The following is a 56,747-nucleotide window of genomic DNA, read 5'->3' as shown; positions in this document are numbered from 1 at the left end:
GGCTCTCCAGCCCGGTGACACCCGAGCTGAGCAGGAACTCCAGTCCCTTCGACACCACGAAGTACGCCAGCACCGCCCCGGCGGCGAACAGCGGCGCCGCGATGCCGACGAAGACGTAGGCGTAGCGGCGCTCGTGCCGGTGCAACCCGGGCGCGACAAACGCCCAGAGCTGGTACAGCCATACCGGCCCGGCGAGGATCAGCCCGACCCAGAGTGAGATCTTGAGTCGCACGAGGAAGCCATCGGCGGGACCGAGCTGGGTCATCGGGCACGTGCCGTCTTCGGTCCTGATCTTCGGCAGGTCACAGTACGGCTGCTGCAGGAGATCGAAGACCCATTGCGAGATCGCATAGCCGACCACAAAACCGACCAGGATCGCCACGGAGGCGCGGAAGAGCCGCGTACGCAGCTCGCGGATGTGCTCGACGAGGGTCATCGAGCCGTCTGCGGCGCGTTCGAAGTTCGTGGGGCCGCGCCGCTTGAGGCCGAAGGCCACCGGGAACCCCCGGGTCAGTTGTCGCGAGCGCGCTGCACCGGGTCAACGACCGGCGCGGCGGGGGGCTGCTGCTGTGCCTGCTGCGCCGACGGAGGCAGCGGCTGACGGCCGTGCTGCGCGTCGGCCTTCTCGGCGAGGTCGCGGTCGTCGTCGGTCAGCGTCTTCGTCTCTGCCTTGATGATTCGCAGCGACTGGCCGAGCGAGCGCGCCGCGCCGGGAAGCCGCTTCGCGCCGAAGAGCAGAATCAGCACAACCACGAGTACGGCGATGTGCCATGGCTTGAGGGCGCCCATGGGAAACTCCAGTTGCTGATCGTCGGTGAGGAGTGACGAGGCTATCGTACGTGTGTTGCCGGACGAACCGTCAACGCCCGCGTTTTGCCTGGATGACTGCCAGCCGGCGCTGCGCCGTCTCGACCTGCGAAAGCAGTGGCTCGACGCGCTCCTGAAGGCTCAGCGCGGCACCCTGGAGCGACTCGACGCGGGCCTGCTGGCGCTGCATCTTCAGCGCCGCCCGGCGCAGCCGCCCCAGCCGGCCGATCACCGGCAACACCGCCAGCACCAGCACCACCAGGCCCAGCAGCACCAGGCCCCATGCGATCCACGTCACCACGGGCTAACTGTACTGGTTGAGCGCGGCCGCGGCTTGCTCGCGCACCTGCTCGACGAGCTCCAGCGGGGCGACCACGGTGGCGTCGGGCCCCAGCCCCAGCACGAACCGGCGGGCCCACGGCAGGTCGCTGACCCGCAGTGAGACCAGCCACTCCTCGCCGTCGGCGCGCACCGACTCGCACGGGTAGTACTCGGTGATCCAGCGGGCGCCCCGCCCGACCCGCAGCGTGACCAGGGGCAGCTCGGGGCCCGGGTGGAAGACGCCGTCGCTGACGTCGTGCGGCTGGGCCTCGGCGGGCGGCTGGGACGCCTCGTCGAGCTCGTCGAGGGCGTCGATGCGGTCGACGCGGAACAGCCGCACCGCCTCGGCCCGCCGGCACCACGCCTCCAGGTAGCCGCGGCCACCCACCATCAGTACCCGCATCGGGTCGACGACCCGCTCGGTGGTCTCGTCGCGCGTGGCGGTGTAGTAGGTGATGCGCAGCGCGCGCCCGCGCTCGACGGCGTCGCGGATGCCGGCGAGCCTGTCGGCGTTGCCCGGCAGGCGCACCTCCACCGGCGCGCCGATCCGGTCGCCGGCCGCGCTCTCGATCTTGGCGAGCGCCCGCTCGATCGCGTCGCGGTTGGCCATGCCGGGCGTCTCGGCCAGCATCCGCAGCGCCACCACCAGCGCCAGCGCCTCGTCGGGCGTCAGGCGCAGCGGCCGGTCGATGCCGGCGTCGTACGTGATCGTGACCCGGTCACCGTCGAACGCCATGTCGATCAGGTCACCCGGACCGTATCCGGGCAGCCCGCACACCCACAGCAGCTCCAGGTCTTCCCGGAGCTGCTTTTCGGTCACGTCGAGGTCGGCCGCCGCCTCGGTGATCTCGATGCCGGGCCGGGCCAGCAGGTATGGCACCAGGTGGAGCAGCCGGGCCAGGCGGTCAGCCGATGTGCGCGGAGGCCGCGTCGGAGAGGTCACAGCCGCGCCGCCACCTCGTGCCGGGTGGCGATCTCCTTGAGCCGCTGGATGACCATCTCGCGCACCTCGGGCGGGTCGATCACGCGCACGTCCGCGCCGTAGCCGACCAGGTGGCCGGCGAAGCCCTCGGCGTCGGCGTACGCCAGCACGAGGCGGTCGCCGTCGGGGCCGGGAACCGTCTCCTTGGCCCACCGGCGCAGGCCGGCGGCCCGCCCCGGGCGCGCCAGCACGGTGGCCCGGCCGTTGTGCTCCAGGGGGCCGGACCAGCGAGCGACGTGGCTGATCAGGTCGACACCGGTGGGCGGCTCGAAGGCGCCGGGCTTGCCGGTGGCCTTGACCGCGCCGACGATGCGGGAGAGCCGGAAGCAGCGGGTCGCCTCGCGGTCGAGGTCGTGACCCACCACGTACCACCGGCCGCGCCAGCAGACCGCACCCCACGGCTGCAACCGCCGGGTCGACGGCGCGTCCTTCTCCGGTACCCGATAGGCGAAAGTGACCGCGCGCCGGTCGCGCGCGGCGGCCGTGAGCGGCGCGAACGCGGGGTCGACGGTGACCACCGGCTCGACGCCGAGCGTCGCTTGCGGGTCGACGTCGATGCCGGCGGCGCGCAGCTTGGCCAGGCCCGACGACGCCGCCGCGGCCAGGCCCGCGTGCCGCCACAGGCGCGCGGCGATGCCCACGGCGGCGGCCTCGTCCGGCTCAAGGGGGATGTCGGGCAGCGCGTACTCGCGGGCGTCGATCCGGTAGCCCGGCTCGACGTCGAAAGCGCTCGCGGTGCCGGTCGAGAGCGGCACGCCCAGCTCACGAAGCTCGGCCTTGTCGCGCTCGAACTTGCGCTGGAACGCTTCGTGGTCACGCGGGTCGTCAGGGTCGTGTTCGTAACCGGGAACGGTCGCGGCGATCTGCGCGGCGGTCAGGAACCGCCGCGTCGACAGTAGGCAGATCACGAGGTTGACCAGCCGCTCCGTGCGAGTGCGCGACACGCCTTCGACTCTAGTCCGGTTCGCGCATATGTACGGGACCGGCCGTACGCTCGGCGCGTGGCGGAACCGAATAACACGGAGAGTGTCGGAACGGTCATCGTAGCGGGGTTGGCCAATCTCGCGATCGCCGTCGCCAAGGCCGTAGCCGGCCTGATCTCAGGTTCCGCGGCGATGCTCTCCGAGGCCGCCCACTCGGTCGCGGACACCACGACCGAGGTTCTGCTGTATACCGCGCTGCGGCGCGGCGGCCGGCCCGCCGACTCGGTTCACCCGTTCGGGTACGGCAAGGAAAACTGGGTGTGGGCGTTCATCGCGGCGCTGTTCACGTTCGTGGCGGGTGCCGGGTTCTCGATCACGCACGGCGTGCACACCATCCGCACCGGCGAGCACAGCGGTGACTACCTGGTCTCGTACGTGGTGCTGGCGGTGTCGTTCGCGATCGAGTCGGTGTCGCTGGCGCGGGCCGTGCGGCAGGTGCGCGGATCGGCCCGGCGCTGGGACACGACGCCGCGGCGGTTCCTGCGGCTGACGCCGGACACGGCGGTGAAGGCGGTGTTCCTGGAGGACAGCGCGGCGCTGATCGGCCTGCTGCTGGCGGCCACGGGCGTGGGGCTGGCGCAGTACACCGGCGACGAGCTGTGGGATGGGCTCGCGTCGATCGCGATCGGGCTGCTGCTGCTCGTGGTGGCCGCGATCCTGGCTCGCAGCAACGTGTCGCTGCTGGTGGGGCGGGCGGTGCCGCAGCGTCTACGGGGCCTCCTGGAGGCTGATCTCGCGTCCCTGCCCGCCGTCGACCGGGTCGACACGCTGCTCACCATGCAACTCGGCCCCAACGACGTGCTCGTCGCCGCCAAGGTGGACTTCGCCGACGACGCGACCGGCGCCGACATCGAGGCCGCGGCCGACGAGGCCGAGCGGCGGCTCGTCGAGCGGTACCCCGGTATCCGGTACGTCTTTCTCGACCCGACCCGGCGGCGTGGTTAGGTGTTGCCCGTGATCAGGTGGCGGTCTGGGGTCGTGTCGTCTGTGGGCCGGTCGTGGCACGGCGCCATCGAGGTCTTTGTAGGCGACGTGCGTGCGCTGGCCTATCCGCTGCTGGTGGGCACGCCCGCCGTCGGCGACCGGGTGCTGCTGAACGTCGGTGCGCAGCTGATGGGGCTGGGCACGGGTGGCTACGCCCTCGTGGTGGCGCTGCCCGACCGGCTGCCGCCCGACCCTCCCGACGACGGCACCACCCGGGACGCGGGGCACCTGGTGAAGGCGCGGTACACGCCGTTGCAAGCGATCATGCTGGGCGTGGACGAGCCGTCGTCACCGCACCACGCTGTACTCGCCTCCGCATCGCAGGTGGCCGGGATGCCGGTCGTGACCGCCGACCTGCACTCGGCGCTGCCCGCGATCCTGGCCGGGGTGCTGTGCGACGCGCCGGCCGCGCGGGTCGCGTACGTGATGACGGACGGCGGGGCGCTGCCCGCCTGGTTCTCCCGGACGCTCGCCGGGCTGCGCGGGACGCTCGCGGGCACGGTGACGGTGGGGCAGGCGTTCGGCGGCGATCTGGAGGCCACCACTGTGCACAGTGGACTGCTCGCGGCGCGGCACGTGCTCGGCGCGGACGTCACCGTGGTGGCGCAAGGGCCGGGCAACCTTGGCACGGGTACGACGTGGGGGTTCTCCGGGGTGGCGGTGGGCGAGGCGGTCAACGCGGTCGCGGCGGTGGGTGGGCGGCCGGTGGGCTCACTGCGCATCTCGGCGGCCGACCCGCGGGCGCGGCACCGGGGGGTGTCCCACCACAGCCTGACGGCGTACGGGCGGGTGGCACTGGCGCCGGCCGACCTCGTGATTCCTGTCGGGGTCGAAGATCTCGTGGGCGACGTGCTGGAGCCGTTGGCGGCGCGGCATCGGCTGGTGTCGGTGCCGGTGGACGGGCTGGAGGAGGCGCTGCGGGCGTCACCAGTGCGGCTGTCGACCATGGGGCGCGGGCTGTCCGAGGACCGCGAGTACTTCCTGGCGGCGGCGGCCGCTGGCCGCTACGCGGCCTCGCTACTCGCGTAGCCACGCTGACCGCCACCCGCGTAGCCGCCACTGCCGCCGCCGCGTAGCCGCCACTGCCGCCGCCGCGCGCCGCCGCGTAACCGCCACGCCCCGCGTCAGGACGCGCCGGGGAAGCGCCGCGCCCCCGCGGCCCCTGGGCGCCGCGGCGCGCCGATGGCCGCGCGGCCGGCGGCCTCTCCCGTCGATCAAGGGCGAATGCACGTGGTTGGATCTCTTTTCCGCGTGCGTTCGCCCTTGATCGATGCGATCTTCCTTGATCGACGGCACCGCCCGCCCGGCGGCGTAGGCGGTGCACACGGCCGCAGCCGGTCCGCGCGGGCTAGGCGCCGCGACATCGGGGACCGCTAGCTGAGGATGATCAGGGCGACCCAGGCGGCCACGAAAAGGCCGAGCGTGGCCGCGAGCACCCAGGTGGGCACGGTGTACTCGCCGCGACGGTTGCGGGCGATCTCGGCGGCTATCTTGTCGCGGCGCTTCTGGTACCAGCCGCGCGGCTGGTCGCCGCTGCCCTGTCCGAACGAGTCACTCATGGCAGGGCGAGCGTACTCCGCCGGCGGACGCCGCCTCGCGGCGGTCGCCGGACCCGGCAGACTCCCTGGGCCCGCTCCCGCCGATCAAGGAGATCTGCATGGATCAAGGGCAAACGCACGTGGAAAAGAGATCCAACCACGTGCATTCGCCCTTGATCGACGAAAGCCACGTGCCCACGGCACGCCACGCCGTGGGCACGCCACGCCGTGGGAACGCCGCGCCGTGGGAACGCCGCGCCATGGGCACGGCGCGAGCGGCGCCGCCGGGGCCGCGCGCTACATGCTCGCGATCAGGCGCTCTACGCGCTCGTCGTAGGCGCGGAAGGGGTCTTTGCACAGGACGGTGCGTTGGGCCTGGTCGTTGAGCTTCAGGTGGACCCAGTCGACGGTGAAGTCGCGGCGCTTCTCCTGGGCGTGCCGGATGAACTCGCCGCGCAGCCGTGCCCGGGTCGTCTGCGGCGGCGTCTCCTTCGCCTCGAAGATCTCCAGGTCGGTGGCTATGCGGTCGACCTGGCCGCGCCGCTCCATCAGCCCGTACAGGCCGCGGCCTCGCCGCAGGTCGTGGTAGGCGAGGTCCATCTGCGCGATCCGCGGGTGTGACAGCGGCAGGTCGTGCTTTTCCTGGTACCGCTCGATGAGCTTGAGCTTGGTGACCCAGTCGATCTCGCGGGACACCGGCTCCAGGTCGCCGGTCTCGACGGCGCGCAGCACCCGGCCCCACAACTCGACGACCCGCTTGGCGATCTGGTCGCCGCCGCGCCGCTCGACGAACTCGGTGGCCTTCGCCAGGTACTCCTGCTGGATCTCCAGGGCGCTGACCTCCTTGTTGGAGGCGAGCCGCACCTTGCGCCGGCCGGTGACGTCGTGCGAGACCTCACGGATCGCCCGGATCGGGTTTTCCAGCGACAGGTCGCGCATCACCACGCCCGCCTCGATCATGCGGAGCACGATGTCGGCGGTGCCCACCTTGAGGAGGGTGGTGACCTCGTTCATGTTGGAGTCGCCGACGATGACGTGCAGGCGGCGGTACCGCTCGGCGTCGGCGTGCGGCTCGTCCCGCGTGTTGATGATGGGGCGGCTGCGGGTGGTGGCGGACGAGACGCCTTCCCAGATGTGCTCGGCGCGCTGCGACAGGCAGTACACGGCGCCGCGCGGTGTCTGCAGCACCTTGCCCGCGCCGCAGATGAGCTGGCGGGTGACGAGGAAGGGAATCAGGACGTCCGCGAGCCGGCCGAACTCGCCGTGCCGCGAGACCAGGTAGTTCTCGTGGCAGCCGTACGAGTTGCCAGCCGAGTCGGTGTTGTTCTTGAACAGGTAGATCTCACCCGCGATCCCCTCGTCGTGCAGGCGCTTTTCGGCGTCGACGAGCAGCCCTTCCAGGATGCGCTCGCCGGCGCGGTCGTGCGCCACGAGGTCGGCCACCGAGTCGCACTCCGGTGTGGCGTACTCGGGGTGCGAGCCCACGTCGAGATACAGCCGGGCGCCGTTGCGGAGGAAGACGTTGCTGGACCGCCCCCAGGACACCACGCGGCGGAACAGGTAGCGAGCCACCTCGTCGGGAGACAGCCGCCGTTGGCCTCGGTACGTGCAGGTGACGCCGTACTCGGTCTCAAGCCCGAAGATTCGCCGTTCCATGAACAGACATTAGCCGTCGCGGGCCTCTAACCGTCACTCCCGCCGCAATGTTTCAGGCAGGCGCCACGCGCAGGTTTTCATAGTGCTCCAGACACGCCTCGTACCGAGGGAGCGACTCCGAGGCTTCCGATAGCGGCGGCGCCGCCGCGTCGCGCGCGGACAGCAGCGGCTCGGAGGCCGGCCAGTCGATGCCGAGCGAGAGCGGGTGGACGGTGTGCTCGGCGGCCGGGTTGTAGGTGGTGGAGCACAGGTACGTCAGCGTGGCGTCGTCGGTGAGCGCGCAGAAGCCGTGCCCGAGGCCCTCGGCGATGTAGACGGCCTTGCGGTCGACGTCGTCGAGGCGCACCGCCTCCCAGCGCCCGAAGGTCGGCGAGCCGACGCGCAGGTCGACGATCACGTCGACGACCGCGCCGCGCGGGCAGGTGACGTACTTGGCCTGGCCGGGCGGCGTGTCGGCGAAGTGGATGCCGCGCACGACGCCGCGCGCCGATACCGACATGTTGGCCTGGGCGAGGTCGAGCGGGTGGCCGACGGCCTCGACGAGCTTGTCGGCGCGGTACCACTCCAGGAAGAGGCCGCGCGGGTCGCCGTGCTGCTGGGGCGTGATCTCCCACGCCCCCTCGATGCCGAGCTGACGGATCTTCACGGCAGGCGCGCCACGGTGACGAACTCGTTGTACGTGAAGATCTTGCCCATGAACCGCGGGAACGGGAACGAGTACTGCTTGATCACCGTCATGCCCAGGTCGCGGCACATGGACGCGGCCTCGGCGAAGCCGACGAAGCGGACATGGGTGGCGTCGCTGGCGTAGCCGCGCTCCTGCGGGGTGATGAACACGGCCGTGCCGCCCGGCTTGACGCACGGCAGGTATGACTCGATCACCTTGCGGGCGTCGTCTTCGGGCATGTGCTCCAGCAGGTGCGCCGCGAGCATCGAGTCGAACGTGGCGCCGCGCTCGGTGGAGAAGAACTCCTCGGTGGTGTACGCCTCGAGGCCCTGGGCCCGCGCCACCGCGATCGACGTGGGGTTGTGGTCGACGCCGACCCCGTTGCCGCCCAGGTGCGCCAGGTTGCGCCCGAGGCCGCAGCCGACGTCGAGGGTGCGGCCGAGGTTGAGCCGTCGGATGTTCCACCGGTAGGGGCGCTGGACGTCCAGCACCTGCTTCCAACGGGCTCCGGTTACGCGCTGTAGGCGGTCGGTGTAGTCGACACCGTCGGTGCCGGGCTTCGATTCGCGGTCGGTCTCACGCACGGCGGGTAGCCTTTCAAACAGGACGATCAGCCGCAACTAGCCGCGCTCAGCGGTCGCCTCGTGGTCGAGTAGCGCCAACAGATAGTCACCGTACCCGCTCTTCGTCAAAGGAACCGCCAGGTCACGCAGGCGCGCCTCGTCGAGGAAGCCGGCGCGCCAGGCCACCTCTTCGACACAGCCGATTTTGAGACCCTGCCGCTCCTCGATCACCCGAACGAATTCGGCCGCCTGCATCAGCGACGTGAACGTGCCCGTGTCGAGCCACGCGGTGCCCCGGTCGAGCACGGTCACGGACAGCTCTCCGAGGCCCAGGTACGCCTCGTTGACTGCCGTGATCTCCAGCTCGCCGCGGTCGCTGGGCTTGAGCTGCCGGGCGATGTCGACCACGCGGTGGTCGTAGAAGTACAGGCCGGGTACCACGTACCGGGACTTGGGCCGCTCCGGCTTCTCCTCGATCGACAGCACCTTGCCGTCGCCGTCGAACTCCACCACGCCGTACGCCTCGGGGTTGGCCACCGGGTACGCGAAGACGCGGCCGCCTGTCGGGTCGGCGTTCTCGGCCAGCTGCTGGCCCAGGCCGACGCCGTGGAAGATGTTGTCGCCCAGGATCAGCGCCGCCGCCTCACCGGCCAGGAACTCCTCGCCGATGAGGAAGGCCTGTGCGATCCCCTCCGGCCTCGGCTGCGCGGCGTACTCCAGCCGGAGTCCCCACTGCGAGCCGTCGCCGAGCAGCCGCTGGAACTGGGCCTGGTCGTCCGGCGTGGTGATGATCAGGATCTCGCGGATCCCGGCCATGATCAGCGTAGACAGCGGGTAGTACACCATCGGCTTGTCGAAGACTGGCATGAGCTGCTTCGAGACCGCCCGGGTGATGGGCCAGAGCCGTGAGCCGGTGCCGCCGGCGAGAAGGATTCCGCGCACCAGCAGTACCTTAGCCGCCGGTTACCAGCGCCACTCGCGTAGACTCCGTGACCCGTGAGGGTCCTCGTCACCGGCGGTGCCGGCTTCATCGGTTCCGAGTACGTCCGGGAGCTGCTTCGCGGCAGCCTCCCCGTCGCCGCGCCCGCCGCGGTCACCGTGCTCGACAAGCTCACCTACTCGGGCAATCTGGCCAATCTGGACCCGGTGCGCGACGACCCGCGCCTGACGTTCGTGCACGGCGACATCTGCGATGCCGCCGTCGTCGACCAGGCCGTCGCCGGCCACGACGTGATCGTGCACTTCGCCGCCGAGTCGCACGTCGACCGGTCCATCGAGGGCGCGGCGCCGTTCGTCACGACAAACGTCCTGGGTACCCAGACACTGCTCGACGCCGCGCTCCGGCACGGCACCGGGCGGTTCGTGCACGTGTCGACCGACGAGGTTTACGGCTCGATCGAGCACGGCTCCTGGACCGAAGACTGGCCGCTCGCGCCCAACTCCCCGTACTCCGCCTCCAAGGCCGGCTCCGACCTGCTCGCCCTGGCGTACTTCCGCACCCACGGCATGGACGTCGTGGTGACGCGGTGCTCCAACAACTACGGGCACAACCAGTTCCCCGAGAAGGTCATCCCGCTGTTCGTCACCAACCTGCTCGACGGCGGCACGGTGCCGCTGTACGGCGACGGTGGCAACATCCGCGACTGGCTGCACGTGCACGACCACTGCCGCGGCATCGCGCTCGTGCAGGACAAGGGCCGGCCGGGCGAGGTCTACCACATCGGCGGCGGCACCGAGCTCACCAACTCCGAGCTCACCGGCAAGTTGCTCGCCGCCTGCGGCGCCGGCTGGGACAGGGTCACCCCGGTCACCGACCGCAAGGGCCACGACCGCCGCTACAGCCTCGACATCACCAAGATCAGCCAGGAGCTCGGGTACGCCCCCAGCATCGACCTGGAGACCGGTCTTGAGCGCACGGTCCAGTGGTACCGCGACAACCGCGCCTGGTGGGAGCCGCTGAAGCGATGACACGCTTCCTCGTCACGGGTGCCGGCGGGATGCTCGGGCAGGACCTGCTCGCAGTACTGGCGGATGCCAAGATCACTGCCCTCACCCGGGCTGAGCTCGACGTCACCGACGCCGGTGCCGTGCGAGATGCCGTGGCGGGCCACGACGTCGTGCTCAACGCCGCGGCCTGGACCGACGTCGACGGCGCCGAGGCCCGCGAGGCCGAAGCGACCGCCGTGAACGGCGGCGGGGTCGCCCACCTGGCCAACGCCTGCGCGGCGTCTGGTGCGCGCCTGGTTCACGTCTCGACGGACTACGTGTTCCCCGGCACCGCGACCTCGCCGTACCCGGAGGACGGGCCCACCGACCCGATCAACGCGTACGGGCGGAGCAAGCTGGCCGGCGAGCGGGCCGTGCTGGCTGGCGGCGGGTACGTGGTGCGGACGGCGTGGCTGTACGGGGCGCACGGGCGCAACTTCGTGTCGACCATGCTCCGGCTGGCCGGCGAGCGCGAGCACCTCGACGTGGTTGACGACCAGCGCGGGCAGCCCACGTGGTCGTACGCGCTCGCTTCCCGATTGGTGGAGCTCGGCCTCCAGGACGCCCCTCCCGGGGTCTACCACGGCACCGCGAGCGGCGAGACGACCTGGTACGGGCTGGCGCGGGCGGTGTTCGAGCTCAGCGGCCTCGACCCCGACCGGATTCGCCCCACCACCAGCGACAAGTACCCCCGTCCGGCGCCCCGGCCCGCGTACAGCGTGCTCGGACACGCGCGGTGGTCACTCGCGGGGCTGCCGCCGATGACAGACTGGAAGGCGATGCTGACGTCGTACCTGGGAGCCGGCCGTGTCTGATCTCCCTCGCGTGAGCGCCGTCGTCCTGGCGTGGCGCACCGAGCCGCTGCTGCGCCGGTGCGTCGAGGCGCTCCTGGCGTCCGTCAAGGTCGACGTCGAGGTGGTGCTCGTCGACAACGGCTGCACCAACCCCGACCTGCCGTACCTTTCCACGCTCCCCGGCGTCGTCGTGGCCGGCACCGGTGAGAACACCGGCTTCTCCGCCGGCTGCAACACGGGCGCCGCGGCGGCCACCGGCGAGTTTCTCGCGCTGGTCAACGGCGACGCGATCGTCGAGCCCACCGCTCTGGCCCGCCTCGTCGAGGAGCTCGACGACCCGACAGTCGGCATCGCGGCCGGCGCGGTACGCCTCGCTGACGAGCCCGACCTGCTCAACTCGCGCGGCAACGAGATCCACGTGCTCGGGGTGAGCTGGGTCGGCGGGTTCCGTGAACGCGACACCCGCAGCGGGCCCACCGAGACCGCCGGCGCGATGGGCGCGTTCATCCTGACCCGGCGCGCGCACTGGGAGCGGCTGGGCGGCTTCGACCCGCACTACTTCGCGTACGTCGAGGACGCCGAGATCTCCATCCGCACCTGGCGGATGGGCCTGCGCGTCGTCAACGTGCCCGACGCGGTGGCGCTGCACGGGTACGAGTTCAGCAAGGTCAGCTTCAAGTTCTACCTCATCGAGCGAAACAGGCTGATGTTCGTGACCACCGTGTGGGGTGGGCGGGCGTTGCTGCTGCTCGGAGGGCCGCTGCTGGCGCTCGAGGGCGTGATGATGCTGCTCGCGCTCAAGGAGGGCTGGCTACGCGACAAGCTGCGCGGGTACGGGTGGCTGTGGAAGCACCGGGCCCACATCCGGGCGCGCCGGCGCGAGCTCCAGGCCGAACGCCGCGTCCCCGACCGCGACTGGATGCGCGTCCTGACCGACCGCTTCGACACCCCTTTGATCAACCCCCCAGGCGTCTCAGTACTGAACGCGGCCATGTCCGCATACTGGCGCCTGGTCCGCCGCTGGCTCTAACACCCCCGCCCGCCGCCCCCTCCACGCCGCCGCCCCTCCACGCCGCCGCCCTCTGCGCGTCGACACCCCCTCTGCGCGTCGATCAAGGGCAAACGCACGTGGTTTGATCTCAGATCCGCGTGCGTTTGCCCTTGATCGATACGAATGCCCTTGATCGCCGCGCGGCGGCGGCCATAACACCGCGCCGCACGAGGCCGTGCCGGGCGTACCCCGCCCCGTGCGGACCGTGCTGCCCGCCCCCGATCAAGGGCAACCCTATGGATCAAGGGCGTGCAGTCGGGGCTAGTCGTTGGGGTTGCCCTCCAGGTCGGCTGAGGCAGCCGACGAGCTGGGCTTGTCTTCGGCGGGAGCCGGAGGTGCGGACTTCTCGTCCGAGGCGGGCTCGGTCGCCGTGGAGCCGGGCTCCAGGAGGGCGGTCAGGGCTGCCCCCGTGACGCGGCGGAACGTGCGGCCCTTGCGACGGCGGTCGAGTACCGCCACCTCGAGGTGGTCGGCGCCGATGGTGCGGGCCGCCCCGCCCTCGCCGCCGACGCTGCCAAGCGCCTTGACCGCCAGCTTCACCGCGTCGGCGAGCGACGAGTCGCCCTGGTGCGCCTCCTTGAGCACGGTGGAGATCGCCTCGGACTGGCCACCCATCGCCATCGAGCCCGGCTCGTCCTGGACCGAGCCGTCGTACGTGATGCGGTAGAGCTCGTCGGCCTCCGGGGTGGTGCCCACCTCGGCGACGCAGATCTCGACCTCGTACGCCTTCATCTGCTCGGTGAAGATGGCGCCGAGCGCGTGGGCGTACGCGTTGGCGATGGCCCGCCCGGTGACGTCGCGCCGGTCGTAGCTGTATCCGTTGAGGTCGGCCATGCGCACGCCGGCCCGGCGGAGGTTTTCGAACTCGTTGTAGCGCCCGACGGCGGCGAACCCGATGCGGTCGTAGATCTCGCTGACCTTGCGCAGGGAGGTCAGGTTTTCGGCGACGAACAACACCCCGCCCTCGTAGGTCAGCGCGACGGCGCTGCGACCCCGGGCGATGCCCTTGCGGGCGTACTCCGAGCGGTCGCGCATGATCTGCTCGGGGGAGGCGTAGAACTGCATGGCCACGGCGGGCGGCTCTCCTTCGACCTAGGGGGGCGGGCTCAGCCGCCGACGTTTTCCATGCGGCGGGCGACGACGGACTCGGCGATGGTGGCCGTCTCGGAGTCGGTGAGGCGGCGGGTGCCCTCGGCTGTCGCCGTCATCACCACCGGATAGATCTTGCGGGTCAGGTCGGGGCCGCCGGTGGCGGTGTCGTCGTCGGCGGCGTCGTAGAGCGCCTCGATGCCCAGCGTGATGGCGTCGTCGACGGACAGGCCCGGCCGGTACCGCTTCTTGAGCGCGGACTTGGCGAAGAGCGAGCCGGAGCCGATGCCGTCGTAGCCGGTCTCTTCGTAGATGCCGCCCGCGATGTCGAAGCTCCAGATCCGTCCGGCCTTGGCCGGGTCGGTGGCGCCCAGGTCGAAGCCGCCGAAGATCGGCACCACCGCGAGGCCCTGGAGTGCGGCGCCGAGGTTGTTACGGATCATGGTGGCCAGGCGGTTGGCCTTGCCCTCCAGCGAGAGCATGACGCCCTCGATCTTCTCGTAGTGCTCGAGCTCGACCTGGAAAAGCCGGATCAGCTCGATGCCCACGCCCGCGGTGCCGGCCATGCCGACCAGCGAATACGGGTCGGCGGGGTGCACCTTTTCGATGTCGCGGCTGGCGATGAGGTTGCCAGCTGTGGCGCGCCGGTCACCGGCCATGACGACGCCGCCGGCGCAGACGATGGTCACGACGGTGGTGGCGTGGGCGGACGCGAGCTCGGCCGAGTAGCCGGGCGGCAGCGGCCGGCGGCCGGGAAGCATCTCGGGCGCCGCGACGCTCAGGAACTGCGTGAAGGAGGATGTCGCCGGGGTGGAGAAGAAGTCCGGTATCCGGCCGGACGGATCGAAACCCGCTGCCACGTGGTTCCCTTCAGGTTAGGTGATCGCCTTGGCAAGATACCCGGGGCGCCCGTCGCCTGGACGGCAGGCCTCCCCGCCGTCCAGAAACGGACTTTTAGCTCACTGTCCGCCTTTTTGCACGTAGCCTCGGACGAACTCTTCCGCGTTCTCCTCCAGGACGGAGTCGATCTCGTCGAGGAGGTCGTCGACGTCCTCGGTGATCTCCGCGTGCCGCTCGGCGACCTCTGGGTCGACCTCGGGCGCGACCTCGTCGACTTCCTCGTCGCGGCGGGCCTTGCCGGACTGGGACTGACCGCCGGAGTCACGGGTAGCCATATGTGCCCCTCCTCAACATCGCTTGCAGAAAACGTACCTCGCCGGTGCGACGAAAACGCAGCGACATTCAGCTCCCGCCGGTGATGGCTTCCAGGAGGTCCTTCGCGCTGGCGCACCGGTCGAAGAGCGCGCCCACGTGCTTTCGGGTGCCGCGTTCGGGCTCCATCATCGGCACCCGGACGAGTGACTCCCGCCCGACGTCGAAGATGACCGAGTCCCAACTCGCGGCGACCACCTCGGACGCGTACTGGGCGAGGCACCGGCCGCGGAAGTACGCGCGGGTGTCCTCAGGCGGCTCGACCATGGCGGCGCGGGTCTGCTCGTCGGGCAGCAGGGTCTGCATCGAGCCGCGGGCGACCAGGCGGTGGTAGAGGCCCTTCTCGGGGCGCACGTCGGAGTACTGCAGGTCGACGAGCTGCAGCTTGTGCGACGCCCAGCCCAGCTTCTCCCGCTCGCGGTAGCCCTCCAGCAGCCGCAGCTTCGCCACCCAGTCGAGCTCGTCGGCGCAGAGCATCGGGTCGCGACCGAGCTTGTCGAGCATGCCCTCCCAGCGGGACAGCACGTCGACGGTGGGCTCGTCGGCGTCGGCGCCGTACCGGTCATCCACAAAGGACTTGGCCCGCTCGAAGTACGCCCACTGCAGGTCGAGGGCGGTGAGGCGGCGACCGTCGCGCAGCCGCATCAGGTGCTTCAAGGCCGGGTCGTGGCTGACCGCCTTGAGCTCGGAGACCGGGTCGGCGATGCCGAGGTCGGGCGTGAGCACCTTCTCCTCGATCATCGTGAGCACCAGCGCGGTCGTGCCGACCTTGAGGTACGTGGAGATCTCGGACAGGTTGGCGTCGCCGATGATGACGTGCAGCCGGCGGTACTTGTCGGCGTCGGAGTGCGGCTCGTCGCGGGTGTTGATGATGGGCCGCTTGAGCGTGGTCTCCAGGCCCACCTCGACCTCGAAGAAGTCGGCCCGCTGAGAGATCTGGAACCCGGGCTGCGACCCGTCTTGCCCGATGCCGACCCGACCCGCGCCGCAGACGATCTGCCGCGTCACGAAGAACGGTGTCAGATACGCGACGATGTCGGCGAACGGCGTCTGCCGGCGCATCAGGTAGTTCTCGTGTGAGCCGTAGCTGGCGCCCTTGTTGTCGGTGTTGTTCTTGTACAGGTGGATCTGGTGCGTGCCCGGGATCGTCGCCGCACGGCGGGACGCCTCGGCCATCACCCGCTCCCCCGCCTTGTCCCAGCGCACCAGGTCGAGCGGGTTGGTGACCTCGGGAGTCGAGTACTCCGGGTGGGCGTGGTCGACGTACAGCCGCGCGCCGTTGGTGAGAATGACGTTGGCCAGGCCGAGATCCTCGTCGGCGAGCGCCTCCGCCGGGTCGTACGCCGCACCCGAGTACGTGAACCCGCGAGCGTCGCGCAGCGGCGACTCCTCTTCGTAGTCCCACCGGGCCCGACCGCCGCGCGTCAGCTCTGGACGCGCCCCGTAAGCGTTGACCACCTGCGATGAGGTGACCATCGGGTTGGCTCCGGGCTGGCCGGGCACCGAGATGCCGTACTCGACCTCGGTTCCCATGATCCGCCGAACACTCATGCCTCGCCTACCTCACTGCCCGGGCGCCGCACCCCGCGCGCCACCCGTCGAGCGTAGTCCGCCGGGCACGCTCCGCGCCGCGAGCCACCCCACGAATAAGGCTTCGCCCCACGCTTGCCCGAACGTCACCAGGGATTCGCCGGGGCCAGGCATCATGCAGCGGCTGCGGTAGCGGTACCCAATCAAGGAGCGACGGTGAGCGAGCTGACGATGACGCGGCCTGCGGCGGAGCCTTATCCAGAGGCGCCGCAACGGCGCCTCCCGAGTCCGATGCTGTGGGGCGCGCTCGCCGTCTTCGCCGCGACGGCCACCGCCATGATCTGGACGTACGCGTCGACGCACCAGATTTTTCCGGACAGCCAGTGGTATCTGATCTATACCTACCGGATGCTCGGCGAGGACCGTGCGGGCTCCGAGAGGATCGTGCTCGACTACATCCGCGACCACGGCACCTTCAAGCCCTACGACTACCTGTGGGCCTCGAAACCGTTCACCCTCGCCTACCGGCCCAGAATGCTGCTTCCGGTGCTCTCCGTGCCGTTCGTGGCGCTGTTCGGGCCCGGTGGCATCGTGGTGGTACCCGGGATCGCGTTCGTGCTGGCGATGCTGCTGATCTACCGGTTCGCGACGGGGCACGCCTCGGTGCCGGCGGCGACCGCGGCGAGCGTGCTGGCGGTGGCCTCGCCGCTCGTCGCGAAGTGGTGCGTCGGCGGGCTCACCGACTCGCTGGCGCTGCTGCTGCACACCGCGATGCTCCTGCTGCTGCCCTGGCGCAAACCCGCCACCAAGTGGACGGTGGTGGGGCTGGCGGCGGTCACGTTCCTGACGGCGACGACGCGCACCATCACCCCGTACACGGTGGCGACCGTCGCGGCGGTCTGGTGCTGGGCGATGCTGAGCCAGCGCGAACGCTGGCGATCCTGGACCCTCGCGGCCGCGGGGGCCGCGGCCGGCGTCGTGGGCGGCGCCGTCTGGAGCAAGCTGGCGAGCGCACCGCTGAACAGCCGCGACCACTTCAAGAGCCTGACGGCGGGACAGGCGCGCACGCTGGGTGAGGCGATGCCCTGGTACCGGGAGCACCTCCCGCCCGCGTTGGCGCGCGAGGCGACGATCGTGCTCTCCAGCTGGCCGCTGGTCCTGCTGATCGTGCTGTCGCTGCTGGCGTGCGTGGTCGCGTGGCGCACCGTGGTGCCGTGGCTGGTGGCGTCCGCGTGGGTCGGTGCCGCCGCCATCTTCCTGGTGGCGCCGTTCACGACCATGTTCCGGTACGAGATACCGGTGCTGCCCGCGCTGGTGGTGGCCGCGGCTGTATTCGCGGACCGGTTAGTAACTCAGACCGTGACCGTACGCGAATAGCGGGCGCTTACCGTCCCCTTTGTTGACCGGCTGCTGGTCCTTGGTGGCCGGCCATGACACCGGGAGCTTGCCGGTGGGCTTGGCGATGCCGAAGAGCACGTCGGCTACGCCACCGCCTTCGGTGCCGGGCAACCAGGCGGCGAGCAGCGCCTGGCTTGCCGGGACGGCCAGCGGCCGGCCGGATACGAGGACCACGACGACGGGTATCCCGGCCTTATTCAAACGGCTCAGCGTCTGAAGGTCTTCCTGGTCGAGGGTGAGCCCCCCGGGGCGGTCGCCTTCGTACTCGGCGTACGGCGTCTCCCCCACCACCGCGACAGCGACGTCGTACGAGCCGTCTATGCCCTCCCCGCCACGGTCGTAGGTGACGTTCTTCGCCACCTCCCTGATCCCCGCGAGGATCGTGGTGCCCGGCGTGATCGGGCCCGATTTGCCCTGCCACGTCATGGTCCAGCCGCCGCTCTGGTTGCCGATGTCGTCGGCGTTCTTACCCGCGACGAAGATTCGGCTGTCCTTCTTGAGCGGCAGGACGTTCCCGTCATTCTTGAGCAGCACCTGCGACTGCCGCACGGCCCGCCGCGCCAGTGCCCGGTGCTCCGGTGTGCCCACCGGTGCCCGTTCCGCGTACGGATGCTCGAACAGGCCCAGCTCGAACTTCTTCGCGAGGATGCGGCGGTTGGCGTCGTCGATCCGCTCCACGGGCACCCGGCCGGCCTCCACCTCGGCGGTGAGCAGCTGCGTGAACTGCCGGTAGTCCTCCGGCACCATCACCATGTCGATGCCGGCGTTGACGCCCTGACGAACCTCCTCGGCCGTGAACCCGCGCGCTCCGTCGATCTGGTCGATGCCCGCCCAGTCGGAGACCACGAATCCGGTGAACGCCAGCTCGCCCTTGAGCAGATCGGTGATCAGATACTTGTGGCCGTGGGCCTTCTGGCCGTTCCACGAGCTGAACGACACCATCACCGAGCCGACGCCCTTGCGCACCGCCTCGGCGAACGGCGGCAGGTGGATCGCTTTGAGGTCGGCTTCGCTCAGTCGCGTGTCGCCCTGGTCGTCGCCGCCCGTCGTCCCGCCGTCACCGATGTAGTGCTTGGCGGTGGCGAGCACGTTCTGGCCCTGCAAGCCGGTGATGTAGCTAGTCATCGCGGTCGCGATCTCAGGGTCCTCGCCGAACGACTCGTACGTGCGGCCCCAGCGGTCGTCGCGGGCCACACAGAGGCAGGGCGCGAAGTTCCAGTCCAGGCCGGTGGCGGCGACCTCGTCGGCTGTAGCCCGCCCGATCTCCTCCACCAGGGCCGGGTCGCGGGTCGCGCCGAGCCCGATGTTGTGCGGAAAGATCGTGGCGCCGCGGACGTTGTTGTGCCCGTGCACCGCGTCCACGCCGTAGATGATCGGGATCTTTCGCTCACTGCCGAGTGCGGCCCGCTGGAACGTGTCGTACATGTCCGCCCAGCCCTCGGCTTCGGGGTTGGGTGGGGCCGACCCGCCACCGGACAGCACCGACCCGATCCGGTACTCGGCGAGCGCCTTCGGATCGTCCGCTACGGCCGAGCGGTCGACCTGCGTCATCTGCCCAACCTTGTCCGCGAGGCTCATCCGGCCCAGCAGATCGTCGACGCGCTCCGCGACGGGGCGGGACGCGTCCAGGTAGGCCGGGCTCTCCGTGGCGCTGTCGTCCCCGCTGGCGGCTACGGCGACGGCGGTCGCGGTCGAGGCGAGAACGACGGCCGCGACAGTCCCGACGAGCACTTTCCGCATACGCACGGATACTAGGCGGCAGCAACGGATGTCACTGCCCTGGTACGCGCATCCCCCCTTTGCCGTCGATCAAGGGCAAATGCACGTGGTTCGATCTCAAAACCACGTGCGTTCGCCCTTGATCGGCGCGGATGCCCTTGATCGGCGCCGACCGCGGCGGGCACGGCAGCGCGGCGGGCACGGCGGCGCGACGGCGCGGCGGGCACGGGCAGCGCCGAGGGTGGTGATCACCCCGGCCTGACGCGTAGGTCGAACCTGTCCGCCGCGTGGTGCTCTATGCCTCTGCGGGCCGTCGCATCCCGCTTCGCGACGTGCGCCGGGCCTGGCCGGCCCTCTGCTCGCACGGGCCTCGCCGCTGTGCCAGCAGGCCGCGCCCCGCGTCGATCAAGGGCATTCGCGTTGATCAAGGTCAAACGCACGCGCTTTGATCTCAGATCCGCGTGCATTTGACCTTGATCGACGAGGAACGCGCGAGCAGCGCGGCGAGATCGCGTCGGTCCGCCCTCCGCCGCAGATCCTGACGCCACAGCGCCGCGGCGCGAAACGGGCAGCAAGGTCGTCGCGGCCGCGGCGGACCGCGCCCCGCCAGGAGCCGGCGCAGGAGCGCGGAACGGGCAGTGAGGCGCCGCTGGGCGCCGCTGGGCGCCGCGATCAAGGGCATTCGCATCGATCAAGGGCAAATGCACGTGGAAAAGAGATCCAACCACGTGCGTTCGCCCTTGATCGACGAGGAGAGGGGCGCTCCGCGCGGGCATGGGAGGAGGCGGGCACGGCGCGCGGGCACGGCGCGCGGGCACAAGGGAGGGGCACGGCGCGCGGGCACGGGGAGGGGCGCGGCGCGCGGAGAGGGCGTGGTGAGGGCCTGAGCGGCGTGGAGAGAGGGTGGGTGTGACGCAAAAGGGGAGGCCGCCTCGCGCTACGCGCGAGGCGGCCTCCTAGAACTTGCTACAGGTACTGGCCGGTGTTGCTCACGGTGTCGATGGAGCGGCCGGCTTCGGCGCCCTTGCCGCCGGAGACCAGCGTGCGGATGTACACGATCCGCTCGCCCTTCTTGCCGGAGATCCGTGCCCAGTCGTCCGGGTTGGTGGTGTTGGGCAGATCTTCGTTTTCGCGGAACTCGTCGACGCAGGCGTCGAGCAGGTGCTGCAACCGCAGCCCCTTGCGCCCCGACGACAGGAACTCCTTGATCGCCATCTTCTTGCCGCGATCCACGATGTTCTGGATCATGGCGCCGGAGTTGAAGTCCTTGAAGTACAGGACCTCCTTGTCGCCGTTCGCGTAGGTCACCTCGAGGAAGCGGTTCTCCTCGGTCTCGGAGTACATCCGCAGGACGACCGCCTCGATCATCGCGGCGACCGTGGACTGGGCGTCGCCGCCGTGCTCGGTCAGGTCGTCCGGGTGCAGCGGGAGGCCGGTGAGGATGTACTTCGAGAAGATGTCCTTCGCCGCCTCGGCGTCCGGACGCTCGATCTTGATTTTCACGTCGAGACGGCCGGGGCGCAGGATGGCCGGGTCGATCATGTCTTCCCGGTTGGAGGCGCCGATCACGATGACGTTTTCGAGCCCCTCGACGCCGTCGATCTCGGACAGGAGCTGCGGGACGATCGTGTTTTCCACGTCGGAGGAGACGCCGGAGCCGCGGGTGCGGAACACGGAGTCCATCTCGTCGAAGAACACGATGACCGGCGTACCCTCGCCGGCCTTCTCCCGGGCCCGCTGGAAGATCAGACGGATGTGCCGCTCGGTCTCGCCGACGTACTTGTTGAGCAGCTCCGGGCCCTTGATGTTGAGGAAGTAGCTGGTGTGCTTCTCCTGGCCACGGCGCTCGGCGATCTTCTTGGCGAGCGAGTTCGCGACCGCCTTGGCGATGAGCGTCTTGCCGCAGCCCGGAGGCCCGTACAGCAGGATGCCCTTCGGTGGGCGGAGCTGGTGCTCGCGGAAGAGGTCGGCGTGCAGGAACGGCAGCTCCACGGCGTCGCGGATCTGCTCGATCTGGGTGTGCAGGCCGCCGATGTCTTCGTATCCGACGTCGGGCACCTCTTCGAGGACGAGCTCCTCGACCTCGCTCTTCGGGATGCGCTCGTACGCGTACGCCGAGCGCGGCTCGATCATCAGGGAGTCGCCGGCCCGCAATGGGCTGCCGATGAGCGTGTCGGCCAGGTGGACGATGCGCTCCTCGTCGGCGTGGGACACCACGAGCGCCCGGTCACCCGGGGCGCCGTCGAGACCTTCCAGGATCTCCTTGAGCATGACCACCTCGCCGACCCGTTCGAAGCCGAACGCGTCGACGATGTTGAGCGCGTCGTTGAGCAGGACTTCCTGCCCGCGGCGCAGCTCGTCGGTGTCGAGCGACGGTGAAACCGCCACTCGCAGCTTCCGGCCGCCGGTGAAGACGTCGACCGTGCCGTCGTCGTGCTTGGTCAGGAAGACCCCGTATCCGCTCGGCGGCTGTGCCAGGCGGTCGATCTCTTCCTTGAGCGTGACAATCTGGGCTCGTGCCTCTTTGAGGGTGCTCACGAGCCGCTCGTTGTTTTCGGTCAGTCGGGCCAGCTGCGCCTGCGTTGCCGCGAGCCGCTCCTCGAGCTGCCGGACGTGTCGGGGGCTTTCGGTCAGCTTGCGCCGCACCAGAGCGAGTTCCTCTTGAAGGAACGCGACCTGAGTGGAGAGATCGTGGGCCTCCTTCTCCCACCGTGCGGCGCGCGAATCCGCGTCGTCGCTGCGTGCCACGTCCCACCTCCCCGGGGGCTCGAACGTTCTGCCATAAACACTAACCGGTGCGAGGGCGATTCGAACCCACGCAACACCCTCGTCACCGAAGCTTGATCGTTACGGCACGGGAAACATCGGCGCGCCGCGCGGGAAACGCGGGGCAGACGTCACAGTGTCGGACGCCCGACCATCGACGCGACAAGCCGGGCGAACTCCTCCAGCCGGGCGATCTGCCCCGCCCCGCCGTCGTCGAGCGTCTTGCCAAACCGCAGCGCATCGTGGCGAACCGCCTGGTGGTCCTCACCGGGCGCGGCGGGGGCGGCGCCGGCCTCGTCCAGCGAGCTGAGCAGCAAATACACGTCGATGCTGTCGACCCTGGCTTGGCCGCTCGGGGTCCTGGTGAGGCGCCGGCGGCAGCCCACCTCGGTGACCGAGGAGAGCGGCACGACACGCAGCGAGGAGGTCATCGAGCCGGGCGGGCCGTCGCCGGGGGCCACGTCTTCGCCGTGCCACAGGATGAGGCGGCTGCCGTCGCAGACCACGACCTCCTGCCAGACGCCGTTGACCTCGTTGACGAAGCGTTCGAGGGTGAAGCCAAGCACAGTCGCCCCGCGCAGCACCCCGCCGAGGGCCTCCAGGGCAACCTCCGGGTCGCGCAGGTAGGCGCGGGCCGCCGAGTCCAGGTCCTGGTACGGCGACCAGTCGGGGAACACCGCTGGCAACTCGCCACCCCCGAACGCGGGCCTACTCATCGACGCTCGTGCCCTCCCCCCGCTGTGCCTCACGACGCAGACGGTATGCCTCCGCGCCCTTGCTCGGCTTTCGCCGGCGCGGCGGCGCGGTGACGCCGGGTGCCAGCTTGCGCGCCGAGACGAGGAACGCGGTGTGAGCGATCATACGGTGATCCGGGCGTACCGCGAGCCCTTCGGCGTGCCAGTCACGCACCAGCGACTCCCACGCGCGCGGCTCGGTGAAGCCGCCGCGCTCGCGCAGCGCCTCGACGAGCTCGGAGAGCTGCGGGGTCGTGGCCACGTATCCGATGAAGACGCCGCCGGGCACGAGCGCCCGTTCGACCAGGTCGAGGGCCTCCCACGGGGTCAGCATGTCGAGGATGATCCGGTCGAAACCGGTCTCGCCGCACTCGGCCACGTTGCCCACGTGCAGCTTCCACGCCGGGTGGGGCCCGCCGAAGAACGCCTCGACGTTGCGCCGGGCGATCGCCGCGAAATCTTCCCGCAGCTCGTACGAGTGCAGCTCGCCGGAGGGACCCACGGCCCGCAGCAGCCAGTTGCTCAGCGCGCCGGAACCGGCGCCGGCCTCCAGCACCTTGGCGCCCGGGAAGACGTCGCCCATCGTGACGATCTGCGCGGCGTCCTTGGGGTAGATCACCTGCGCGCCGCGCGGCATCGAGAGCACGTAGTCGGACAGCAGCGGGCGCAGCGCCAGGTATGCCGTGCCGCCGGAGGAGGTCACCACGCTGCCGTCGGGCAGGCCGATCAGCGCGTCGTGCTCGAGCGCCCCGCGGTGGGTGTGGAACGACCGCCCGGGCTCCAGCACGATCGTGTGCATGCGGCCCTTGGGGTCGGTGAGCTGCACCCGGTCGCCGGTGCGGAAGGGGCCCCGGTGGGCGGGCGTGAGCTCGATGTCGGACAGCGCGGTGGTCACTGGTTCATACTCCGTTTGGGCTCCAAAAGCTGTGCCAGGTCGGCGACGTGCAGAACGCCAACCACATCTTCGCCTGACGTCACGAGGTACTGCGCACCCGGGTGCGCCTGCACCGTTTTGATCACCTGCTCGCCGCTCAGGTCGATGGGCATCGCGTAGATGCCGTCGATGCCGCGCGAGACCGAGTCGACCGCAACCCACGGGCGGCGCTCCATGGGCACGGCGGCGGCCGCGGCCCGATCGACCAGCGCCACCAGCCGGCCGGCCGAGTCGGACACGCCCAGCGAGGCATCCGGACGGCCCGCGTCGTTGCCGCGCCGCTGGGCCTCCGCGAGGGGCGTGCCGGTCGGCACGGAGAACACCGGCCGCGCGAGGCGCGCGAGGTCGATCAGCGGGAACCGTCGACTGATGCGCGCCGCCCGGATGGACTGCCCGGCGCCCTGCCACAGCGTGAACGCCACCAGCAGCATGAACGCGAGGCCGAACGGCGAGAGCAGGCCGGTGGCCGTGAGCAGGGCGACCGCCAGCGCGGTGCCGATCGCGACCGCCCGGCCGACCCAGCCGGCGACCTCGGTGCCGAGGTGCCGGTCGCGGCTGACCGCCCACACGCCGGCGCGCAGCGCCCGCCCGCCGTCGAGCGGCAGGCCGGGCAGCGAGTTGAACACCGCGACCACGATGTTGCTGATCGCGAGCTGGAACGCGAGCTGGTGCGGCAGCGTGCGCTCGGGCAGCGCGGCGGTCGCGAACGCTGCCCCCACGCCGAGCACCAGCGACACGGCGGGCCCGGCGAGCGAGACCAGCAGGTCGACCTTGGGGCTGGGCGCGTCGCGGTCCATCTCGGTGTATCCGCCGAGTAGCTCCAGCGTGATCCCGCGCACACCGATGCCGTACCGGCGCGCCGTCAGCGCGTGACCGAGCTCGTGCAGCAGCACCGAGCCGAGCAGGCAGACCACGAACCCGAAGCCCACGGCGTATCCGGCGAGCTGCGACAGCTCCAGCCGGTCGCGCACGAACTCGCCGTACAACACGGTGACGAGCAGGGCGAGCAGCAGCATCGAGGCGTTCAGGTACAGCGGGACGCCGAAGACCCGGCCAAGCGTCATTCCGGGCCGGCGCTCGGTCGGTTCCTGTGCCACGCCTTCGATGCTACGGGTTGCCGGGCGCGGCGCGGCGAACTGTCATACCCGTGCCATAGCCTTTTCCCTATGACGGCGGTGGAGCACGTGTTCCCTGTGACGGCGACGGAGCAAGAAGTCAGGTATCCCACGCTCTCTCCGTCGCGTGCGGCCGACTTCAAGACCTGCCCCCTGCTCTACCGTTTCCGCAGCATCGACCGGCTGCCCGAGCGCCCGACGCCCGACCAGGCCCGCGGCACGCTCGTGCACGCCGTGCTGGAGCGCCTGTTCGACCTGCCGGCGGCCGAGCGCGTGCCGGCGGCAGCCGCTGGCCTGGTGACTGGAGAGTGGGGGCGCCTCGTGGCCGAGGCGCCCGACCTGGCCGAGCTGGTCGCCGAGGGCGGCGAGGAGTTCTTCGCGTCGACCCGCCAGCTGCTCGAGGGATACTTCACTGTGGAGGATCCGCGCCGGCTGGAGCCCGCCGAGCGGGAGACCCTGATCGCCACCCTGGTCGACGAGCAGCTCCTGATCCGTGGATACGTCGACCGGCTCGACGTGTCGCCGGCGGGCGACCTACGGGTGGTCGACTACAAGACCGGCGGGGCGCCGCGCGAGGCGTTCGAGGCGCGCGCGCTGTTTCAGCTCAAGTTCTACGCGCTGGTGCTGTGGCGCACCCGCGGCGTGGTGCCGCGCGTCCTCCGCCTGCTGTACCTGCGCGACCAGGAGGTCTGCGACTACTCGCCCGACGCCGAGGAGCTGGCCCGGTTCGAGCGCACGCTGCTGGCGCTGTGGCGGGCGATCGAGCACGCGAAGACGACCCGCGACTTCCGTCCCAAGCCCAGCCGGTTGTGCGACTGGTGCAGCCACCAGGCGCTGTGCCCCGCATTCGGCGGCACCCCGCCGCCGTTCCCCGAGCCCACCCGCGAGGCCGAGCAGGAGACCAGCGCACCCGCCCTCCTCCTCGCGGAGGATGACCGCCTCGCCACCGGTGACGAAGGAGCAACACCCGTTACCGGATAGCGTCAGAACATGGCACCGGCGGAGGCTCAGTGAGCGAGCGAGCTGGCGCGTCGGCGCCTGGACTGAGTGACGCGCCGACGCAGCCGGGGCGCGGCGCGAAGGAAGGCGTCGACTTTGGCGCCGCGCGAGCGAGCGAGCCACCAAACACGGCGGTACCCCGATGGGCGAGCGTGCTGCCGTTGGGGCGGCACGCTCGGCGGAGCCTGCGCGCGGACGCGCTGCTCGCCGCCGCTGCCGTGGCCATCGAGCTGGTACTCGTCGCCACCGGCCCGGCCGACATGCGCGAGCGCGGCTGGGCGGTCGCGATCGCGAGCAGCGTCGTGTGCGCGGTACCCATCGCGATGCGTCGCGTGGCGCCCTGGGCCGCCGTCGTCCTGACCACGGCGGCGCTGGTCATCGGCGCCGTGGTCACGGTCCAGCCGGTCACCGTCGTGGTGGCGATCGTCGTGCTGACGTACTCGACGGCCGCCCACTTCCCCCTGCGCGGCGCGGTGCTCGCGCTCGCGGCGATGTGGCTGCCCGTCCTCGTGGTCAACGCCCTGACCCCCGACGCGTCCAAGCCGGAAGACATGTCGACCGGCTACATCATGTTCCTCAACGGGCTGCTCGGGATGGTGTGCTTCTTCATCGGCCGCACCGTGCACGCCCGCCGCGCCTCCACGCAGGCTTTGGAGGAGCGGGCCCGAGCCGCCGAGGAGAATCAGCGCGCCCTCGCCGAGCAGGCGGTGGCCGAGGAGCGGCGACGGATCGCCCGCGAGCTGCACGACATGGTGGCGCACCACGTGAGCGTGATGGGCGTGCTCGCCACCGGGGCCCGGCGGGTGCTGGGCCGCGACCCGGACGCCGCCGACGAGGCGCTCAGCACGATCGAAGACACCAGCCGCGCCACGCTGCGCGAGATGCGCCGCCTGCTCGACGTGCTGCGCACCGAGGCCGAGCCGGCGGCGGAGATGGCGCCGCAGCCGGGGCTCGCCGGGATCGAGTCGCTGGTGGAGCAGGTGCGCGAGGCCGGGCTGCCGGTGTCACTGCGGGTCGACGGCTCTCCCGGCTCGCTGGCGCCGGGCGTGGCGCTGACCATCTACCGTATCGTCCAGGAGGCGCTGACCAACGCGCTCAAGCACGCGGGCGCGGCCACCGCACAGGTCCGGCTCAGCTTCGGCGTGTACTGGCTCATCGTGGAGATCTTCGACACCGGGCGCGGCCCGGCACCCGGCTCCGACTACGTCGGCCACGGCCTGGTCGGGATGCGGGAGCGGGTCGCCCTGTACGGCGGCACGCTGCGCACCGGGCCCCGGCCGGGCGGCGGTTTCCGGGTGTACGCGAAGATCCCGATGGAGCAGAGCTGACCGGATTCGGCTGACGGGGGACGACGAGATGGTGGCGAGCGAAGAGCGGCCGGTGCGGATCCTGCTGGCCGACGACCAGCCGTTGCTGCGCACGGGGTTCCGCATGGTGCTGGGCGCCGAAGACGACCTCGACATCGTCGGCGAGGCCAGCGACGGCGCGGAGGCGGTCGACCTGGCCCGCCGATTGCTGCCCGACGTGGTGCTCATGGACATCCGGATGCCCCGCATGGACGGGGTGGCCGCGACCCGCTCGATCGTCGACGCGCGGCTGCCGGTGCGGGTGCTGATCCTGACCACGTTCGACCTGGACGAGTACGTGGTGGGGGCGCTGCGGGCCGGCGCGAGCGGCTTCCTCGCCAAGGATGTGCCCGCGGAGGACCTGGTGGTGGCGATCCGCACGGTCGCGGCTGGCGAGGCGGTGGTCGCCCCGCGCATCCTCAAGCGCCTGCTGGACCGGTTCGCCGACTCGCTGCCCGACCCGTCGGCCACCCCGCCGAAGGCTCTGGACTCGCTCACCGAGCGCGAGCGCGAGGTGCTGATCCAGGTGTCGAAGGGTCTGTCGAACGCGGAGATCGCGGCGGCGCTGTCGGTCAGCGAGACGACGATCAAGACCCACGTCGGGCATGTGCTGACCAAGCTGGGGCTGCGCGACCGGGTACAGGCGGTCGTGCTGGCGTACGAGACCGGGCTGGTCCGGCCGGGCGCGTAACGCCTCCTTCGCTCCTCCTCAGGGTGGAGGAGGCGGCGCCCGGTGGGCGTACCAGAAGACTCTCCCGCAGCAGGACGGCCCGGCCTGCTGCGACACCTACTCTGAGTGTCGAAGGCATTCGGGGGAAGGTCTCTTCGAGATCTTGCCGGGTGCGCTCAGGGGTGACCCTGAGCGCACCTCGGGGGTGGCCCGCACCGAAAGATGGGTCTCCGGTTCCGACCGCGGACGGACGATTTCAGCGTCCGCGGCCCCCACGATTAATGCTGCCGGCCGGGCCGACACCCCGGCCGGACCATTTGTTTTATACGAGGGGGAAGTAGTGACTGCGACGTCGGCGAGCGACACGCACGTGGCGGCCCGCGCGAGCGACGTGTGGAAGGTGTATGGCTCGGGCGAGGCCCAGGTCATCGCGTTGCGGGGGGTGACGGCCGACTTCGAGCGCGGCCGGTTCACGGCGATCATGGGGCCATCCGGCTCCGGCAAGTCCACACTGATGCACTGCTTGGCCGGGCTCGACGCGGTCACCCGGGGGCACGTCTTCATCGGCGGCACCCAGGTGACGGGGCTCGGCGACGCCGGCCTGACGAGGCTGCGCCGCGACAAGGTCGGGTTCATCTTCCAGCAGTTCAACCTGCTGCCGACCCTGACCGCTCAGGAAAACATCCTGCTGCCGCTGTCGATCGCCGGCCGCAAGCCCGACCAGGCGTGGTTCGACACGGTGATAGACACCGTCGGGCTGCGCGACCGGCTCGGCCACCGGCCCAGCCAGCTGTCCGGCGGCCAGCAGCAGCGCGTCGCCTGCGCCCGTGCGCTGGTCGCCCGTCCGGAGGTCATCTTCGCCGACGAGCCGACCGGTAACCTCGACTCCCGTTCGGGCGCCGAGGTGCTGGGCTTCCTGATGCGCTCGGTGCGCGAGTACGGCCAGACCATCGTCATGGTCACCCACGACCCGGTTGCGGCGTCCTACGCCGACCGCGTGGTGTTCCTCGCCGACGGGCAGATCGTCTCCGAGCTGCTGGACCCGACGCCCGAGGCGGTCCTCGACACCATGAAGCGGCTCGACGTGCTCACTGTCGGGGTGGCGGAGTAGATGCTGCGCGCGACCCTGAAGAGCCTGCTCGCCCGCAAGCTGCGCCTGGTGCTGTCCGGGCTGGCCGTGGTGCTGGGCGTGATGTTCGTGTCGGGAGCCTTCGTGCTCACCGACACGCTGGGCCGTTCGTTCGACGCTGTGTTCTCGAGCGCGTACTCGCAGACCGACGTCGGCGTGGCGGCCAAGCCGAAGATCGAGATCAGCGAGATGGAGGGCGAGGAGGTCCAGGCGCCGTTCCCGGCGGCGGTCCTCGACGAGGTGCGGTCGGTGCCGGGCGTGGCCAAGGCCACCGGCACGGTCTCCGCCGACGGCGCCCAGGTCATCGGCAGCAACGGCAAGGTGCTCACCTCGTTCGGGCCGCCGCAGATCGGCCAGGCGTGGACCGGCGAGGACGGCCTGACGGAGCTGCGCGAGGGGCGCGGCCCGACGGCAGACAACGAGATCGCCGTCAACGTGACGGTGGCCGACGCCGCGAAGATCAAGGTCGGCGACCAGGTGCGGGTGCAGACGCTCGAACCAGCCAAGCCGTTCACCCTTGTCGGCATCTTCGGATACAGCGGTGGCCGTGACAGCCTGGGCGGCGTCCAGGAGGTCGCGTTCACCGAGAAGGCGGCGCAGCAGCTGCTGGTCGGCGAGACCGGCGTCTACACCGGCATCACGGTCAAGGCCGACAGCGGCGTCTCGCACGCCAAGCTGCGCGACGAGATCTCCACGAAGCTCGGCAGCGGATATGAGGTGAAGACCGGACAGCAGCTCTCCGACGAGGCGTCCGACAGCCTCAAGGAGGGGCTGGCCTTCTTCAACAACATCCTGCTCGGGTTCGCCGGCGTGGCGCTGTTCGTCGGGATCTTCCTGATCCTCAACACGTTCTCGATCATCGTGGCGCAGCGCACCCGCGAGCTCGCGCTGATGCGGGCGGTCGGCGCCAGCCGAGGTCAGATGATCGGCTCGGTGCTCGTCGAGGCGATCGTCATCGGCCTGCTCGCGTCCGTGCTCGGGCTCGGCGCCGGCGTCGGCGTGGGCGCCCTGCTGGCGTACGCGTTCGGGTCGCTCGGCGGCGGGCTGGAGATGGCGTCCGTGGGCATACCACTCGCGGCGGTCATCAGCGCCTTCGTGGTCGGCCTGTTCGTCACGGTGATCGCCGCGGTGCTGCCGGCGCTGCGCGCCTCGCGCATCCCACCGGTCGCCGCCATGCAGGACGTCGCGACGCCCGACCGGCCGCTCACCAAGATCACGGTGGCCGGCGCGGTGGTCGGGGCCGTGGGCGGCGCGCTGCTCGCGCTGGGCCTCAGCGGGAACGCCGGAGACAGTACACTGTGGACGATCCTGGCCGGCGTGCTGGTGACGTTCATCGGGGTGGCCCTGCTGACCCCGCTGATCAGCAAGCCCGTCGTGGCGCTGCTCGGCCGGATCTTCTCTTGGTCGGTCCCCGGCAAGCTGGGCCGGCTCAACTCCGGCCGCAACCCGCGCCGCACCGCCATCACCGCGGCCGCGCTCATGGTGGGCATCGCGCTGGTCACGGGCGTAACGGTGATCCTCGACTCGGCCAAGGCCAGCTTCACCGCCCTGGCGGAGGAGACGATCGACGCCGAGTTGGTCATCTCCGGCACCCAGACCGGGCCGCGACCGCCGAGCTTCGACCCAGCGGTGCTCGACGAGGCCGCCAAGCTGCCGGGTGTCCAGGAGACCGCCGGCATCTACTGGGACCAGGCCAAGGTCAACGGAAAGACCGAGGGCGTCACCGCGATCAGCGACGTCGCCGCGCTCACGGACATCTACCACGCCAAGGCGACCGCTGGCACCATCAGCAGCCTCGGCGACGACCAGATGCTCGTCGACACCGACACCGCGAAGGATCTCGGGCTGTCGGTCGGCGCGTCGCTGGCGGTGCAGACCACGCGCGGCGATCCGAAGACGTACACGCTGTCGGGCATCTACGAGGCCTCCGAGCTGTACGGCGGGTTCGTGCTGCCGGTCGAGGCGGCCAAGGGGTTCGCGGTGCCGAAGCCGACCCAGGCGTACCTGAAGCTGGCGCCGGGCACGACCGTCGCCCAGGTGCAGCCGCAGGTCGAGGCGCTGCTGGCCAACAGCCCCGAGGTCTCCGTGGCCGACCGGGCGACGTTCATCGACCAGCAGACCAGCAGCCTCGACGGTGTCCTCCAGATGATCCAGATCCTGCTGGCGCTCGCGATCCTCATCGCGGTGCTCGGCATCGTCAACACGCTGGCGCTGTCGGTGCTGGAGCGGACCCGCGAGCTGGGCCTGCTGCGGGCAATCGGGCTACGCCGTGCGCAAACCATGCGCATGGTCACCGTCGAGGCCGTCGTCATCTCGATGTTCGGCGCGATCCTCGGCGTGGTCGTGGGCTCCGGGCTGGGCGCCTCCGTGGTCCGGGCGCTACGCGACCAGGGCATCGATGACCTGGTTCTCCCTTGGGCCCAGATGGGGCTGTTCGTCGCAGTGGCAGCGATCGTCGGAGTGGTCGCCGCGGTCCTGCCCGCTATCCGCGCCGCACGCCTCGACGTGCTGCGCGCGATCGCACACGAGTAGCCCGCCTCCCCGGTGGGGGCGGCCCGCTATCGCGGGCCGCCCCCGCTGTGTTTCAGCCGCCTTCCCAGCCTGCCGGGCGCAGGCCGGTCATGCTCGCGAACACCACCACGTTGTCTCGGTACGCGTGGCGGGAGGTGTCGTACGGGCCGCCGCAGGTGACCAGGCGGAGTACCGGCACCTCGACGTCGGCGTACACCCGGTCGGCCGGGAAGTGGCTCTTGGCGAACTGCTCCACCGAGCTCACCGTGAACACCGCCGTGTCGCCGTCCTGACGGGTCACCTCGACCAGGTCGCCGGGCTGGACGCGGGTGAGGTACCAGAACACGGCCACGGCCTTCTTCGAGTCGACGTGCCCCACGATCACCGCCGAGCCGCGTTCACCCGGTGACGGGCCGAGCCGGTACCAGGCGGCCCGGTGCGCCCGCTCGTAGGGCGGTATCTCCATGCGACCGTCGGGCAGCAGGCCGATCTCGTCGAGCGCGGCCCGCAGGTTGATCGACGGAATCACGATCGACGCGGGCGCCGAGCGGTCGAGCGCCGTGGCGCGCTCGACCGGTACCGGATTGACGACGTGCCGCAGGTCGTCGGGGCGCACGGGTGCCCCGGTGTTCGCGGTCGCCGGCAGGGCGGGCGGCCCGCCGGCCGCGGGATCCGTCCCGGAACGGATCTGCTGTACTCCCCAGCAGGCGACCAGGACGGTGGCCGCGGTGCCGGCCCACCAGGCGGTGTGCCTCCTATCCATCCGCGCGTCGGCGCCGCGCGACCGCGATCAGGCCGATGCCGGCGGCGCCGGCGAGCACGAGGGCGCCCGCGCCGAGCGCGACGCTGCTCGTCTGCTGGCCACCGCCGCCGGTGTCCGGCGCCCCGCTCGGCGTCACCGGCGGCGTCGTCTTCGGGACGAACCCCGTGGGGCAGGTACGCGTGAGGTTGAATTCGTCGTTCTCCCCCGCCGTACCGGTGATGTCGGCGGAGGCGGCGGTCAGCGTCCAACCGGCCGGCGTCCTGATCCACGCCTTGCTCGTGCCCTTGTCGTCGACGATGGCGCCGCCGTCCGTCGGGATGGTCAGGATCTCCTCGCCGTCCGGGGTGTCGAATGTGGCCGTGACCGACGTGAACGAGCCGAGCTGGTTCGGCTTGGGCAGCACGAAGACCCAGATGTCCTCTCCGGGGTGCGGCCCTTCCCCGAAGTTCGGACCGCAGTCCTGGCTGTCGAACCCAGCCGCTGGCGTCGGTACGTTGCCCGGGTTGATGTTGATCGTGTCGGCGGCGCGGGCGGGGCCGCCGGGCCCGACCGCGAGCACACCGGCGGCAACCGCTACACCTAGACGGACCAGCCGTGACCCCCGCATAACACCTCCAGGCAAAACGGGCAATTTTCGCGAAGCGTATGCCTGGTTGCAGGTTATGGCTGGTCAGGCCCTCGGCGTGTCGCCGTTACACCTCCAGCGGCACCGGGTGGATCTCGTCGGCCGGGTGGCCGGCCCGCTCGTGGATGCGCCGGACCGCCTCCTCGTCGGGCGCCTCCGACAGGCAGTAGATGACGCCCGCCTTCGGGTCGGCCCAGGCACGCTCGAAGACCACGCCTTCCTCGTCCTGGATCGCGAGGTCGGCGGCGTGCGCCTCCTTGAGCTGGTCGTTGGTGATGCCCACCATCCCCAGGTGGACGTCCATGAACTTGGCCATCTGCCCTGTCCTCCCTGCTGATGTCCGGCGCGGGTGCCGGGCTTCGACAATCAGCCTAGGCTCGCTCACAGCCCGTCATGGCCGCTTTTGAGCACCCCTCGTGCGGCGCGAACCGCCTCGACCGGGGACACTGGTGACCATGACGCCGCTCCGCCCGGGCCTGCGCCTCCACGACCGATTCACGCTGGTCGAACGCATCGGGCTCGGCGGCATGGCCGAGGTGTGGCGCGCCGACGACCAGGTGCTCGAACGCCCGGTCGCGGTCAAGGTGCTCGCGAGTTCGCTGTCCCGCGACCGCACGCTGCGCGCCGCCACCTGGCGGGAGGCGAAAGCCGCCGCCCGCCTCGCCCACCCGAACGTCACCCAGGTCTACGACTACGGCGAGGCACCGCTGCCCGGTGGCGGCGTCTCCCCGTACCTCGTGATGGAGCTGGTTGACGGCGAGAACCTGGCCGACCGGCTGCGACGCGCCCCGATGGCCTGGCCGGAAGCCGTGCGAACGGCTTCCGAGGTCGCGGCGGCGCTGGCCGCCGCCCACCGGCTCGGCGTCGTCCACCGCGACATCAAGCCGGGAAACGTCATGCTCACCGCCGGCGGCGCGAAGGTGCTCGACTTCGGCATCGCGGCGCTCGCCGACGGCCCCGAGCCCGACCGCGGCACGGTCGTGGGCACGCCCGGGTACGTGGCGCCGGAGGTCCTCGCCGGCGCGCCCGCGAGGCCGGCCAGCGACGTGTACGCGCTGGGCGTGGTGCTCTACGAGGCGCTGACCCGCCGCCCGCCAAGCCTGGTGATGAGTTTCGCCGAGGCGGCCTCGGCTGCCCCGCTGCCGCCTCCCGACGTCCCGCCGGAGGTGGCGAGGCTGTGCGAGGCCTTGATGTCCTTCCACCCGGGAGACCGCCCACGCGCGGCCGAGGCGGCGTCACGCCTGGCGGCTTTCGCCCGCACCGCTCCCACCGTCGACACGCCGGTCTCGCCGTCGCCGCCGGCCACCCTCGTCGCGCCACCGCCCACCCTGTTCGCGGCGCCGCCCGATCGGGGCGGGGCGAATCGGTTGCTGCTGGCCGGGTTGGCTGGGGGGATCATCGCGATCGGTCTGGCCCTGACGATCATCGCCGCCGCGTTGTTGTCCGGGTCCGGTGAGCCGTCCCGCCTCGGCGGTGGCCCGTCGACTTCGCCGACCACGGCCGCCGCTCCGCCGAGCTCGCCCCGTCCCTCCCCTACCGGGTCGACGGCTGTCATCAACGCGCTCGACAACACGGTCACGGCGGCGCTCGGCGCCGGCCGGATCGATGCCGAAGCCGCTCGCAAGCTGCGCGACCGCCTCGACCGGCTGCGTGAGGAGGCCGCCGGCGACCGCCCCGAGCGCGACGTACGCAAGCAGGCAGGCGAACTCGCCAAAGACCTCGACGAGCAGCTCAAGAAGGGGCGCATCGACCGCCAGACCGCCGACGAGCTCAGGGCCCTGCTCCGCCCCCTCCTCGCCTGACGGCTCGTCAGTGGGCGGGCTTGAGGATCAAACCCGACAGGAAGTCCAGGTCCGCACCGGTCAGGCTCTCCAGCAGGTGTACGCCGTCCGCCACGTCCAGCGGCACCTCGTTCGGCACGCCGAGCACCGCGGCACCGGCCGCGAGCGCGCTCGCCACACCCGTCGGCGAGTCCTCGATGGCGACACAGCGCTCGATCGGCACACCCAGCAGCTCGGCCGCCCGCCGGTACGGCTCGGGGTCGGGCTTGGGCGCCCGCACCTCGTCGCCGGCGACCACGACATCGAAGTTGTCGCGCCCGAGAGTGTCGAGCGCGATGTCGACGAGCGGCCGACCGGTCGACGTGACCAGCGCCGTCGGCACCGCCGCCGCGCGCACCGCCTCGATCAGCGCGAGGGCGCCCGGCCGCCACACCAGCCCGGTGCGGAACAGGTCGGTCATGCGACGCTCCACCCAGCGGTAGCTCTCGTCCGGGTCGCGCCACTCCTGGCCCAGGTCGGTGTGCAGGATGCGCATCGAGACGCCAGGGTTCATGCCCACCATGGAGATGCGCGCCTGCGCGGAGAGCGTGCCACCGTAGTGGACGGCCAGCTCGCTGAGGGCGGTGTCCCACAGCCGTTCGCTGTCAACGAGCGTGCCGTCCATGTCGAAGAGCACGGCGGCCAGCCGGGGGGTCGTCCTGGTCACCCTCCGATCATCCCCGAAGGACCACCAATGACCCTCGCGCTTGTGGCCCATCCCTCACCCACCCGCCCCTCGCGGCGGCCCTCCCCCGCCCGCCGCCCCGTCCGCCGCCCCGCACGGCGCCCCGCACGGCGCGCGCCCCTCCCCTTGCCGTCGATCAAGGGCAAACGCACGTGGTTCGATCTCTAAACCGCGTGCGTTTGCCCTTGATCCATGCAATCGCCCTTGATCTGTGTCGAGATGCCGCCTCGCCGCGGGAGGCGACCGCCGCCGTGGATCCGCTCGGGCTCCGCGCGTATCGAGCAGGGCGTGGGTCGCGCGCGGCACGGGGTTCGGAACCACACTCTGCTGGTCACGGCGCCCGAACGGTCTCCGGCCGCTGCTGGCGCGCCCGGCACCGCGGAGCGGCGGGCCGCGGACCGCCCGCCCTTGACAACCGCGCGTGACAATTTCTCCGCGACCGGCGTGGCGCGGCCGGCGTGGCGCCCGCCGGGGCAGTGATCTTCGTACGAGTGTCCGAGAATTTGATGTGTGCGGGAGGTGTTGGAGCAGCTCAGGAGCGTCACCGGTCAGTGCGCCGGCACCCCGGCGTGGTCGCTGCTCGACGCCGACCTCACCGACGCCCTGCAGGCGGTGCACGACGCCGAGCAGATGCTCGCCGCCGCCAAACTCCACCTGATCCGGGAGATCGACGGCCGCGGCCTGCCCATCACACAGGAGGCCAGCAGCACCCCGGTCTGGCTCCGCGGTCGCCTGCACATCAGCATCCACGCCGCACGACGCGCGGTCGACCTGGCCCGCGCCCTCGATCAGCGCCTGGTCCTGGACGCCGCCCTGTCCGACGCGACACTCAACGTGGAGCAGGCCCAGCTGATCGCCAGGACGCTGGCCGACCTGGCCGACCAGGCGCCAGCCGACATCGTGGACGCGGCCGAGAAAACCCTGCTCGAGCAGTACGCCGACTGGGAACCCGGCGTACTGCGGCGGATCACCGACCGGATCCTGGCCCACGTCGCCCCCGACATCGCCGAAGACGCCGACCGGAAAGCCACCGAACGCGACGAAAAACGGGCCCAGCAAACTCGCGGGTTCACGATGACCAACAACGGCGACGGCAGATACCGGGTCACCGGCTGGCTCGACACCGAAGCCGCCGCCATCGTCGACGCCGCCTTTGACCCACTATGCAAGCCCGACAACGATCGCACGGCCACCCAACGCCGCGCCGACGCCCTCGTCGAAGTGTGCCGGCTCGCCCTACACACCGAGCAGCTCCCCGCCAACGGCGGCGACCGGCCACAAATCGTGGTCACCGTCCCCTACGACGTGATCCGCAACCAGCTGCGAGACGGGCAGCTGGACACTGGGGAACGCCTCAGCGCCGAACAGGTCCGCAAGCTGGCGTGCGACGCGCAGATCATTCCCGCCGTCCTCGGCGGCGACGGACAACTGCTCGACGTCGGGAAGTCGCGACGGCTGTTCACCGGGCCGCTGCGAAGGGCGCTGGTCGTGCGGGACGGCGGGTGCGCGTTCCCAGGCTGTGAACGGCCACCACGCTGGTGCGACGCCCACCACATCCAAGCCTGGTCCGCTGGCGGACCGACCTGTGTGGACAACGGCGTCCTGCTGTGTGGATACCACCACCGGCTCATCCACCGCGGCGAGTGGCAAGTCCGCCTCGGCACAGACGGCAGACCCGAGTTCATCCCACCGTACTATGTGGACTCTGAGCGGAAGCCGCGGCGAAAACCTGTCATCCCAGGCTGCACGTATCCAGGGACTTCTGGTAGCCGCTGAAGAACGAGTCGGCGCGCTGCTCGGCGGTGCCGTGCGCGCCTGACTCGAACCACGGCTGCCCCGGGTCGTCGCCGACCGCGAGCAGGCCCTGCTGGAGCTCGTCGATGTCGCCGTCATCGAGGCGCAGGGCCTTCGCGCGGACCGAGTCGCCCATGTACGCGCCGGCCATGCAGTCGGCCTGGAGCTCCTGCTGGATCGTGAACCGGTACTGGATGCCGAGGCGCACCTGGATGCCATGGGCGTACTCGTGCCCGAGCAGGTAGAAGACGAACGCGTCGCCGATCTGGCGGAAGGCGGACACCGCCCAGTTCACGTCGTACGCGATGAAGTCGCCGCCGGAGCAGTACGCCGCGTTGTTGCGGGTCAACGGCTGGCCGCCGCACTCCACCTCGCCGTCGCGCTGGTACGCGATGACCCGCCGGATCGGCCGGAAGCCTTCGACCCGCTCCTCCCAGTACGCTTCGGCGACCTCGACGGCGCCTTGGACGTCGCGCTGGAACTCGTCGATGCTCATCGTGCCGTCTTCCTGCTCGCCGGGGACCGTCGAACCGGGCGACACCTCGGGTGGAGCACCGGGGTCCCCGGAAGGCTCGACGAGACACGCCGATGCGAGCAGGACAAGGGCGAGCAGGGCGACTGCCGAGGCGGGCCTCGCCCACGATCGTTGAAACATCATCACCGCCGCAGGGTCGCCGGGCTCTGACCGTAACGCTGTTGTGGAAGTACCCAGAAAGCGTGCGGTCATCCACGAGGTCCAGCGACGCCTGGCCGGTCCGCACCGGAGAGCTGCTCGGAGCGCTCGTCGCGGATCGCCTGGACCACGACATCGGCGCTCTGACGATCAGCTGCGTGCCGCGGCCACTGGCACGTCGGAGCTGATGCCTACTTGGCGTTGAAGTAGTTGGCCTCCGGGTGGTGGACGACGATCGCGTCGGTGGCCTGCTCGGGCACCAGCTGGAACTCCTCCGACAGCTGCACCCCGATACGAGAAGCGTCGAGCAGGTCGACGATCTTCGCCCGGTCTTCGAGGTCGGGGCAGGCCGGGTAGCCGAACGCATACCGGCAGCCGCGGTAGTCGGTGCGCAGCAGGCCGGCGAGGTCGGTCGGGTCGGTGTCGGCGACGGTGCCGCCGCCGGGCAGCACCAGCTCGGCGCGGACGCGCTTGTGCCAGTACTCGGCCAGGGCCTCGGTGAGCTGCACGGACAGGCCGTGCACCTCGAGGTAGTCGCGGTATTCGTTGCGGGCGAACATCTTCGCGGTGTACTCGCTGACCGGGTGGCCGATCGTCACGAGTTGCAGGGCGACGACGTCGAGCGAGTCGCTGCGGGGCTTGAAGAAGTCGGCCAGGCACAGGCGCCGCTCCTGGCGCTGGCGCGGGAACGTGAACCGCGCCCGCTCGGCGTGCCCGTTTTCGTCGAGCACGACGAGGTCGTTGCCCTCCGAGTACGCCGGGAAGTAGCCGTAGACCACGGCCGCTTCGAGGACCTTGTCGCTGATCAGGCGGTCGAGCCAGTAGCGCAGGCGCGGCCGGCCCTCGGTCTCGACCAGCTCCTCATAGGACGGTCCGGAGCCGCCGCGGCTGCCGCGCAGGCCCCATTGCCCGAGGAAGGTGGCCCGCTCGTCCAGCAGCGCCGCGTAGTCGGCGAGCGCGATGCCGCGCACCACTCGGGTGCCGAAGAAGGGTGGCGCCGGTACGTCGACCTCGGTCGCTACGTCTGACCGTACCGACGAATCATTGAGGTCGGGCAGCGACTCGCTGACGATGGCCCGCTGGCGCTCGCGCCGCGCCCGCCGCGCGGCGAGTGCCTCTTCGCGCGCGGGGTCGACGACGGGGGCCTCGCCGCGCTTGGCGGCCATGACCCGCTCCATGAGCGACAGGCCCTCGAACGCGTCGCGCGCGTAGTGCACCTGGCCGGCGAACATGGAGCGCAGGTCGTCCTCGACGTACGCGCGGGTGAGCGCGGCGCCGCCCAGCAGCACCGGCCAGCGGTCGGCGACGCCGCGGGTGGCCATCTCCTGGAGGTTTTCCTTCATGATGACCGTGCTCTTGACCAGCAGGCCGGACATGCCGATCGCGTCGGCGTTGTGCTGCTCGGCGGCGTCGAGGATCGCGTTGATCGGCTGCTTGATGCCGATGTTGACGACCTCGTACCCGTTGTTGGACAGGATGATGTCGACCAGGTTCTTGCCGATGTCGTGCACGTCGCCGCGCACCGTGGCAAGCACGATGCGGCCCTTGCCACCGTCGTCGGCCTTGTCCATGTGCGGTTCGAGGTAGGCCACGGAGGTCTTCATGACCTCGGCGGACTGGAGCACGAACGGCAGCTGCATCTGGCCGGAGCCAAAGAGCTCGCCGACCACCTTCATGCCGTCGAGCAGGATGTCGTTGATGATCGCCAGGGCGGTGCGGGTCTCCAGCGCGGCATCGAGGTCGGCCTCCAGGCCGTTGCGCTCGCCGTCGATGATGCGGCGCTTGAGGCGTTCGTCGAGGGGCAGGGCCGCCAGCTCCTCGGCCCGCGACGCCCGCGCGGACGCCGCGTCGACGCCCTCGAATATCTCGATGAAGCGCTGTAGCGGGTCGTAGCCCTCCCGCCGCCGGTCGTAGACCAGGTCGAGGGCGATCTCACGCTGCTCGTCGGGGATCTTCGACATCGGCAGGATCTTGCTGGCGTGCACGATCGCGCTGGTCAGGCCGGCCTGCACGCACTCGTGCAGGAAGACCGAGTTGAGCACCTGGCGGGCGGCCGCGTTGAGGCCGAACGACACGTTGGAGATGCCGAGCGTGAAGTTGATGCCCGGATACTTGCGGGCGATCTCGCGGATCGCCTCGATGGTCTCGATGGCGTCGCGGCGGGTCTCCTCCTGGCCGGTCGAGATCGGGAACGTCAGGCAGTCGACCAGGATGTCGGACACCGGCAGGCCCCAGCGGCCCGTCAGGTCGTCGATCAGGCGGGACGCGACCCGCACCTTCCACTCGGCGGTGCGCGCCTGGCCCTCCTCGTCGATGGTCAGCGCGACCACCGCGGCGCCGTGCTCCTGCACGATCGGCATGATCCGCGCGTATCGCGACTCGGGGCCGTCGCCGTCTTCGAAGTTGACCGAGTTGACCACGCACCGGCCGCCGAGCATCTCCAGGCCGGCCTCGATCACGTTCGGCTCCGTGGAGTCGAGCATGATCGGCAGCGTGGAGGCGGTGGCGAACCGGCCCGCCAGCTCACGCATGTCCTGCGCGCCATCGCGGCCCACGTAGTCGACGCACAGGTCGAGCAGGTGCGAGCCGTCGCGGGCCTGGCCACGGGCGATCTCGACGCACGCGTGGTAGTCGCCGGCCAGCATCGCGTCGCGGAACGCCTTGGAACCGTTCGCGTTGGTGCGCTCGCCGACCATCAGCACGCTTGCGTCCTGCGCGAACGGCACGTGGTGGTACAGCGAGGCCACGCCGGCCTCGACCTGCGGGGCGCGCGGGCCCGCGGCCGCGCCGCGCAACCGGTCGGAGACCGCCCGGATGTGCGCGGGCGTCGTGCCGCAGCAGCCGCCGACCAGGCCGACGCCGTACTCGTTGACGAACCGGTCCAGCGCCTCCGCCAGCTCGTCCGGCGTCAACGGATACCGGGCGCCGTCGGCGGTCAGCTCCGGCAGGCCCGCGTTCGGCATCACCGACAGCGGCACGCGGGCGTGCTGCGACAGGTAGCGCAGGTGCTCGGTCATCTCGGCGGGGCCGGTCGCGCAGTTCAGGCCGACCAGGTCGATGCCCAGCGGCTCCAGCGCGGTCAGCGCGGCGCCGATCTCGCTGCCCAGCAGCATCGTGCCGGTGGTCTCGACGGTGACGTGGCAGATCAGCGGCACCGTGCGGCCGATGTCGGCCATCGCGCGCCGGGAGCCGATCACGGCGGCCTTGGTCTGGAGCAGGTCCTGGCAGGTCTCGACGATCAGCGCGTCGGCGCCGCCGACGATCAGGCCGGCGGCGTTTTCCTGGTAGGCGTCGCGGAGCGCGGCGTACGGCGCGTGGCCCAGCGTCGGCAGCTTGGTGCCGGGACCGATCGAGCCCAGCACGAACCGTGGCCGGTCAGGCGTCGTCCACCGGTCGGCGGCCTCCCGGGCGATCCGGGCACCCGCCTCGGCCAGCTCGCGGATGCGGTGCGGGATGTCGTACTCACCGAGCGCGGCCAGGTTGGTGCCGAACGTATTGGTCTCGACGCAGTCGGCGCCGGCCTCCAGGTATGCCTCGTGGACCCCCCTGACCACGTCGGGGCGGGTCACGTTGAGCACCTCGTTGCAGCCCTCTAGACCCTGGAAGTCGTCATCAACATCCAGGTCAGCGGCTTGCAGCATGGTGCCCATCGCCCCGTCGGCGATGAGGATGCGGTCGGCGAGCGCGTCGATCAACGAAGTCGGCACGGTCCAAGGCTATCGTTCCCGACTCGCCGCCCGGGCCCACCCACCCGGCTTCGCGACCCGCCCGACGGGGTTGGCCACCGGGCCCAGGTCGGCTCGGCAACGTAGTCTGGCTCTCGTGACCGAGTTTGACGGGTTGCCGGTGCTGCGATCCCCCGTGGCGATCGCCGCGTTCGAGGGGTGGAACGACGCTGCCGACGCTTCCACGGCCGCGGTCGAGCACCTGGAACAGGTGTGGGAGGCGCGCCAGGTGGCGGCGCTCGACCCGGAGGACTTCTACGACTTCCAGGTGAGCCGCCCGACGATCACGATGGCCGAGGGCGAGACCCGCCGGATCGAGTGGCCGACCACCCGGTTCATGGCGGCCAGCCCGCCCGGCACCGAGCGTGACGTCGTGCTGATCCGCGGCATAGAGCCGAGCATGCGCTGGCGCACGTTCTGCGAGCAGGTGCTGGAGATCTGCCACAGCCTGGAGGTCAACCGGGTGGTGCTGCTCGGCGCGCTGCTCGCCGACGTGCCGTACACCCGGCCGCTGCCGATCAGCGGCACGGCGTCCGACAAGACGGCCGCCGAGCGGTACCAGTTGACGCCGACCCGGTACGACGGGCCGACCGGGATCGTCGGGGTGCTCCAGGACGCGTGCACGACCGCCGAGGTCGACGCGGTGTCGTTCTGGGTGCACGTGCCCCACTACGCCAACAACCCGCCTTGCCCCAAGGCGACGCAGGCGCTGCTGCACCGGATCGAAGACGTGCTCGACCTGCCGGTGCCGATGGCCGACCTCGCCGAGGAGGCCGCCGAGTGGGAGCAGCGGGTGCGCACGGCGGCCGAGCAGGATGCCGAGTTGGGCGAGTACGTGCGCGAGTTGGAGGAGCGGGTCGGCGACGCGGGCATCCAGCCGCTGACCGGCGACGAGATCGCCCAGGAGTTCGAGAAGTACCTGCGCCGCCGCGGCGGCTCAGCCGGCCCGACGGCCGGTTCCTGGTAGACGCTTCGCGTGTCGGGGTGCGGGCATCACGGCCCGTAAAGCATCCTAGTCTGCTATGAGTATCAATCCTGGGGCCGCCGAGTTCCCCCACCGGCAGATCGCGGATCAGCTGCGGGAGCGGATCCGGCGGGGCGACTGGGGGCCGGGCGAGCGGCTGCCGTCCATCCCGGCGATCGCCGAGATGTTCGGGGTGGCGAAGCAGACCGTCCAGCGCACCGTCGACCAGCTCCGCGTCGAGGGCCTGCTGATCACCAAGCCCGGCTCGGGCACCTACGTGCGCGGCACCAAGCGGCGCCTCAACCGCCTCTCGCGGGGGCGGTACGGCGGCTTCCGCGGGTACCACGCCGACCTGGCCGCCCGGTACCGGCAGCACCTCGTGGAGGTCGGGCGGGCGCCGGCGCCGCCGGAGGTGGCGGACGCGTTCGGGGTGCGCGACGGCACGGAGTTGATCGTGCGGCGGCACCTCGTGCGCACCGAGGACGTGCCGGTCGAGGTGGGCGCGTCGTGGTTTCGGGTGGAGGACGCGGCGGGCACCTCCCTGGAGCGGCGGGAGGCGTTCGGCCGGCCGCTCTACCAGGAGGCCGAGGAGGCGACCGGGCGCCCGTACGCGTCGGCGACCGACACGCTCAGCGCCCGCCAGCCGAGCCGCGAGGAGGCGGAGATCCTCCAGATCCGCCCCGACACCCCTGTGCTCCATCTCCTCCACGTCGCGTTCGACGCTGGGCATAAACCGGTGGAGGTGGCCCAGGCGACCTGGCCCGGTCCGATGACGACTCTCACGGAGGAGTACAAGATCCCGGGACCGGCCCCGGACCCGGACCCCGACCCGGGCCTCACGCTGGGGTGATCAGAGGCGGACGCCAAGGAGCGCGTCCACCGCGCGCGCGACGAGCGGCGGAGCCGCCTCGTCGTCGCCGGCGCCCGCCAGCGTCGCGTCGGCCCACGTGTCCAGCAGTGTCAGGGCACCCGGCGTGTCGAGGTCGTCGGCGAGCCTGGCGCGGACGCCCGCCAGCAGGGCGGCGCCCGACGGGGCGTGCGACGCGGCGGCCGCGTCGCGCCAGCGGCCCAGGCGCTGCTCGGCGGTCTTGAGCAGGTCGTCGGTCCACTGGCGGTCGGCGCGGTAGTGGTCGGCGAGCAGCGCCAGCCGCAGCGCCATCGGATCGACGTGGTCGGCGCGCAGCCGGGACACGAAGACCAGGTTGCCCTTCGACTTTGACATCTTGTCGCCGTCGAGCCCGATCATCCCCGCGTGCACATAGTGCGCGGCGAACGGCGCCTCGCCGGTGAGGCGTTCGGCGTGGGCGGCGGAGCACTCGTGATGGGGAAAGAGCAGGTCGTTGCCGCCGCCCTGCACGTCGATCGTGGCGCCGAGCAGGTCGAGGGCGATGGAGGCGCACTCGATGTGCCAGCCGGGCCGGCCGGGGCCGAGCGGGCCGCCGTCCCACGCGGGCTCGCCGTCGCGGGCGCCGCGCCACAGCAGCGGGTCGAGCGGATCGCGCTTGCCTGGGCGTTCCGGGTCGCCGCCGCGCTCGGCCGCGAAGACGAGCATCTGCTCGCGGGTCAGGTTCGACTCGTACCCGAAGCGTGGCGTCGAGGCGATGTCGAAGTACACGTCTTCGTCGAGGCGGTACGCGGCGCCCTCGTCGAGCAGCGTGGTCACCTTCGCCACGATCGCGGGGATCGACTCGACCGCGCCCACGTAGTGCTGGGGCGGGATGATCCGCAGCGCCTCCATGTCTTCGCGGAAGAGGGCGGTCTCGCGCATGCCGAGCACGACCCAGTCTTCACCGTCGCGGGCGGCGCGCTCCAGCAGCGGGTCGTCGATGTCGGTGACGTTCTGGACGTAGGTGACCGGGCGGCCGGCGTCGAGCCACATCCGCTGGACCAGGTCGAACGTGATCATCGTCGCGGCGTGGCCGAGGTGCGTGGCGTCGTACGGTGTGATGCCGCACACGTACATCGTGGCCGGGCCGGAGGCGGCGGTGGGGTGCACGCTGCGGCGCGCCGAGTCGAACAACGCGAGCGGCTGCCCGCCGCCCGGCAACCGCGGCACCTCGTGCCCGATCCAGGAATCCATGCGCCAAGCCTAACCAGCTCAGATCGGAGGCCAGGGCACCGCCGGCCAGTCCTCCGGGGGTTCCGGGAAGCGGCGGGTCGACAGCAGCCTCGCGACCCGCTTGCGGGTGCGCCCGATCTCGGCCGCCGTCAGGTGACCCGCGAGCCGCTCACCCAGTTCGCCGACGAGGGCCGCGTCGAGCAGCGTCAGCGCCTCGACCGCCTCGTCGGGCAGCCGCTTGCGGGTCCAGCCCCACAGCACGGTGCGCAGCTTGTCGTCGACGTTGAAGCAGACGCCGTGGTCGACCCCGTACACCCGGCCGCCCTCGCCCACGAGGACGTGGCCGCCCTTGCGGTCGGCGTTGTTGACCACGGCGTCGAAGACGGTGAGCCGTGCCAGCCGCGGGTCGTCGGCGTGCGCGAGCGCGTACGCGGTGCCGTCGTCGTCACGCGCGGCCGCGATCCGGAACCAGCCGGCCGGCAGCTCGTACGCGGGCACGAACCCGACCAGCGCCTCGCCGTCGTCGGGCTCGTCGATCCAGAGCTGGCAGGCGCCCTCGCCGAGCGGGCCGTCGCGCAGCACCGTCGGCGGTACCAGCCCCCAGCCCATCTCGCGGGAGACCAGGTACGCGGAGACCTCGCGCCCGGCGAGCGTGCCGTCCGGGAAGTCCCACAGTGGCCGCTCACCGCGCACCGGCTTGTAGACGCACCGGGCCGTCACTCCGTCGAGGGTGAGGAACGCGCGCAGCGTCGTGTTGGAGGCGTCGACCAGCCGCCCCTCGATCTCGAACTCGCCGCGCTCCAGAAGCCGCAGCGCGTCACTCTCGTCGAGCACCGGCGAGGTCTCGACGGTCAACGGTGGTAGCCGTTGTGCCGCGGGCACAGGTGGCCGCGCGGGTCGAGCGGCTGGCCGCACAGCGGACACGGTGGGCGGCCGGCGGCGAGCACCCGGCGGGCCCGGTCGATGAACGCCCGCGTCGCGGCCGGCGTCAGCCGGACCCGCAGCCGGTCGAGGTCGTCGTCGACCTCTTCGTCATCGTCCTCGTCATCGTCTTCACCTGGGCCGCCGAGCTCCAGCTCCACCTCGGCCTCGCCCGCGGCGATCGCCTCGATCACGACGGTGGCGGTGTCGACGTCGTACGCGAGCCCGAGCGTCCCGACCCGGAACTCCTCGTCGACGGGCGTCTCCAGCGGCTCGTTGTCGGACAGCGCCGGCGGCGGCTCGGGCAGCTCGGCACCGAAGCGGCGGTGCGCCTCGGCGAGCAGCTCCTCGAGCTTCTCGGCCAGCAACGTCATCTGTACCTTCTCCAGCGCGACACTGACCAGCCGGCCCCCGCCGCGCGCCTGGAGAAAGAACGTCCGCTCCCCCGGCGGACCCACGGTGCCAGCGACGAACCGCTCCGGCGGCTCGAAGGCGTGTACCTGGTGGGTCATACCTAGAACCCTATCTGTCGAGTGCTTCGCGCGCGCAGTGCTATCGACCACCGGCGCCGCCGCCGACGGCAGCGTCGGAGGCGGCGGCCTTTGGCCGCCGCGCCCGGCGCCCCTTCGGCGGAACCAGGCCCGCGAGGTCACCGCCCGTGTCGTTCAGGCGGAGCAGGAACGGCCTGGTCGGCGTGTAGCTGATCGCGGTCAGCGACGCCGGGTCGGCCACGATCCTTTGGAAAAGATCCAGGTGTACGCCCAGCGCGTCAGCGACAATCGCCTTGATCACGTCGCCGTGGCTGCACGCGAGCCAGATGGCGTGCGGCCCGTGCTCGGCGGTGACGCGGGCGTCCCAGGCGCGCACCGCCGCGACCGCGCGCGCCGCCATGTCGGCCATCGCTTCCCCGCCCGGAAAGACCGCCGCGCTCGGGTGCTGCTGCACGACGGGCCACAGTGGATGCTTGGCGAGCTTCTTGAGCGGTTGCCCCTCCCACTCCCCGTACCCGCACTCGATCAACCCCTCTTCGGGGTGCGGCTCGGCGGAGGGCAGCGCCAGCTCCAGGGTCTGCCGGCACCGGATCAGCGGGCTGGTGACCACCGCCGCGAGGGGTACCGCCTTCAGACGCTCGCCCACGGCGGCGGCTTGTGCCCGGCCGGTGTCGTCGAGCTCGACCGGCCGCCGGCCGGCGAGCCCACCGTCGGCGTTGGCCGTGGTACGCCCGTGTCGCAAGAGGAGCACAGTAGCCACGGTGCCCCAGCCTACGACCCCCTCAACACCGACCGGTCGCAAAAACCCCGTAGCGCGGTCCGCCAGGCTGCCCGGCCATCCGTGCCAGCCCCGCTGAGCCCCGCGCGGGCGGCGCTGGTTCGGAAAGGCGCGGTCTGGGGCGCGGGGCGAGCGGGCTGTGTGCGATCGGCGCCGCCGCCGGGCGCCGATCCCTCGGGTCAGGTTGCGGTGATTTCGCCGGCGATCAACAGGCACATCACCAGGCTGCCCAAGGCCACGCGGTACAGGACGAAAACGTACAGGGTGTGGTGGGCCACGTAGCGCAGCAGCCAGGCGATCGAGGCGTACCCGAGTCCGAAAGCGATCACCGTGGCCACCACCATCTGGGCGACCGACGGGGTGAGCCCCGCACCGCTTTTGTCGAACACGTCCGGGATGCTGAACAGCCCCGACATCACGACCGCGGGGATGGCGAGCAGAAACGAGTACCGGGCGGCCGCCTCGCGGGTCAAGCCGAGAAACAGGCCCGCCGTCAGCGTGCCGCCCGACCGGGAAACGCCCGGGATCAGCGCCATCGCCTGCGCGAAGCCCATGACCACGCCGTCCTTGAGCGTGAAGTGCTCGATCATGCGGGTCTGCCGGCCCCAGTACTCGGCGAACGCGAGCACCAGCGCGAACCCGACCAGCATGATCGAGACCAGCCACAGGTTACGAGCGGCCGACCGGATCTGATCCTTGAAGAGGAAACCGAACAGCCCGATCGGTATCGACCCGATGATCACGTACCAGGCCATGCGGTAGTCGAGCGACGAGCGCACCGACCGGTCCCAGAGTCCCACGATCCAGGCCTTCGCGATCCGGAAGATGTCCTTGGCGAAGTAGACCAGCACGGCCGCCTCGGTGCCGAGCTGGGTGACCGCGGTGAACGACGCCCCCGCGTCCTCCCCGAAGAAGATCGCCGAGGTGATACGCATGTGCGCCGACGAGCTGACCGGCAGGAACTCCGTGAGGCCCTGGACAATGCCCAGAACGATGGCCTCCAACCAGGTCACGCGGGGTCCCCGTGGAAATGCACAGCGAAGCGGAGCATTTCCGTGGGGTGCATCACTCCCCCACTCCGGCGAGGTCCAGCGCCTCGGCCACGGTGCGCAGCGTCTCGACGCCGCTGTCCCGGTCGGCCACGAAGAGGGTCACCGACAGCGTGGTCACGCCCGCCTCGGCGTACTCCCGGAGCTTGTCCGCGACGCGCTCCTTCGGTCCGAGCAGTGAGGTGCGGTCGATGAACTCCATCGGCACCGCCGCCGCGGCGTCGCGCTGCCGCTTGGCCAGGTAGAGGTCCTGCACCTCGCGCGCGGCGTCGCCGTAGCCCATGCGCGTGGCGAGCTGGTTGTAGAAGTTCTGCTCGCGGCTGCCCATGCCGCCGATGTAGAGGGCGGCGTACCAGCGGACGAGCTCGGCGCAGGACGCCGGGTCGTCGCCGATCACGACCGGGACGCTGGGCACGATGTCGAAGCCCTTGACGTCGAGCCCGGCCTTGGCGCGGCCGGCGGCGATGGCGGAGAGCTGGTCGGCGGCGCTGTCCGGTGCGAAGAAGATGGCCAGCCAGCCGTCGGCGATCTCACCGGCCAGCTCCAGGTTTTTCGGTCCGACCGCCGCGAGGTAGATCGGGATGTGCTCGCGCGGCGGGTGGAAGCCGAGCCGCAGCGCCTTGCCCGGACCGTCGGGCAGCGGCAGCGTGTAGTGCGCGCCCGCGTACTCGACCGGCTTGCGCCCGATGGCCAGCTTGACGATGTCGACGTACTCCCGGGTGCGCGCCAGGGGCTTGGCGAAGCGCACGCCGTGCCACCCTTCGGACACCTGTGGCCCGGAGACGCCCAGCCCGAGCCGGAACCGGCCGCCGGAGAGCGCGTCGATCGTCGCCGCCGTCATCGCGGTCGCGGCCGGCGTGCGCGCCGGGATCTGCATGACCGCGCTGCCCACGTCGATCCGCTCGGTCTGCCCCGCGATCCACGCCAGCATGCTCGGTGAATCGGAGCCGTACGCCTCCGCGGACCAGACCACCGAGTAGCCCAACCGATCGGCCTCCTGGGCGAGCGCCAGGTGGTCGGCCGGCGTGCTCCAGGCCGTCTGGTAACCGAGACTCAGTCCAAGCCGCATGTCCTCCCCCAACCTCCCACGGGTCGCACCAGGGTACGCAATCCAGGTAGCCCACTGGACAGTGACACCGGGTTGAATAAGGTTCACCCATGCAGCAGCGACCGCTCGGGCGCAGCGGGCTGGCGGTGTCCAGGCTCGCGCTCGGCACCATGACCTGGGGTCGGGACACGGACCCCGACGACGCGGCCGCGCAGCTCAAGAGCTTTCTGGACGCCGGCGGCACCCTCGTCGACACCGCCGACGTGTACGCCGACGGCGAGGCCGAAGCGGTGATCGGCTCGCTGCTCGGTGCGCTCGTGCCCCGCGACGAGATGCTGATCGCCACCAAGGCGGGGCTGCGGCCGGGCTTCGGCCGCCGTCGCGACGGCTCCCGCGGTCACCTGCTGCGCAGCCTCGACGCCTCGCTGCGCCGGCTCGGCACCGACCACGTCGACCTGTGGCAGGTGCACGGATACGACCCGGACACGCCCTTGGAGGAGACGCTGACCGCGCTCGACCACGCGGTGGCGAGCGGCCGCGTCCGGTACGTCGGGGTGTCGAACTTCTCCGCCTGGCAGACCGCGCAGGCGGCCACCTGGCAGGCCGCGTTTCCGGGCCGTGCGCCGGTCGTGGCGACGCAGGTCGAGTACTCGCTGCTGGAGCGCGGGATCGAGCGCGAGGTGCTGCCCGCGTGCACCGCGCTGGGCTTGGGTGTGCTGCCCTGGTCGCCGCTGGGTCGCGGGGTGCTCACCGGCAAGTACCGCCATGGGCGCCCCGCCGACTCGCGTGCCGCCTCGCCGCACTTCGGCCCGTTCGTGGAGCCGTACCTGGAGCCGCGCTGCTCCAGCATCGTCGAGGCGGTCTCGACGGCGGCTTCCGGCCTGGGCGTGTCGCCGATGGAGGTGGCGCTGGCCTGGATCCGTGACCGGCCGGGCGTGGTCGCCCCGATCCTCGGTGCGCGCACCGTCGGGCAGCTGCTGGGGGCGCTGCAGGTGGAGGAGATGACCCTTCCGGCGGAGATCACCCAGGCTCTGGAGGATGTGTCCGCTATTCCGCTGGGTTATCCCGAGCGGGAAGGCTAGCGCAGCCAAAAAAGGCTGGGCAATATAGGGCGCATGGACTACGAGTACGCGCCGTTGCGGTTACCACCGAATGTCGACAGGGTGACCGCGACGGTGCAACTGGCGATCCAGGCGGAGTTCTCCGGTTGGGAGCTGGCCCGGGTGCGGCTGTTTCGCGACGGGACGCGGCAGGTGGTGCTGCGCCGTCGGGTGAACAACCAGCCGCAACCGGGCCTCTCGTATTAGAAGCTCCTGCTAGGAGCGAGCCTCCAGCTCTTCTTCGTCCTCTTCAAGGTCGAGCGCGAGGTAGGGGTGCTCGTCGAGCCGGCCGACGAGCCGGTCTTCGCTGCCCGGCTGGAACGGCCCGGTCGCGTCGGTCTCCTCGAAGGCCTCCAGATCGAGCGCGTCGGTGACCTCGCTGACCATCACGACCCCGTCGAGCGGCTCCAGCTCCGGGATGTCGAGCGCTCCCAGTGAGCCGTCACCGGCCTGTAGCAGCTCGAGCACCGCGTCGCCGACGCCGACCACCGGCTCTGACTCCTCTTCCTCGTCGTCGGGCAGACCCGACCGGCGGGCCGCCTCGGCGACCCTGACCAGCGCGGCCACGCTCGGAACGCGGTAGTCGCGGCGCTGGCGTACCGAGATGACCTGCGGGTGCGGGTCGGTGGGCTCCTCGCCGTCGATGCCGCCCAGCCCAACGCCGAAGCGCTCGTCGGCCTCGTCCGGGTCGATCGACTCCACGTCCCACGGCGTGACCTCGCCGAACGCGTCGAGCAGCAGCTCGTCGTATTCGAAGGAGGCGTTGTTGAGGTTGACGTACGCCTGCCAGACGTCGTCGTCGTCGATGCGGCCCTCGGCGGCCTTGACCGCCACAAGGTGGCTGCGCGCCGCTTCTATCACCCGCTCCAGGGCGGCGTCGAGATCCGCGTGCTGGTCGGTCATGGTTATCGGAGGTCCCTTCTCAGCTGTTACGCAGGCAGATCAGCTATTACGCAGGAAACGGTCGAGCACTCGCACGCCGAACTGTAGTCCCTCGACCGGGACCCGCTCGTCAATGCCGTGGAACAACGCCGAGAAGTTCAGGTCGGCGGGCAGGCGCAACGGGGCGAAGCCGAAGCAGCGTATGCCCAGCCGGTTGAACGCCTTGGCGTCGGTCCCGCCGGAGAGCATGTACGGCACGGGCCGGGCGCCCGGGTCTTCGGCGCGCAGGGCGTCTGCCATCGCGTCGACCAGGGCGCCGTCGAACGTGGTCTCCAGGGCGGGCTGCCGGGTCACGTGCTCGATCTCCAGGTCGGGGCCGATCACGTCGCGGAGCTGCTCCAGGAAGAGCTCGGCCTGGCCTGGCAGGGTGCGGCAGTCGATGGTCGCCGATGCGCGGCTGGGGATCACGTTGTCCTTGTACCCGGCGGCGAGGCGCGTCGGGTTGGCGGTGTTACGGATGGTCGCGCCGATGAGGTTGGCGATCGGCCCGAGCTTGCTGATCGCGAGCTCGGGATCGTCCGGGTCGATCTCGATGCCCAGCACCTCGCCGATCTCCTCGAGGAACGCGCGGACCGTCGGGGTGACCACGATCGGGAACCGGTGCCGCCCCACCCGGGCCACGGCCTCGGCGAGCGCGGTCACCGCGTTGTCGTCGTGCACCATCGAGCCGTGCCCGGGGCGACCCCTGGCGTGCAGGCGCAGCCAGTTGATCCCCTTTTCGGCGGTCTCCACCAGGTACAGGCGCAGGTCGCTGCTCACCGTGTACGAGAAGCCGCCGACCTCGCCGATCGCCTCGGTGCAGCCGTCGAGCAGGTCGCGGTGGTTGTCGACGAGGAAGTGTGCGCCGTACTCGCCGCCGGCCTCCTCGTCGGCCGTGAACGCCAGCACGATGTCGCGGGGCGGGCGGACGCCGGTGCGCTGCCACTGGCGGACCACGGCGAGCACCATGGCGTCGAAGTCCTTCATGTCGATCGCGCCGCGGCCCCACAGGAACCCGTCGCGCAGCTCGCCGGAGAAGGGGGGGACCGACCACTCGCTGGCCTCGGCCGGCACGACGTCGAGGTGGCCGTGCACGAGCAGCGCCGGCCGGGCGGGGTCGCTGCCGGGTATCCGGGCGACCAGGTTGGCCCGGCCGGGCGCGGACTCGTGCAGTTCGGCGTCGACGCCGACCTCCGCGAGCTGCGCGGCCACGTACTCCGCGGCCACCCGCTCCCCCGCGCTCGTGGCGAGGTCGCCGGTGTTGGTGGTGTCTATGCGCAGCAGGTCACGGCAGATGTCGACGACCTCGTCGACGGCGGTTCTCATCCACTCTTCTTACCAGCCGAACCCCGCCTGGTAGGAAACGGACGCCAGCACCGTCTGCCCGCCGGCGTTGGGATGGAAGTAGTCCCAGCCGGAGACCTGACTGAGGGTGAACGGGTAGTTGAACACCGCGTTGCCGTCGAAGTCGCAGTTCGGCCCGTAGGCCGCGCACGCCTGCGCCAGCTGGGTGTTGTAGTCGATCACACGCTGGCGTACCCGGTCGCGGCGCGCGTTGTCGGCGGCGGCCGTGGAGGTGGGATTGGCCAGCATGGACTGGCAGATGCTGAGCAACGCCCACGCGCTGCGGGCCAGCACGTTGCCCTTGCCGACCTGCCAGAGCCGCTTGAGGTCGGGGATGCTGATCACGAGGACGCGGGCCTGCGGCAGGCCCGACTTCAGGGTGTCGAGGGCCGTGTCGATCCGGCTGCGGAACGTCGACACCGGCGTCATGCCGGCCTCGCTGCTCGCGCAGGCGTCGTTGGCGCCGATCAGGATCGTGACGTAGTCGACGCCCTGCCCGACGGCGGTGGCGGCCTGGCCGGCCATGTCGGCGGAGGTCGCGCCGGAGCGGGCGTCGTTGTGGTTGCGCCCGGCGATGGCCGGGTTGACGGCCAGTACGCGCTGGTAGTGGCTGTTGATCGAGGGGGCGGTGCCGGTGCTGAACGAACGCGACGGGCAGTCGACGTAGAACCCGCAGGCGTTGAACGCGCGGGTGATCGAGTCGCCAAGGCTGGCCATCGACGAGGGGGCGGGCGGCGCGGCGTCAGCCGCCTGTGGCGTGAGGAGCACGGCCGCGAGGGTGGCGGCCAGGACGGCAGACAGGCGACGCGGGAGTGGCATGGGTACACCTCCGTTACGCGGGGAGCCGGAGTTGCAGGGGTAATCAGACGGTAGTGGTGTCGTCACACTGTGCACAACCGTTTCCGGGTTTCCCGGAAGGGACGCGCGGGGTATTCAGGCGTGATGACGCTGCCACCACTGCCACCAACACCCGCCGGAGTGACCTGGCAGCCGGGCGGGCGCAGCGTGGTCGACGTGCTCGCGGGGGAGCACGCCACGATCGCGGACCTGTGCGTGCGGCTCGCCGACCCCGCGATCACGCCCCGCCGGCGCCGCGAGATCGCCGACGTACTGGCGGCAACCGTGGCCCGCCACCTGTCCGCCGAGGAGCAGTACCTGTACCCGGTCATCCGGCGCATGCGCGGCGCCGGCGCCGTCGATCGCGAGATCGCCGCCGGGCGGGCCTTGCGCCGCGCCCTCCGCCGCCCCGGCCCCGAGATCGCCCGCGGTCTTCGCGAGCACGCCGCGTCGGTGGAGGACATGCTCGCCGCGCTCGCGGCGGCCACGCCACCCGCCGAGCTGATCCGGCTCGGAAACAGGGTGGAGGTCGCCGAGGAGGCGGCGCCGACCCGCCCGCACCCGAAGGCGCCCGCCAAGCCGCCGTGGAACAAGGTCGCGGATCCCGCACTCGGGGTGCTTGACCGGCTACGGGACGCGTTTACGGGCCGCCGGACACGCGCCAGGGACCTGGACGCCCGGCGCGAGGATCGGCTTTTTTGATCAAGGCGGTAACCGATCGGTTACAACCTACCTGGCCTTTGGGGGACCTTTCACAGCCCGAAGGACTTCCGGTGATCCCACGTTGGTCCTACCGTCACGCTATGAACCTGGAGTTACGCCACCTGAAGGTCGTCGTCGCGATCGCCGAAACCGGCAGCGTGACCAAGGCGGCCTCGCAACTCGGGTTAGCGCAACCAGCGCTGACCGCGCAGCTCCAGCGGATCGAGCGCACGCTCGGCGGGCCCCTCTTCGAGCGCGACCGGCGCGGCGCCCGCCCCACGGCGCTCGGCGAGCTGGTGCTGGCCAGGGCGCGGGTGTTGCTGCCCGCGATGAAGGGCCTACAGGACGAGGCCGCGCGGCTGGCCGGGACCGGCGACACCATGAGCCGGTACCGGGTCGGCGGCGCCAACAGCCCGATCGTCGGCGGCTTGGTGCACCGGCTCGCCAACGCCCAGCCACAGGCGCAGATCAGCACCTACGCCTCCTGGTACGCCGACGAGCTGGCCCAGATGGTGCTCAGCGGCCGCCTCGACTACGTGCTCGTCGGTGTCTGCGGCGACGCGGCGCCGTCGGCCGCGCACGGGTTGGCCTGGCGGGTCGTGGCGGTCGACGCCGTGTTCGTGATGCTGCCCGCGCAGCACCCGCTCGCCGAGGTCGACGAGGTGCCGCTGGGCGACCTCGCGGAGGCGCAATGGGTCGGCGCGCCTGGTGACGGGTGCTTCGCGGACTGCTTCGCCGCGGCCTGCGCCCGGTCGGGGTTCACGCCTCGCAAGCTGTACGAGACGGACATCCGGGGCTGCATCGACATGGTCGAGTCGGGTGAGGCGGTCGCGCTGTGCCAGGCGACGTTCCGCCCGCTGCCCGGGCTGGTGACCCGGCCCCTCGCGGGCGTGCCGCTGCGCTGGCGGCTGCTGCTGGGCTGGCATCCCGACACCCTCGCCGCCAAGTTCGCCGACGACGTGCTGGGGCACGCGGTCGCCGCACATGGAGACATCGTCGCGCGCGCCCCCAAGTACCAAGAGTGGCTGCGCAGCCACCCAGCGTTCGGCTCGTCCGCGCCTATCGACCCGATAATGCCAGCCTTGCCCGCTTTGTCGGACGAAGAGCCAGATCCCGAACCGGTCTCCTCGTGACAGAACCAACTGATCTGCTCATCATCGACGGGGCGAACGTCGTGGGGTCGCGGCCCGACGGCTGGTGGCGTGACAGGGCCGGTGCGGCGCGCCGGCTGCGCGACTCGCTGAAGGGGCTCGACGCGGACGAGGTAGTCCTCGTCGTCGAGGGTGCCGCACGCGGCCTGGAGTCGACCGAGGCAGTACGCGTCGTGTCCGCCGACGGGTCGGGCGACGACGCGATCGTCGACCTGGTGCGCGATGAGGGGCAGGGCCGGCAGGTCGTCGTGGTCACCGCCGACCGCGGCCTGCGCGAACGGGTGAAGTCGCTCGGTGCTGACGTTCGCGGACCACGATCAATAAGGACACCGGGGTGAGAAACGCCCGCCGCACCTATGATGGAATGGCGGCTCCCCACCCCCAGGAGGTTCCCCCGTGGCGAGCGTCGCCGAGGTCAAGTCGGCCATCGATGCCGCGATCCAGCAGGTGAGCGAGGGCCAGGCGGCGGTGCATGCGGCGAACGAGAAGATCGCCGAAGCGCAGCAGAGCCTGGCGGCCGCCCTGGACGGCAGCGGCCACGACGCGGTGAGCAGCGCGCATGCCTCGCTGCAACAAGCGATCATGGAACTCGACGACTGCCTCGCCGCGACACAGGCCGCGGTGGAGCAAGCCCAGGCGTACGTCGCGGCGCTGTAGAAACGGCCGGGGCCATGTCGCTGATCCAGGAACTGGGGGCCCGGGTCCGGGCGACCTCCGACGACCTGCCGGTCGGTCTCGTCACGGCCGCCGTCGAGCGGTTGCGGCTCGCGGGCGAGCTGTTGATGTGGGTACGCCAGACGTCCGGCAACCCCATGGGTGTGCCGCAGCTGGCCGGGGCACTCGAACACGCCGAGCAGGCCGCGCAGGCGGTACGGGTGGCGCAGGACTCGCTCCTGGCGTACCTGACGGCGCTCGGGCTGACACACGACGGCGCGGCGGGTCCCGACGGCGCCTGGCGCGCCGGCCTGGCCGCGGAGGGTGACCGGCCGGTGCCGCCCAGCTCGGCACCGCCGCCGCCGCTCGGCCAGTGGTGGGCGCAGCGGGTGTCCGAGCTGACCGGGCACGAGCAGCCCCCGGAGGCCAACGGGAACGCCGCCACCGAGGGCGCCGACCTGATGCGCCGGGTGGCCGCCGGCGTACACGCGGGCGACCGCGACCGGCTGCGCCGCGAGCTCGCCGGGGCGTCCGCGCCCATCGGGCTCGGCATGTCGGCGCTCGCACCGCCGGTTCTGCACCGGCTGACCAGCGACCTGCTGCGGCACCTGCCCGGCCCCGACGACCTGCCGATGCTCACCCGCGAGGCGGGGCCGCGGGTGCGTGACCTGCTCCCCGGGCTGCCGCCCGCGGTGCTCGACACGCTGCTCGCGCGGGTGTGCCGGGTGCCGCCGGCCGAACGCGCTCAAGGCGAACCCGCTACCCATCCCGCCGACTCCGCGGTGGCCAGCGGCGTGCTCACCGGCGTTCTCCTGCAGCTGCTGCACCGCGAGCCCGACTCGCTCGACCCCCACGCACCCGAACCCGTACAACAGCCGGAGCCCAATGCCTGACAGGCGGACTGCCGTCGTCGTCGAGGTCCGCGCGCGGCTCGCGCGCGCCCGCGCGGCGGCCCGGGTGCGGCTCGACCGGGCGACGTCCGAAGTGGACGCCGCGCGGGCGCGGCTGGCCCGCACCCGCGAGATCGCGCGGCAGCGCCCGGCGCGGGCCGCCGCCGAACGTGACCGGCGGGTCGCCGAACTCGGCAAGCGGCACGCCGCCGGCCTCGCCGAACTGGCCCAGCGGGCCGCTGTCGACGGCGCGCTGGCCGCGCCCGGCG

At 71.1% G+C, this 56,747-nt stretch carries 56 protein-coding genes and 1 pseudogene (1 of these 57 running past the window's edge); 23 read left to right on the top strand and 34 right to left on the bottom strand.

From position 1 onward, the window contains the following. From tatC to V6V89_RS12135, 5 genes are all read right to left on the bottom strand, one after another. On the bottom strand, positions 1-496 hold the 5' portion of the coding sequence (gene tatC, locus V6V89_RS12155; protein ID WP_334619148.1) for a twin-arginine translocase subunit TatC. 437 nt of this gene lie to the left of the window's left edge; only the first 496 of its 933 coding nucleotides appear in the window; it begins with the start codon at positions 494-496; its stop codon lies beyond the left edge, outside the window. 14 nt (positions 497-510) lie between these two features. Further along, on the bottom strand, positions 511-789 hold the full coding sequence (tatA, locus tag V6V89_RS12150) for a Sec-independent protein translocase subunit TatA (RefSeq protein WP_334619147.1): 279 nt from the start codon (positions 787-789) through the stop codon (positions 511-513). A 70-nt stretch (positions 790-859) separates the two neighbouring features. Further along, the gene (locus V6V89_RS12145) at positions 860-1,108 is read right to left on the bottom strand and encodes a hypothetical protein (protein WP_265253191.1); all 249 of its coding nucleotides are present in this window, start codon (positions 1,106-1,108) and stop codon (positions 860-862) included. Between the two features lie 3 nt (positions 1,109-1,111). Then, a complete protein-coding gene (locus V6V89_RS12140; protein WP_334619146.1) occupies positions 1,112-2,071 on the bottom strand; it encodes a helix-turn-helix transcriptional regulator in 960 nt (319 codons plus the stop codon). Next, positions 2,068-3,054 carry a helix-turn-helix transcriptional regulator gene (locus tag V6V89_RS12135; RefSeq protein WP_334619145.1) on the bottom strand — a complete coding sequence of 329 codons (987 nt, stop codon included), beginning with the start codon at positions 3,052-3,054 and terminating at the stop codon, positions 2,068-2,070. The genes V6V89_RS12140 and V6V89_RS12135 overlap by 4 nt, the downstream gene beginning before the upstream one ends. 57 nt (positions 3,055-3,111) lie before the next feature. Between V6V89_RS12135 and V6V89_RS12130 the strand changes: the two genes are divergently transcribed. After that, a complete protein-coding gene (locus tag V6V89_RS12130; protein WP_334619144.1) occupies positions 3,112-4,038 on the top strand; it encodes a cation diffusion facilitator family transporter in 927 nt (308 codons plus the stop codon). A gap of 9 nt (positions 4,039-4,047) precedes the next feature. Next, entirely contained in the window at positions 4,048-5,106 is a 1,059-nt protein-coding gene (locus V6V89_RS12125) for a DUF3866 family protein (protein ID WP_334619143.1), read from the top strand. 344 nt (positions 5,107-5,450) lie between these two features. Here V6V89_RS12125 and V6V89_RS12120 read toward each other — a convergent pair whose 3' ends face one another. The 5 genes from V6V89_RS12120 to rfbA all read right to left on the bottom strand — a co-directional run bounded on the left by V6V89_RS12120 (position 5,451) and on the right by rfbA (position 9,443). Then, entirely contained in the window at positions 5,451-5,636 is a 186-nt protein-coding gene (locus V6V89_RS12120) for a hypothetical protein (protein ID WP_334619142.1), read from the bottom strand. Positions 5,637-5,912: 276 nt separating this feature from the next. After that, positions 5,913-7,271: a Pup--protein ligase gene (gene pafA, locus V6V89_RS12115; protein WP_334619141.1), complete on the bottom strand. Its 1,359-nt coding sequence runs from the start codon at positions 7,269-7,271 to the stop codon at positions 5,913-5,915. A gap of 52 nt (positions 7,272-7,323) precedes the next feature. Continuing rightward, positions 7,324-7,917, bottom strand: a complete 594-nt coding sequence (locus V6V89_RS12110) for a dTDP-4-dehydrorhamnose 3,5-epimerase family protein (protein WP_334619140.1) — start codon at positions 7,915-7,917, stop codon at positions 7,324-7,326. Further along, positions 7,914-8,522, bottom strand: coding sequence for a class I SAM-dependent methyltransferase (locus V6V89_RS12105; protein WP_334619139.1), 609 nt, complete (start codon positions 8,520-8,522; stop codon positions 7,914-7,916). Before V6V89_RS12105 ends, V6V89_RS12110 begins: the two co-directional genes overlap by 4 nt. Before the next feature lie 36 nt (positions 8,523-8,558). Next, entirely contained in the window at positions 8,559-9,443 is an 885-nt protein-coding gene (gene rfbA / locus V6V89_RS12100) for a glucose-1-phosphate thymidylyltransferase RfbA (RefSeq protein WP_334619138.1), read from the bottom strand. 54 nt (positions 9,444-9,497) lie between these two features. Here rfbA and rfbB point away from each other — a divergent pair, with 54 nt between their 5' ends. The 3 genes from rfbB to V6V89_RS12085 are packed head-to-tail and all read left to right on the top strand — an operon-like array spanning position 9,498 to position 12,311. Further along, complete coding sequence (rfbB, locus tag V6V89_RS12095; protein WP_334619137.1) at positions 9,498-10,469, top strand: dTDP-glucose 4,6-dehydratase; 972 nt, start codon at positions 9,498-9,500, stop codon at positions 10,467-10,469. Beyond that, a complete protein-coding gene (gene rfbD / locus V6V89_RS12090; RefSeq protein ID WP_334619136.1) occupies positions 10,466-11,302 on the top strand; it encodes a dTDP-4-dehydrorhamnose reductase in 837 nt (278 codons plus the stop codon). Before rfbB ends, rfbD begins: the two co-directional genes overlap by 4 nt. Positions 11,303-11,312: 10 nt before the next feature. Further along, positions 11,313-12,311, top strand: coding sequence for a glycosyltransferase family 2 protein (locus V6V89_RS12085; RefSeq protein WP_334619135.1), 999 nt, complete (start codon positions 11,313-11,315; stop codon positions 12,309-12,311). Positions 12,312-12,593: 282 nt separating this feature from the next. Here the strand turns inward: V6V89_RS12085 and prcA are convergent, their stop codons facing one another. The 4 genes from prcA to dop all read right to left on the bottom strand — a co-directional run bounded on the left by prcA (position 12,594) and on the right by dop (position 16,184). Further along, positions 12,594-13,403: a proteasome subunit alpha gene (prcA, locus tag V6V89_RS12080; RefSeq protein WP_334619133.1), complete on the bottom strand. Its 810-nt coding sequence runs from the start codon at positions 13,401-13,403 to the stop codon at positions 12,594-12,596. A 35-nt stretch (positions 13,404-13,438) separates the two neighbouring features. Further along, on the bottom strand, positions 13,439-14,281 hold the full coding sequence (gene prcB / locus V6V89_RS12075; RefSeq protein WP_334619132.1) for a proteasome subunit beta: 843 nt from the start codon (positions 14,279-14,281) through the stop codon (positions 13,439-13,441). Between the two features lie 99 nt (positions 14,282-14,380). Further along, positions 14,381-14,596, bottom strand: a complete 216-nt coding sequence (locus tag V6V89_RS12070) for a ubiquitin-like protein Pup (protein WP_334619131.1) — start codon at positions 14,594-14,596, stop codon at positions 14,381-14,383. 67 nt (positions 14,597-14,663) lie between these two features. Next, entirely contained in the window at positions 14,664-16,184 is a 1,521-nt protein-coding gene (gene dop, locus V6V89_RS12065) for a depupylase/deamidase Dop (protein WP_442935121.1), read from the bottom strand. Positions 16,185-16,379: 195 nt separating this feature from the next. On the opposite strand from dop, the gene V6V89_RS12060 reads away from it, so the two are divergent. Further along, complete coding sequence (locus V6V89_RS12060; protein WP_334619130.1) at positions 16,380-17,540, top strand: hypothetical protein; 1,161 nt, start codon at positions 16,380-16,382, stop codon at positions 17,538-17,540. On the opposite strand, the gene V6V89_RS12055 is transcribed toward V6V89_RS12060, so the two are convergent. From V6V89_RS12055 to V6V89_RS12035, 5 genes are all read right to left on the bottom strand, one after another. Beyond that, a complete protein-coding gene (locus V6V89_RS12055) occupies positions 17,508-19,301 on the bottom strand; it encodes a glycoside hydrolase family 3 protein (protein WP_334619129.1) in 1,794 nt (597 codons plus the stop codon). The genes V6V89_RS12060 and V6V89_RS12055 overlap by 33 nt on opposite strands. Positions 19,302-20,246: 945 nt before the next feature. Then, positions 20,247-22,028 carry a proteasome ATPase gene (arc, locus tag V6V89_RS12050; protein ID WP_334619128.1) on the bottom strand — a complete coding sequence of 594 codons (1,782 nt, stop codon included), beginning with the start codon at positions 22,026-22,028 and terminating at the stop codon, positions 20,247-20,249. A gap of 149 nt (positions 22,029-22,177) precedes the next feature. Next, on the bottom strand, positions 22,178-22,762 hold the full coding sequence (locus V6V89_RS12045; RefSeq protein ID WP_334619127.1) for a hypothetical protein: 585 nt from the start codon (positions 22,760-22,762) through the stop codon (positions 22,178-22,180). Continuing rightward, the gene (locus V6V89_RS12040) at positions 22,755-23,675 is read right to left on the bottom strand and encodes a tRNA (adenine-N1)-methyltransferase (RefSeq protein ID WP_334619126.1); all 921 of its coding nucleotides are present in this window, start codon (positions 23,673-23,675) and stop codon (positions 22,755-22,757) included. Before V6V89_RS12040 ends, V6V89_RS12045 begins: the two co-directional genes overlap by 8 nt. Then, entirely contained in the window at positions 23,672-24,778 is a 1,107-nt protein-coding gene (locus V6V89_RS12035) for a site-2 protease family protein (RefSeq protein ID WP_334619220.1), read from the bottom strand. Before V6V89_RS12035 ends, V6V89_RS12040 begins: the two co-directional genes overlap by 4 nt. 102 nt (positions 24,779-24,880) lie before the next feature. Here V6V89_RS12035 and V6V89_RS12030 point away from each other — a divergent pair, with 102 nt between their 5' ends. The 5 genes from V6V89_RS12030 to V6V89_RS12010 all read left to right on the top strand — a co-directional run bounded on the left by V6V89_RS12030 (position 24,881) and on the right by V6V89_RS12010 (position 31,505). Then, positions 24,881-25,810: a RecB family exonuclease gene (locus V6V89_RS12030; protein ID WP_334619125.1), complete on the top strand. Its 930-nt coding sequence runs from the start codon at positions 24,881-24,883 to the stop codon at positions 25,808-25,810. A gap of 29 nt (positions 25,811-25,839) precedes the next feature. Next, positions 25,840-27,156, top strand: a complete 1,317-nt coding sequence (locus tag V6V89_RS12025; protein ID WP_334619124.1) for a sensor histidine kinase — start codon at positions 25,840-25,842, stop codon at positions 27,154-27,156. 28 nt (positions 27,157-27,184) lie between these two features. After that, positions 27,185-27,865 carry a response regulator transcription factor gene (locus V6V89_RS12020; RefSeq protein WP_334619123.1) on the top strand — a complete coding sequence of 227 codons (681 nt, stop codon included), beginning with the start codon at positions 27,185-27,187 and terminating at the stop codon, positions 27,863-27,865. Positions 27,866-28,184: 319 nt separating this feature from the next. Next, positions 28,185-28,955, top strand: a complete 771-nt coding sequence (locus V6V89_RS12015; RefSeq protein ID WP_334619122.1) for an ABC transporter ATP-binding protein — start codon at positions 28,185-28,187, stop codon at positions 28,953-28,955. Further along, positions 28,956-31,505 (top strand): ABC transporter permease, encoded by a 2,550-nt coding sequence (locus V6V89_RS12010; protein WP_334619121.1) that lies wholly within the window; start codon positions 28,956-28,958, stop codon positions 31,503-31,505. Positions 31,506-31,557: 52 nt separating this feature from the next. On the opposite strand, the gene V6V89_RS12005 is transcribed toward V6V89_RS12010, so the two are convergent. The 3 genes from V6V89_RS12005 to V6V89_RS11995 all read right to left on the bottom strand — a co-directional run bounded on the left by V6V89_RS12005 (position 31,558) and on the right by V6V89_RS11995 (position 33,188). After that, positions 31,558-32,247 (bottom strand): class F sortase, encoded by a 690-nt coding sequence (locus V6V89_RS12005; RefSeq protein ID WP_334619120.1) that lies wholly within the window; start codon positions 32,245-32,247, stop codon positions 31,558-31,560. After that, entirely contained in the window at positions 32,240-32,854 is a 615-nt protein-coding gene (locus V6V89_RS12000) for a hypothetical protein (protein WP_334619119.1), read from the bottom strand. Before V6V89_RS12000 ends, V6V89_RS12005 begins: the two co-directional genes overlap by 8 nt. An 85-nt stretch (positions 32,855-32,939) precedes the next feature. Then, a complete protein-coding gene (locus tag V6V89_RS11995) occupies positions 32,940-33,188 on the bottom strand; it encodes an SCO4226 family nickel-binding protein (RefSeq protein WP_334619118.1) in 249 nt (82 codons plus the stop codon). A gap of 139 nt (positions 33,189-33,327) precedes the next feature. Between V6V89_RS11995 and V6V89_RS11990 the strand changes: the two genes are divergently transcribed. Beyond that, a complete protein-coding gene (locus tag V6V89_RS11990; RefSeq protein ID WP_334619117.1) occupies positions 33,328-34,674 on the top strand; it encodes a serine/threonine-protein kinase in 1,347 nt (448 codons plus the stop codon). A gap of 7 nt (positions 34,675-34,681) precedes the next feature. On the opposite strand, the gene V6V89_RS11985 is transcribed toward V6V89_RS11990, so the two are convergent. Beyond that, complete coding sequence (locus tag V6V89_RS11985) at positions 34,682-35,329, bottom strand: HAD family hydrolase (protein ID WP_334619218.1); 648 nt, start codon at positions 35,327-35,329, stop codon at positions 34,682-34,684. A 558-nt stretch (positions 35,330-35,887) separates the two neighbouring features. Between V6V89_RS11985 and V6V89_RS11980 the strand changes: the two genes are divergently transcribed. Beyond that, a complete protein-coding gene (locus V6V89_RS11980; RefSeq protein ID WP_334619116.1) occupies positions 35,888-37,153 on the top strand; it encodes an HNH endonuclease signature motif containing protein in 1,266 nt (421 codons plus the stop codon). On the opposite strand, the gene V6V89_RS11975 is transcribed toward V6V89_RS11980, so the two are convergent. Further along, positions 37,110-37,826 carry a neutral zinc metallopeptidase gene (locus V6V89_RS11975; RefSeq protein WP_334619216.1) on the bottom strand — a complete coding sequence of 239 codons (717 nt, stop codon included), beginning with the start codon at positions 37,824-37,826 and terminating at the stop codon, positions 37,110-37,112. The two genes, V6V89_RS11980 and V6V89_RS11975, sit on opposite strands and share 44 nt — an antisense overlap. Positions 37,827-38,035: 209 nt before the next feature. After that, positions 38,036-41,539, bottom strand: coding sequence for a methionine synthase (gene metH / locus V6V89_RS11970; RefSeq protein WP_442935124.1), 3,504 nt, complete (start codon positions 41,537-41,539; stop codon positions 38,036-38,038). A gap of 127 nt (positions 41,540-41,666) precedes the next feature. Here metH and V6V89_RS11965 point away from each other — a divergent pair, with 127 nt between their 5' ends. Both V6V89_RS11965 and V6V89_RS11960 read left to right on the top strand, forming a co-directional pair. Continuing rightward, positions 41,667-42,536 (top strand): PAC2 family protein, encoded by an 870-nt coding sequence (locus tag V6V89_RS11965; protein ID WP_334619114.1) that lies wholly within the window; start codon positions 41,667-41,669, stop codon positions 42,534-42,536. A 55-nt stretch (positions 42,537-42,591) separates the two neighbouring features. Next, the gene (locus V6V89_RS11960; RefSeq protein ID WP_334619113.1) at positions 42,592-43,383 is read left to right on the top strand and encodes a GntR family transcriptional regulator; all 792 of its coding nucleotides are present in this window, start codon (positions 42,592-42,594) and stop codon (positions 43,381-43,383) included. Here the strand turns inward: V6V89_RS11960 and mshC are convergent, their stop codons facing one another. The 6 genes from mshC to V6V89_RS11930 form a co-directional block, all read right to left on the bottom strand. Further along, positions 43,384-44,613, bottom strand: coding sequence for a cysteine--1-D-myo-inosityl 2-amino-2-deoxy-alpha-D-glucopyranoside ligase (gene mshC, locus V6V89_RS11955; protein WP_334619112.1), 1,230 nt, complete (start codon positions 44,611-44,613; stop codon positions 43,384-43,386). 18 nt (positions 44,614-44,631) lie between these two features. Next, positions 44,632-45,447: an SCO1664 family protein gene (locus V6V89_RS11950; protein WP_334619111.1), complete on the bottom strand. Its 816-nt coding sequence runs from the start codon at positions 45,445-45,447 to the stop codon at positions 44,632-44,634. Beyond that, on the bottom strand, positions 45,444-46,025 hold the full coding sequence (locus V6V89_RS11945) for a DUF3090 domain-containing protein (RefSeq protein ID WP_334619110.1): 582 nt from the start codon (positions 46,023-46,025) through the stop codon (positions 45,444-45,446). The genes V6V89_RS11950 and V6V89_RS11945 overlap by 4 nt, the downstream gene beginning before the upstream one ends. A 40-nt stretch (positions 46,026-46,065) precedes the next feature. Continuing rightward, the gene (locus tag V6V89_RS11940) at positions 46,066-46,764 is read right to left on the bottom strand and encodes an MSMEG_4193 family putative phosphomutase (protein WP_334619109.1); all 699 of its coding nucleotides are present in this window, start codon (positions 46,762-46,764) and stop codon (positions 46,066-46,068) included. A 197-nt stretch (positions 46,765-46,961) separates the two neighbouring features. Further along, positions 46,962-47,795, bottom strand: a complete 834-nt coding sequence (locus V6V89_RS11935; RefSeq protein ID WP_334619108.1) for an undecaprenyl-diphosphate phosphatase — start codon at positions 47,793-47,795, stop codon at positions 46,962-46,964. Between the two features lie 52 nt (positions 47,796-47,847). Beyond that, positions 47,848-48,900 carry an LLM class F420-dependent oxidoreductase gene (locus V6V89_RS11930; protein ID WP_334619107.1) on the bottom strand — a complete coding sequence of 351 codons (1,053 nt, stop codon included), beginning with the start codon at positions 48,898-48,900 and terminating at the stop codon, positions 47,848-47,850. Between the two features lie 89 nt (positions 48,901-48,989). On the opposite strand from V6V89_RS11930, the gene V6V89_RS11925 reads away from it, so the two are divergent. Beyond that, on the top strand, positions 48,990-49,961 hold the full coding sequence (locus V6V89_RS11925; protein WP_334619106.1) for an aldo/keto reductase: 972 nt from the start codon (positions 48,990-48,992) through the stop codon (positions 49,959-49,961). A 33-nt stretch (positions 49,962-49,994) separates the two neighbouring features. Continuing rightward, entirely contained in the window at positions 49,995-50,186 is a 192-nt protein-coding gene (locus V6V89_RS11920) for a DUF5703 family protein (RefSeq protein WP_334619105.1), read from the top strand. A 9-nt stretch (positions 50,187-50,195) separates the two neighbouring features. Here the strand turns inward: V6V89_RS11920 and V6V89_RS11915 are convergent, their stop codons facing one another. The 3 genes from V6V89_RS11915 to V6V89_RS11905 are packed head-to-tail and all read right to left on the bottom strand — an operon-like array spanning position 50,196 to position 53,063. Continuing rightward, positions 50,196-50,882, bottom strand: a complete 687-nt coding sequence (locus V6V89_RS11915) for a hypothetical protein (RefSeq protein WP_334619104.1) — start codon at positions 50,880-50,882, stop codon at positions 50,196-50,198. Between the two features lie 39 nt (positions 50,883-50,921). Next, positions 50,922-52,226 carry a M20/M25/M40 family metallo-hydrolase gene (locus tag V6V89_RS11910; RefSeq protein ID WP_334619103.1) on the bottom strand — a complete coding sequence of 435 codons (1,305 nt, stop codon included), beginning with the start codon at positions 52,224-52,226 and terminating at the stop codon, positions 50,922-50,924. A gap of 9 nt (positions 52,227-52,235) precedes the next feature. Beyond that, positions 52,236-53,063 carry an SGNH/GDSL hydrolase family protein gene (locus tag V6V89_RS11905; RefSeq protein WP_334619102.1) on the bottom strand — a complete coding sequence of 276 codons (828 nt, stop codon included), beginning with the start codon at positions 53,061-53,063 and terminating at the stop codon, positions 52,236-52,238. 123 nt (positions 53,064-53,186) lie between these two features. On the opposite strand from V6V89_RS11905, the gene V6V89_RS11900 reads away from it, so the two are divergent. From V6V89_RS11900 to V6V89_RS11875, 6 genes and pseudogenes are all read left to right on the top strand, one after another. Then, a complete protein-coding gene (locus V6V89_RS11900; protein WP_334619101.1) occupies positions 53,187-53,783 on the top strand; it encodes a hemerythrin domain-containing protein in 597 nt (198 codons plus the stop codon). A 101-nt stretch (positions 53,784-53,884) separates the two neighbouring features. Beyond that, positions 53,885-54,916, top strand: coding sequence for a LysR family transcriptional regulator (locus V6V89_RS11895; protein WP_334619100.1), 1,032 nt, complete (start codon positions 53,885-53,887; stop codon positions 54,914-54,916). Further along, entirely contained in the window at positions 54,913-55,272 is a 360-nt protein-coding gene (locus V6V89_RS11890; protein ID WP_334619099.1) for a hypothetical protein, read from the top strand. The genes V6V89_RS11895 and V6V89_RS11890 overlap by 4 nt, the downstream gene beginning before the upstream one ends. Before the next feature lie 58 nt (positions 55,273-55,330). After that, complete coding sequence (locus tag V6V89_RS11885) at positions 55,331-55,591, top strand: hypothetical protein (RefSeq protein ID WP_265254571.1); 261 nt, start codon at positions 55,331-55,333, stop codon at positions 55,589-55,591. 14 nt (positions 55,592-55,605) lie between these two features. Then, positions 55,606-56,481 (top strand): hypothetical protein, encoded by an 876-nt coding sequence (locus V6V89_RS11880; protein ID WP_334619097.1) that lies wholly within the window; start codon positions 55,606-55,608, stop codon positions 56,479-56,481. After that, a pseudogene (locus V6V89_RS11875) lies at positions 56,474-56,747 on the top strand (FtsK/SpoIIIE domain-containing protein); the annotation flags it as partial. The gene V6V89_RS11880 and the pseudogene V6V89_RS11875, both read left to right, overlap by 8 nt.

This window comes from Micromonospora sp. CPCC 206061 (assembly GCF_036906915.1).
Classification (GTDB): Bacteria; Actinomycetota; Actinomycetes; order Mycobacteriales; family Micromonosporaceae; genus Phytohabitans.
This window is presented reverse-complemented; position numbering and strand designations above follow the sequence as displayed.

Coding starts and splice junctions, on each gene's coding strand:
- tatA (WP_334619147.1), bottom strand. CDS start 789: ATGGGCGCCCTCAAGCCATGGCACATCGCCGTACTCGTGGTTGTGCTG.
- V6V89_RS12120 (WP_334619142.1), bottom strand. CDS start 5,636: ATGAGTGACTCGTTCGGACAGGGCAGCGGCGACCAGCCGCGCGGCTGG.
- pafA (WP_334619141.1), bottom strand. CDS start 7,271: ATGGAACGGCGAATCTTCGGGCTTGAGACCGAGTACGGCGTCACCTGC.
- rfbD (WP_334619136.1), top strand. CDS start 10,466: ATGACACGCTTCCTCGTCACGGGTGCCGGCGGGATGCTCGGGCAGGAC.
- V6V89_RS12070 (WP_334619131.1), bottom strand. CDS start 14,596: ATGGCTACCCGTGACTCCGGCGGTCAGTCCCAGTCCGGCAAGGCCCGC.
- dop (WP_442935121.1), bottom strand. CDS start 16,184: ATGAGTGTTCGGCGGATCATGGGAACCGAGGTCGAGTACGGCATCTCG.
- V6V89_RS12055 (WP_334619129.1), bottom strand. CDS start 19,301: ATGCGGAAAGTGCTCGTCGGGACTGTCGCGGCCGTCGTTCTCGCCTCG.
- V6V89_RS12045 (WP_334619127.1), bottom strand. CDS start 22,762: ATGAGTAGGCCCGCGTTCGGGGGTGGCGAGTTGCCAGCGGTGTTCCCC.
- V6V89_RS12035 (WP_334619220.1), bottom strand. CDS start 24,778: ATGACGCTTGGCCGGGTCTTCGGCGTCCCGCTGTACCTGAACGCCTCG.
- V6V89_RS12030 (WP_334619125.1), top strand. CDS start 24,881: ATGACGGCGGTGGAGCACGTGTTCCCTGTGACGGCGACGGAGCAAGAA.
- V6V89_RS12020 (WP_334619123.1), top strand. CDS start 27,185: ATGGTGGCGAGCGAAGAGCGGCCGGTGCGGATCCTGCTGGCCGACGAC.
- V6V89_RS12010 (WP_334619121.1), top strand. CDS start 28,956: ATGCTGCGCGCGACCCTGAAGAGCCTGCTCGCCCGCAAGCTGCGCCTG.
- V6V89_RS12005 (WP_334619120.1), bottom strand. CDS start 32,247: ATGGATAGGAGGCACACCGCCTGGTGGGCCGGCACCGCGGCCACCGTC.
- V6V89_RS12000 (WP_334619119.1), bottom strand. CDS start 32,854: ATGCGGGGGTCACGGCTGGTCCGTCTAGGTGTAGCGGTTGCCGCCGGT.
- V6V89_RS11995 (WP_334619118.1), bottom strand. CDS start 33,188: ATGGCCAAGTTCATGGACGTCCACCTGGGGATGGTGGGCATCACCAAC.
- V6V89_RS11990 (WP_334619117.1), top strand. CDS start 33,328: ATGACGCCGCTCCGCCCGGGCCTGCGCCTCCACGACCGATTCACGCTG.
- V6V89_RS11975 (WP_334619216.1), bottom strand. CDS start 37,826: ATGTTTCAACGATCGTGGGCGAGGCCCGCCTCGGCAGTCGCCCTGCTC.
- V6V89_RS11960 (WP_334619113.1), top strand. CDS start 42,592: ATGAGTATCAATCCTGGGGCCGCCGAGTTCCCCCACCGGCAGATCGCG.
- mshC (WP_334619112.1), bottom strand. CDS start 44,613: ATGGATTCCTGGATCGGGCACGAGGTGCCGCGGTTGCCGGGCGGCGGG.
- V6V89_RS11945 (WP_334619110.1), bottom strand. CDS start 46,025: ATGACCCACCAGGTACACGCCTTCGAGCCGCCGGAGCGGTTCGTCGCT.
- V6V89_RS11930 (WP_334619107.1), bottom strand. CDS start 48,900: ATGCGGCTTGGACTGAGTCTCGGTTACCAGACGGCCTGGAGCACGCCG.
- V6V89_RS11925 (WP_334619106.1), top strand. CDS start 48,990: ATGCAGCAGCGACCGCTCGGGCGCAGCGGGCTGGCGGTGTCCAGGCTC.
- V6V89_RS11920 (WP_334619105.1), top strand. CDS start 49,995: ATGGACTACGAGTACGCGCCGTTGCGGTTACCACCGAATGTCGACAGG.
- V6V89_RS11915 (WP_334619104.1), bottom strand. CDS start 50,882: ATGACCGACCAGCACGCGGATCTCGACGCCGCCCTGGAGCGGGTGATA.
- V6V89_RS11910 (WP_334619103.1), bottom strand. CDS start 52,226: ATGAGAACCGCCGTCGACGAGGTCGTCGACATCTGCCGTGACCTGCTG.
- V6V89_RS11905 (WP_334619102.1), bottom strand. CDS start 53,063: ATGCCACTCCCGCGTCGCCTGTCTGCCGTCCTGGCCGCCACCCTCGCG.
- V6V89_RS11900 (WP_334619101.1), top strand. CDS start 53,187: ATGACGCTGCCACCACTGCCACCAACACCCGCCGGAGTGACCTGGCAG.
- V6V89_RS11895 (WP_334619100.1), top strand. CDS start 53,885: ATGAACCTGGAGTTACGCCACCTGAAGGTCGTCGTCGCGATCGCCGAA.
- V6V89_RS11880 (WP_334619097.1), top strand. CDS start 55,606: ATGTCGCTGATCCAGGAACTGGGGGCCCGGGTCCGGGCGACCTCCGAC.